This is a genomic window from Shewanella scandinavica, assembly GCF_031932065.1.
GTDB classification, from domain to species: Bacteria; Pseudomonadota; Gammaproteobacteria; order Enterobacterales; family Shewanellaceae; genus Shewanella; species Shewanella baltica.
On the sequence record NZ_JAUOES010000033.1, the window covers coordinates 1 to 50,189 of the forward strand.

Sequence of the window (50,189 nt, forward strand, 5' to 3'; positions counted from 1 at the left end):
TTCGACTCCTATTTATTCGAAAATAAGTAGTAAGTCTTTGTACATATTGCTATGAACACTCATCACTCTCGTGAAAGAATTGGTTGATTTAAATTTTTGACTGCCAACCCGAAGGTTAAGCAGTTTCGATTAACTCAACACCTGTGAGTGTCCACACAGATTTGCTTGATAAATTGTTAAAGAGCGTTGACCACACACTGAGTTTTCAGCGGGTCAGGGCTGCGTATTCTACGCATTCCCGTTAGTGCGTCAAGTAGTTTTTTAAACTTTCTCAACACTCATCGTTTAGCTCGCTAACCGATGAACTGCTTGGCTTTCTTTGCTTAACTTACGTTACGCTGTCTGCCGTGTCAGTGGATGCGCATTATAGGGAGATTGAGAAAGTCCGCAAGGGCTTTTTTGAGAAAAATGGATCTTTTTTTAATACTTTCAGTTAGTCACACAATACCCCCACTTTATCCTCAGACTTATCCACAAAATAGGTTTTAACGGTTAAATTTGCTACAGCGATGGGTTTGCTTTAATGGCTATCGATAAGAGTGAAATGATATTCAATGGGGAATAACGACGATTAGCGATATAAAGAAGAGTAAGAATGTAATCCGGATGACACGAGAGTCGCGCTAGGCTTATAAAAGAGGAAATAAAAAGGCAACTTAGATAAGTTGCCTTTAGTGTGCGTTCTATTCTACTTATTCAGTAGGTCAGCAGATTAACTTAACTTGCCATGACATTGTTTGTACTTGCGACCTGAGCCACAAGGACAAGGATCGTTACGACCCACTTTCTCACCATCACGGATCATCGGCGCTTGCGCAGTGACAGCTTCATGCTCATCACCACCGCCAACAAGCGACTCTGCCGCTGCGTGTTGATAGTCGCGCTGGATCTTGGCATCTTCTTCACGACGACGCGCTTCCATTTCTTCCACATCCGACTGAGCTTGAACTTGTACTTTCGACAGCACACTGATGACGTCGTGTTTCAAGGTATTCAATAGTTGTTGGAATAACTCAAACGACTCACGCTTATATTCTTGCTTTGGATTTTTCTGTGCGTAACCACGTAAGTGGATACCTTGACGCAGATGGTCCATCGCCGCTAAGTGTTCTTTCCACAGACCATCGAGCGTTTGTAGCATAACGGCTTTCTCGAACTGGCGTAGCACTTGCGCGCCAACCATTTCTTCTTTCGCCTTATATGCATCGCCCCAAGCAGTGATAATACGCTCACGTAGACTCTCTTCATGCAGATCGTCTTCTTTATCTAACCATTCCTGGATAGGTAGTTTGAGCATAAACTCTTGGTGTAGACGTTGCTCTAAACCTGGGATATCCCACAGCTCTTCTACTGATTGAGGTGGAATATATTGATCGATTACTGCGCCAATCACATCGTCTTGAATGTTTTGGATAGTATCTTCAATGCTTTCCGCATCCATCAACTCGTTGCGCTGGGCGTAAACCACTTGGCGTTGATCGTTAGCGACGTCATCAAATTCAAGTAATTGCTTACGAATATCGAAGTTACGTGCTTCAACTTTACGTTGAGCGTTTTCGATTGCACGAGACACCCATGGATGCTCGATGGCTTCGCCTTCTTCCATACCCAGCTTTTTCATCATGCCAGAGACACGATCCGAGGCGAAGATGCGCATTAAGCTATCTTCCATCGACAGGTAGAAACGTGATGAACCCGCGTCACCTTGACGACCCGCACGACCACGTAACTGATTGTCGATACGGCGTGATTCGTGACGTTCGGTACCTAGGATGTGCAAACCACCCGCGGCGACGACTTCATCATGACGAATTTGCCAATCGGCTTTGATCTTAGCTTTTTGCTCAGCGGTTGGATTATCGAGTTCATCGATTTCCATGTTCCAGTTGCCGCCAAGCACGATATCGGTACCACGACCTGCCATGTTAGTGGCAATGGTCACTGAACCAGTACGGCCAGCTTGCGCGACGATTTCAGCTTCTCGTTCGTGGAATTTAGCATTTAAGACTTCGTGCGGGATCTTTTCCTGCACCATTAAGCGCGCTAACAGTTCAGACTGTTCGATTGAGACTGTACCCACCAATACTGGCTGACCACGTTCGCGGCAATCTTTAATGTCTTTGATGATAGCTTGATATTTTTCATCGGCGGTCAGGTAAACCAAATCCGCCATATCCTTACGCACCATTGGACGGTTAGTCGGCACAACGACTGTGTCTAATCCATAGATGTGTTGGAATTCGAACGCTTCAGTGTCGGCAGTACCTGTCATACCTGCCAGCTTCTCGTATTGACGGAAGTAGTTCTGGAAAGTGATCGAAGCCAATGTTTGGTTTTCGTTTTGAATGTGCACGCCTTCTTTGGCTTCGACAGCTTGATGTAAGCCTTCTGACCAACGACGACCCGGCATAGTACGACCCGTGTGTTCATCGACTATGATGACTTCGTTGTCTTGTACTATGTAATCCACATCACGCTCAAACAGCGTGTGCGCACGGAGCGCCGCGTTGACGTGGTGTAATAGGGAAATATTTGCAGCAGAATAGAGTGAGTCGCCTTCGGCTAACATGCCGCGCTCGATCAACAGGTTTTCTACTTTTTCTTGACCACGCTCGGTGAAATGCACTTGTTTGGCTTTTTCATCGATGCTGTAGTCACCCTCACCCACATACTCTTCCGTATCTTCTTTATCTTGACGGATAAGATTAGGGATCAAGGTGTTGATCTTGATGTATAGCTCAGAGCTATCTTCAGCGGCGCCAGAGATGATCAGCGGCGTACGCGCTTCGTCGATTAAGATTGAATCCACTTCATCGATTAGGGCGTAGTGCAACGGACGTTGTACTCGTTCTTGCGGTGAAAACGCCATGTTATCGCGCAGATAATCGAAACCAAACTCGTTGTTGGTACCGTAAGTGATATCGGCGTTATAGGCATCTTTCTTTGCCTGCTGACCGAGACCTGCCACGTTGATGCCGACGGTTAAACCAAGGAACTCAAACAGCGGACGGTTATTCTCGGCATCACGACGTGCTAAGTAATCGTTCACGGTAATTACGTGAACGCCTTTGCCCGTCAATGCGTTTAAGTATGCAGGTAAAGTTGCCGTTAAGGTTTTACCTTCACCCGTACGCATCTCAGCAATACGGTTACTGTCGAGTACCATACCACCGAGTAACTGTACGTCGAAGTGGCGCATGTCAAATACGCGCTTAGACGCTTCACGCACTGTCGCAAACGCTTCAGCCATGATGCTATCTAATGAAGCGCCGGCAGCTAAACGCTCACGGAACTCAGCGGTTTTAGCTTTTAATGCTTCATCGGTTAATTTTTCATAATCAGCTTCTAGTGCGTTAATGCTAATAACGATCTTTTGAAGCCCTTTAAGGGTGCGGTCGTTGCGACTACCAAATACTTTTGTCAGTAATTTACCAAACATCTGAATCACTTATTCTCTGTAGGCCAAGTCCATGATGGAAACTAGAAGCCAATGTTTCAATTAACTTGCTTTGCGGTAGACAAACTTTTGTGGATCTATCTGCTGTCCGCCGCGCAACACTTCATAATGCACATGAGCCCCAGTTGAGCGCCCAGTGCTTCCCATACTGGCGATTGCATCGCCTTTTGCGACCACATCACCTACAGTCACTGACAAAGCTTTATTATGGCCATAACGCGTATGTAAACCGTTACCATGGTCTATTTCGACCAACTCGCCATAACCGAACATGTTCCCAGCCCAAGTTACTACGCCTGCAGCAGTCGCAACAACTTTGGCCCCTTCTCGACCGGTAAAATCAATCCCCTTATGCACAGTCCTGCGACCGTTGAAAGGGTCATTACGTAATCCGTAGGGCGACGATAACCAACCTTTATCGAGTGGGATCCCTGATATATAACGTTCATCATCTATATGGTGGTTAGATGACACTGTTTCAAGTAGTGAAAGCTGAACATTATTATTGTCAATTCGTGATGCCAACTTATCCATATCGTCGATAAGCTGTCCGAGCTCGATGTTAGTGCCTAATTCGCTCAAACCACCCACACCAACTTCGGATGAGAAATCGAAATCTTCATCCAATTTGTTCTGCTGGGCGACCTGTTGACCTAAGGCTTCGAGACGGGTGATCTTGGCTTGCATACGTGCAACATGAGTCACTAGCATAGCCAGTTGAGACTCGGTAGCACTTTTTAGCTCTAAGACTTGTTTCTTTTGTTGTTCGCGCACGAGACGATCGTTATCGACACTGGCTTGCTGATCTTGAAATCGAGCTGAGTTGTGTTGATAAATACCGGACCCAGTGGCCAACAATAGTATTGGAAGTAGCAACCAGCGTTTACTGGGCTGCCAGCGTGTGACGCCATTCCGACCTTGAATAAATACTGTTACACTCATAGCCTAATTCAGCCATCTTATTATCATATGAAAAAGCCCCCTCAAGATCTCAGCCAATTACTGCATCAATCGGGCAAATTACCCGACCTTGCTGAGAAAGCGGAACTACTTATGTATCTGAATCATCATGTGAAGCAGATTATCGCAGGTCCTGTTGCGGAGCAGCTAAAAGTCGCTAATTTCCGCCAGGGTGTTCTTGTGGTTGAAACCACTTCGGCGGCCTGGGCTGCACGAATTAATTTCCAAAAGCCAAAGCTACTAGCGCAGCTTCAAGCAGAAACGCTCCCAATCCTTACCGCAATCGAAGTTAAAGTCAACCCGAGATTAGCAATGTATGACGCAAAGCCTAAACAGGGACACAAAGAATTAAGCCCTGCGGCAGCGGAGCATATTGCGGCATTAGCGGAAAATATTGGCGGTTCACTGGGCGAAAAACTAAAACGGCTGGCCTCATTGGCCAGCCGTGATAAATAATCTCACCGCTTTTTAAGCAAATACAGCGCCACCTGGCACGGTAAAGCTGACGGGAACATCGGCTTCTTTTTCAAAGCTAACCAACTCCCACGCATCCTGTTGCGCCAATAAAGCACGCACCAATTGATTGTTCAGCGCATGACCGGTTTTATACGCAGTAAACTCACCTAAAATAGCGTGTCCTGCCACGTATAGATCACCAAACGCATCTAGAATTTTGTGCTTAACAAATTCGTCCTCATAACGCAGGCCGTCGGGATTAAGGACGCGATATTCATCAAGTACAACTGCGTTCTCCATGCTGCCGCCCAACGCTAGGTTGTTGGCTCGCAGATATTCGATATCACGCATAAACCCAAAAGTACGGGCGCGGCTGATATCTTTCACGAAAGCAGACGTTGAAAAGTCCATCACCACATGCTGTTGGCTACGGGCGATCTCTGGGTGCGCGAAGTCAATTTTAAAATTGACTCTAAAACCTTTAAAGGGTTTTAGCTCGGCCCATTTGTCGCCATCTTCAACACGCACAGGGCGCTTAATCTTTAAGTACTTCTTAGGAGCCGCCTGCTCTTTAATACCCGCAGACTGCAATAAGAAGACGAATGGGCTCGCACTGCCATCCATAATAGGAATTTCAGGCGCGTCCACTTCGATTACGGCGTTATCTATGCCTAAACCCGCAAGTGCTGCAAATAAATGCTCAATGGTCGAGATACGAATACCTTCGTCATTGACAAGTGCCGTACACATAGTGGTTTCACGAACTTGCTCCGCCTTCGCTGGAATAGCAACGGCAGGACTCAGATCGGTGCGCACGAGTACGATCCCTGAATTAACGGGCGCGGGCATAATGCTCAAAGTGACCTTGTTGCCAGAATGCAATCCGACACCAGTAGTTTTCACCATTTTCTGAACAGTTCTTTGAAATATCATTCAGTTACCCGTTTATATGCCAATTATAAAGCCTAATATTTGTACACTCAGCGTCGGCAAATTGGCCGCCCTGGTTCAACATAATAACATAACTTTATTATGTCACACAAATGCAGCTATGTTGTGGTATTGCCCAAAACGAACAACACCTCATACATTACGCTGGACTCAAACGCTATCGCTAGTCGGCTTGCTTACGCAAAAATGCTGGAATATCAAGGTAATCCAACTCATGCTTTGTCGATGGTGCAGGTTGTGCAGCTGGCTGCGGTGCCGCTGGCAATACGTTGCCTTTTGGCGCAGCGTAGTTCACATGTACCGCTTCTTCGACATAGGCTTCGACTTTTGGTTCCACAACCACAGGCTCTGGACGAGGCGCTGGTTTAGACACCAATTGGATATCTGGACGCTTTTCAGCACCAATACCCGTAGCAACAACCGTTACACGCAGCTCATCACTCATTTCTGGGTCGATGACAGCACCAACAACCACAGTCGCGTTGTCAGAGGCATAAGCCTTAACGTGATTACCCACGGTTTCGAATTCTTCGATACTCATGTCCATACCCGCAGTGATGTTAACTAACACACCACGCGCACCGGCTAGGTCGATGTCTTCTAATAATGGGCTGGCAACAGCAGCTTCAGCCGCTTCTTCAGCACGGTCTTCACCGCGAGCGACGCCTGTACCCATCATGGCATTACCCATTTCAGACATCACAGTCTTCACGTCGGCGAAGTCGACGTTAATTAGACCTGGACGAGTAATAAGCTCGGCAATACCTTGTACCGCGCCAAGTAACACGTTATTCGCTGCGGCGAACGCATCGAGTAAAGAAGTGCCACGGCCCAATACTTTTAATAATTTTTCATTTGGAATCGTGATTAACGAATCCACGTGCTTAGCCAGCTCAGCAATACCTTGCTCGGCATAAGCCATACGCTTTTTCCCTTCGAATGGGAAAGGCTTAGTCACAACCGCAACGGTCAGAATACCTTCTTCGCGAGCGATTTGAGCGACAACTGGTGCAGCACCAGTACCTGTACCACCGCCCATACCGGCAGCGATAAAGATCATGTCTGAGCCTTTGATTGCCGCGCGAATGTTTTCGCGGTCTTCTTCAGCTGCTGCACGACCCACATCTGGGTTTGCCCCTGCTCCGAGACCTTTAGTGACATCGCGTCCTAATTGAATCGTTGAGCCTGCACCTGATTTTCTCAGGGCCTGAGCGTCTGTATTGGTAACGATAAACTCAACACCTTCAATGTTGTGTTTGACCATATGTTCGACAGCATTACCGCCGCCGCCGCCAACGCCGATGACTTTAATCACCGCGTCGTCTGAGTGAGTATCCATGATCTCAAACATTGTCTGATCTCCGTGTTGCCTGCGTTATGAAAATTAAAATTCGCCCTTAAACCAGCTTTGGACCCGATTCCAAGCGCTAGTTACCCCTTGGCGCTCAGGACGTTCGAACTGACGCTCGATCACCCGTCGTGCACCGTAATGAAGCAGTCCAACTCCAGTGGAGTAAATAGACTGGTCCACGTATTCATATAAACCTTTGATCGGTAGCGGTGATGCTACGCGAACTGGCATGCCGAATGTCGCTTCTGCGATATCGACCACACCTTGAATCGACGCTGTGCCACCAGTGAGCACAATACCTGCGGCGATTTGATCTTCTAAGCCACTGTCTTTCAGCTCTTTGAGCACTAACTCAAACAGCTCTTGGTATCTTGGTTCTACTACTTCGGCGAGCGTGTGACGTGACATGCTCCGCGATGGACGTCCACCTACCGATGGCACTTCGATACTGTCTTCGCGGCTCACCATCGAGCTGCGCGCACAGGCGAATTGCACTTTAATTTGTTCAGCATGTGACGACGGCGTGCGAAAAATCTTCGCAATGTCGTTGGTCACTTGGTTGCCCGCAACTGGCACAACCGCACAATGACGCAAGGCACCGTTGGTATAGACCGCGATATCCGTAGTGCCACCGCCGATATCGACGATACACACACCTAAATCTTTCTCATCGAAGGTCAGCACGGCATCGGCCGAAGCAATCCCAGAGAACACTAAGTCATCGACCTTAAGGCCACAACGCTCAACGCTCTTAGTGATGTTCTTCGCCATATCATTGGCGCAAGTCACTATATGTACCTTGGCTTCCATCCGCATGCCGGACATACCGATAGGGCTGCGGATGCCGTCTTGCACGTCGATCGCATATTCCTGCGGCAGCACATGTAAGATGCGACGTTCGGTCGGGATCTTCACCGAGCGAGCCGTGTGGATCACGTTATCGACGTCTTCCTGTGTCACTTCTTCATCGTTGATCGATACCATGCCGTTTTCGTTTTGGCAGGCGATGTGTTTACCAGAGATGCTCAGGTAAACCGATGACACTTGGCAATCCGCCATTAATTCCGCTTGATCGAGCGCACGTTGCACACTGCGAACTATCGAATCTAAATCATTCACGCCACCTTTATCCATGCCTCTTGAGGGATGGTTGCCAAGGCCGACTATGCTGATTTCGCCATCGGGCAGAACTTCGCCTATGATCACTGCGACCTTAGAGGTTCCTATATCCAATCCGACGATAAGGTTTCTATCTTGGTTTTTGATCATTAATTATCGGCTCTCTTGTTTGTGCATCGCCCCAGCCTACGGCCAACCCTGTGTCGTAGCGCAAATCTACTCTGGCGACGGATTTCTCTTGTTTCGCCAAAACCGGATAAACAGTTATAAATCGCTGTATCCGTGCAATTTTATCTTCGCGACCTAAATCTAAAACGATGCCGTTTCCTAAGGTCGCGTGCCACGCATGTCGTGGCGTCAAATTCAAACTGGCTAAGGTAAAGCCATTAATCTTTAACAGTGAGTTGATCTGTGCATACACAGTCAGCACCTCAAGACCCATATCGTCTGGCCCTGATAACTGCGGTAAATGCTCCAGCTCTGGGTGCGATGGCGCTTCAAACACTTCGCCATGCACGTTCAACCAGGAGTCACCATTCCAATGGGCTGCTGGTTGCTGCTCCTGCAAATATACCCTGAGTTTCGCAGGCCACTCGCGTCTTACCGACGCGCGATACACCCAAGGTAAGTCTTCTAACGCCTGTTGCACTAAGCTGATGTCAGCACTAAAAAAACTCCGCTGCATTAAATCCTGTAGTGCCACTTGTATATCTTTATCTGTGGTGTAAGCCCGCTCACCTTTGATGGCAACGGCCTCAATCGGCAAGGTGCTGGCATCGTTTAAAAATTTATGTAACTGGTATCCACCAAATACAAAACTGGCCACGATGAAGAATAAAAAGCCAGCCCCGCTCCACAGATACCAATTAACCCGTGACATTCTTGCCCGCCAGTGCCGCCTCTTATCACTCCAAGACACGCTTCATTCCACCTTTAACGACACTCATTAAAAACCACAGAAAACCGGCCATTATATAGACCAAAATCCTTTGGTCAAAATTTCCTTTTCCTCGCAGATCAAGCGCTAAAGATCAGCTTGCTTGCGCAGGTAATTCCGCAACGGCAAAGCCCAATTCTGTCGTCGCTAACAATCGCGACAAGGCGCCAATATTACCTGCACCTTGGGTGAGTAATAAATCCCCCTCTTGCAATACATCGGGCAAGACTTCTGCGAGCTGATCAGGACTGGCGATAAAGATCGGATCTAACTGGCCACGCAGGCGAATTGAGCGACATAAGGCTCGGCCATCGGCACCTGTGATCGGCGCTTCACCCGCACTATAAACATCGAGCAACAGTAAACAATCCACTTGGGATAACACTTCCACAAAATCTTCATACAAATCACGGGTACGTGTGTATCTGTGTGGCTGATACGCCATAACCAGACGTTTGTCGGGCCAACCTGCACGGGCTGCTTTAATGGTCGCGGCAACTTCACTGGGGTGATGGCCATAATCATCGACTAACATAACTTCGCCCTTGGGCGTAGCAAACTTGCCCAAATGCTGGAAACGACGACCTATACCTTGGAACTCCACTAACGCCTGAGTAATGGCGCTATCGTCGATTTCATCTTCGGTCGCGACCGCAATCGCAGCTAAGGCATTAAGCACGTTATGTTGACCCGGCAAGTTAAGCACCAGATCGAGATCAGCTTTGCCTTTACGTCTCACCGTGAAACGACACTGATGGCCTTGCTGGCTGAAATTCAGCGCTTGCACGTCCGCATCGTCACTAAAACCATAGGTCACGAGTTGACGACCAATCCGCGGCATGATTTCACGCACTACAGCATCGTCGATACACACAACTGCGACACCGTAGAAGGGCAAGTTATGTAGGAAATCCACGAAGGTCGATTTCAATTTTTCGAAATCACCGCCATAGGTATCCATGTGATCGGCTTCAATGTTAGTTACCACACTGACCATAGGCTGCAAATGCAGGAAGCTCGCATCGCTCTCATCGGCCTCGGCAATCAAGTAACGGCTGGTGCCTAATCTGGCATTAGTACCGGCACTATTGAGCAAGCCACCAATCACGAAGGTAGGATCCCGTCCCGCTTGACCGTACACGCTGGCGATAAGGCTGGTTGTCGTCGTTTTACCATGGGTGCCAGCAATCGCGACACCATGACGGTAACGCATCAACTCGGCTAGCATTTCGGCGCGACGCACGATAGGAATACGTAATTCTTTGGCAGCAAGGATTTCTGGGTTTTCCAGATTAATCGCCGTGGAGACCACGACCACATCCACTTGCTGTACGTTTTCGGCAGCATGACCAATTTGGATCTTGGCACCGAGCAAACACAATCTGTCGGTCACGGCATTTTGCGCGATATCCGAACCACTCACCTGATAGCCTTCGTTCACTAACACTTCGGCGATCCCGCCCATACCCGCGCCGCCAATGCCGACGAAGTGAATACGCTTAATACGGCGCATTTCTGGGATCATGCTTCTCAGTTGTGCATATCTTTCTGTCTTAGTCATGCTTATCCTTTCTCAGCAAGGCTGATGCACACTGCGGCAACTTGTTCAGTCGCATCCAGTACGGCAACGTCTCTCGCTCTTTGGCCCATACGGGCTAATTCTGTTCTGTCATTGGCAAGCAGTTGTAATTTGCCCGCCAGTTTATTCACGTCCAAGATGGCCTGTGGCAATAGGAAAGCTGCGCCAGCCTCAACCAATACTTGGCCGTTACGGGTTTGGTGATCATCCACCGCATGGGGATAAGGCACCAGAATACTCGGTAGCCCCACCGCCGCTAACTCAGACACCGTCAGCGCGCCGGCGCGGCACAATACCACATCAGCCCAGCGATAGGCGGCTTCCATGTCATCGATAAACTCGGCGATATTCACGCCGCCATCTTGCCCATGTTGCTGATAAGCCGCCTTCACGCCCGCAAGATTATCTTTACCCACTTGATGCCAAACCGTAACGGACTGCTGCTGACTCAGAATCGCAACCGCTTCAGGCATCAGATCGTTAAAGACTTTGGCGCCAAGGCTGCCACCGACAACTAATACTTTTAAGGCTTCATCAGCCTCTGGCTTTGGTTCTGCGCCTAAGGCAATCAATTCTTGGCGAATCGGATTACCAACAACCTTGGCCTTCACTGTGGTAAAGGTATTTTTAAAGGCACATAACACTTGCGTCGCAATCCGCGACAACAACTTGTTCGTCATCCCTGGGATGGCATTTTGCTCATGTAGTACCAATGGAATACCGGCTAATCTTGCCGCCACACCACCTGGGCCACTGGCGAATCCGCCCATGCCAAGCACGACATCGGGTTTAAACTCAGCAATCACGGCCTTAGCCTGCAATATTGAGCGCACCACTTTAAAGGGTGCCGCGAGTTTACGTATCAAACCATTGCCGCGCACACCTTTGATATCGATGAAATTAATATCAAATCCATACTGGGGCACTAAACGCGCCTCCATACGATCGGCCGTGCCTAACCAACGCACTTGCCAACCCTGTTGAGCTAGATACTTAGCCACTGCCAGCGCCGGGAACACATGTCCTCCCGTACCACCCGCCATGACTAAAATACGTTTTCCTGCTGGGGTCATCACTTCAATCTCCCTTGCACGGCCTGAACTAATGTCATGCGCCGTTCGTAATCAATGCGTAGCAGCATCATGGCTGCCGCCGTCATGACCCATAAACTACTGCCGCCGTAGCTGATAAAAGGCAATGTCAGTCCTTTGGTCGGTAACATGCCGATACTCGCGCCAACATTAACCACAGTCTGGAAACATACCCAAATACCAATGGCGTAACCTAAATAACCTTCGAAGGGTTTATCCATGGCTAAGCACAAATTGCCCAAACGAATCGATCTCAGCGCCACAAACAGCAGCACGGATAACACGGCAATAATACCGATAAAACCTAATTCTTCCCCGATCACGGCGAAGATAAAGTCAGTGTGCGCTTCGGGCAGATATTCTAATTTTTGAATACTGTTGCCCAGCCCTTGGCCAAACCAATCGCCACGGCCATAGGCCATCAAAGATTGCGTCAACTGGTAACCGCTACCGAAGGGATCTTGCCAAGGATCCATAAACGATGTCACTCGTCGCATACGGTAAGGTTCTAACAACACCAAAGCCACAAACGCCAACACACCGGCAAAAATCAGGGCGAAGAAGTCGAGCAAACGTGCCCCTGCTAAAAACAGCAGCCCAACGGTACCGACGAACAACACCACAACCGTCCCTAAGTCGGGCTGCATCAAAATCAGCACAGCGTAAATGGCAAATACCGCAATCGGTTTATAGAAACCCTTAGCGTTCTCGCGCACTTCCTGATGACGACGCACTAAATAGCCCGCCATGTAGATGGCAAAGGCAAACTTAGCGACTTCCGCCACTTGGATGCGAATTGGGCCGATCGATAACCAACGCGTCGCGCCGTTTACCGTAGTACCGACCACTAAAACCGCCAGTAACATCAAGCCCACAACCAGTAGCAGCATGGGACTCCAGCGCTGCCAAGTTTGCATTTCAACTCTTAATACAAATGCCGCAATGGCTAAGCAACCCACTAAATAACCCACATGGCGAGTCATAAAATAAAACGGATTACCCGTGAGCGTTTGCGCTTCTGGCATTGAGGCCGACATCACCATCACAAAGCCAAAGCCAATCAAAGACAACACAGCCGCGAGCAAAGCACGGTCGTACAATTGCACGCCCGGCACTTCGGTATCACGTTGCCAATTGGGCATTGCTGAACGCAAACGCCCAAATAGGCTGAGTTGTCTTACATCACTCGCCATTGAGTTGCTCCACAAGGTTTCTAAAATCGTCACCTCGAGCCATAAAGTTACTGTACATATCTAAACTGGCACAGGCTGGCGACAATAAAACGATATCGCCAGAGGTCGCCAATTCAGCGGCTTTAGCCACCGCAGCCGCCATAGTCTCGACTCTGACCGCGCCGTCTTTTAAAGCGGCAATCTTTTTGCCATCGCGACCTAAGGTAATGAGGTGTGTTACTTTCGCTAATGCCACGCCTAAAGGTTTAAAATCAGCACCTTTACCGTCACCGCCAGCAATCAAAATAATATCGCCTAAGTGATCACTCAAACCATCGAGCGCGGCAACTGTGGCGCCGACGTTCGTCGCTTTTGAGTCATTGACATAGGTCACGCCATTCTTAATCCCAACCACTTCACAGCGATGGGATAAGCCGGTAAAGCTACGCGCCACTTTAGCCATAACCTGCTTATCAACACCGACAACATCCACAAGCGCCATTGCTGCGAGTAGGTTGGCATGGTTATGACTGCCAATCAGGGAGACTTCTGTGATCGGCATGATTTCACTGCTACCGTGATAAATCTTGCTGTCGCTGATGCCCCATTCGTCCGTTTCTGGCGCAGCTAAACCAAAACTGTTTTGGTTCATTGGCTCTGGCGGTACGGTCAGTTTATCGTCGCGATTAAACAGCACGGCGCGGCTTTGTTTGTATAAACGTAATTTAGCTTCGCGGTAGGCAGCGATATCGCTGTATCTGTCCATGTGGTCTTCGCTGATATTCAAACAGGTCGCCACCACACACTTAAGGCTATGGGTGGTTTCCAGTTGAAAGCTCGACAACTCAAGCACAAATAAGTCAGCATTTTCATGCAGTAAATCCAGCGCAGGCACACCAATATTGCCACCAACGGCAACGGCGATACCCGCTTCCCTTGCCATTTCGCCCACAAGCGTAGTGACAGTTGATTTACCGTTAGAGCCAGTAATACCGATAACGCAAGGTTTACGGTCAGCAATCTCACGGGCAAATAGCTCCACATCGCCAATCACTTCGATGCCCATATCCACAGCGGCACGCACCTCTGGGGTATAAGTGGCAATGCCGGGGCTGATAATGATCTGCGTCGCTTGCACGAGATAACGGCAATCGAATCCGCCAGAAATCAGCTTCACATCAGGAAAAGACGTCGCTAATGTTTCGGCGCCCGGAGGTTGCCGACGACTGTCCATCACCAATGGCGTAATGCCCTTTCCACACAAATAGCGCACCACGGACAAACCCGTTGCCCCTAAACCTAACACTATGTGTGAATACTGATTTTGCATAACCAATTACCTTAACTTCAACGTGGCTAAGCCAAGTAAGACGAGGAATATCGAGATAATCCAAAAACGCACTATCACTCGAGGTTCGGGCCAACCTTTTAACTCATAGTGATGGTGTATCGGCGCCATGCGGAAAATACGCTGGCCGCGTAACTTGTACGAACCCACCTGCAGGATGACTGACAGGGTTTCCATCACGAACACACCGCCCATGATCACTAACAAAATTTCTTGGCGAACGAGCACTGCAATTGTGCCCAGTGCAGCACCTAATGACAGTGAACCCACATCGCCCATGAATACTTGCGCGGGGTAAGTGTTGAACCACAAAAAGCCCAGACCCGCACCGACAATGGCGGTACAGACAATCACAAGCTCACCCGAACCGGGTAAATGCGGAATATGTAAGTAGTTCGCAAACTGCGCGTGACCCGATAAATAAGCAATCAAGGCAAACGCCGCCGCGACCATTACCGTCGGCATAATGGCCAAACCGTCGAGGCCGTCGGTTAAGTTCACCGCATTGCTCGAACCCACAATAGTGAAGTACGCCAATACGATAAATACGGCGCCAAGTTGCGGCATCACGTCTTTAAAGAAAGGCACCACTAACTGAGTTTCACCTGGATTTGCCGCTGTGGCATACAGGAAAAAAGCAATGAGCAGCGCAGCTAAAGATTGCAGAATGTACTTCCAGCGCGCGATCAAACCTTTAGTGTCTTTACGCACCACTTTGCGGTAATCGTCGATAAAGCCGATCAAACCGAAACTGCCGAGCACAAACAACATCACCCACACATAGCGGCTACCGAGATCGCCCCACAGCAATACGCTGATGAAGATAGCAGCCAATATCAGCAAGCCACCCATAGTCGGCGTGCCACGCTTACTAAAATGTGATTCTGGACCATCGTTACGCACGACCTGACCAATTTGCAGTAATTGCAAACGTTCAATCAGTTTAGGGCCAAACCATAAGCTAAAAACCAATGCGGTCAATAAGCCTAAAATGGCTCGAAACGTCACATATGAAAACACGTTAAACCCGGTATGAAAACGGGTTAAATACTCGGCCAGATATACCAGCATTTACACTAACTCCCCACGCCCGAAGGCTACTGTTAGTCCATCCACGACCCGCTCCATGGCGGCGCTACGTGAACCTTTAACGAGAACCGTTACCTGTCCCGGTAACTGGTTAATATGCTTTATGAGTTTTTCTACTAACGTCGCCACACTGTCATAGTGCTCCGCACCGAAAGCTTGGCTCGTATGCTGACTTAACGTTCCGGTGCAAAACAAGGCATCTATCCCCTGTTGCTTGGCCAGTTGCCCTAGTTCAGCGTGTAAAAGGGGCGCATTGTCGCCTAATTCTCCTAAATCTCCCAGTACCAGACAGCGATTTTCAGAAATTTCCTTTAACCAAGCGATTGCCGCCCCAACAGACACCGGATTCGCGTTATAGCTATCGTCGATTAGACGTACGCGTCCCAATTGACTCGGCTGCATACGCCCTTTCACTGGCGTTAATTGGCTTAAGCCTTCGGCGATCTCTGTCAAACTTAATCCCAAAGCAATACAAACACTTGCAGCGGCGAGTGCATTACTCACCTGATGACGGCCCGCCAGTGGCAAGACTACTTGGCAAGATTCACCTAAATAATTGAGCATAAAACGATAGCAGCCATCGGCATTGGCCTTATGACCTGTAGCGATGACATCGATATGACGTTTAGCAGCACCATCTTGCTGGGAGAAACTCAGTTGCTTATAAGGTCTTGCCTTAACGCTCATAAAATCGGCGAAGGCATCATCGGCGTTGATGATGGCGGTGCCATCGGCCTGCAGATGATTAAAAATTTCCGACTTAGCCTGCGCGACCCCCGCTTGCGATCCAAATCCTTCTAAGTGGGCACTGCCGACGTTATTCACCAGCGCCACGTTCGGACGCACGAGTCCCGAGGTGTAATCAATTTCACCTTTATGGTTTGCGCCGAGTTCGAATATCCCAAACTCATCCGCTGGCGTTAAACGCAGCAAGGTAAGCGGCACACCGATTTCATTGTTGAAGTTACCAGCGGTATAGAGGATTTGATGCTTTGCCGACAGAATTGTCGCGATCATTTCCTTCACGCTGGTCTTGCCGTTTGAGCCAGTTAACGCCACGCAAATCGGATTGATTTGGTCACGGACATAAGCCCCAATCGCGCCCATGGCTTTTTGGCAATCGGGCACAATCAGCTGCGGAATATCAAAGGCTAACTCGCGCTCGACCATTAACGCCGCGGCGCCGTTCTCAATAGCGGTTGCAGCAAAATCATGGCCATCAAAACGCTCACCCTTTAAGGCTACAAACAGGGTTGCAGCGCCGATTTTGCGGCTATCACTGCTTAAATCTTCGATGGTGACGTCGTCACCGACTCGAAACGTACCTAAGTGTTGACTTAGGGTCTCGAGAGAAAGAGGGATCATCTTGATTGCTCCGATAACTGGCGTGCCAGGGCGCGTTCATCATAGTCATGACGCACACCTGCCGCCTCTTGGTAAGTTTCGTGGCCTTTGCCCGCAAGCAAGATCACATCGCCAGGTTTCGCAAATGCCACAACCTCTTTAATAGCTGCGATACGGTCAACCTGAGTCAATGCCTGCTGAGGGTTGATTAGCCCTTGGATAATATCGGTAATAATTTGCGCGGGGTCTTCACTACGCGCATTGTCGCTGGTCACCATAATGCGGTCGGCATATTGCTCTGCGGCTTTGCCCATCAAAGGACGCTTGCCCTTATCACGGTCGCCACCACAGCCAAATACGCACCATAAATCACCGGCACAATGGCGACGTAGCGCGTTTAACGCTTGTTCAATCGCATCTGGTGTATGGGCATAATCGACCACTAAGGTAATGTTATTCGCAGTTGTGAAACGCTCCATACGACCTGCGACGGGCGTTAGGTATTGCACTTGCTCGGCTAACGCTTTCATATCAAAACCTTGCAGATACAAGGCTGAGAGCGCCGCGAGTAAATTAGAGAGATTAAAGGCACCAAGAAGTGGTGAGTGGATTTGAGTCTCGCCCTCGGGCCAGACTAAGGTTGCACTGACACCTTGATCGTCAAACTTGGCATTTTTGGTATAAAAAGCCGCGGCTTGATGACCTTCAATACTAAAACCCCACATTTGCGCAGGCACAGATTTAAGTTCAGTCAACCAAGACTCGCTAACTGTGTCGTCGAGATTCAATAAACCGTGACCTAAGGTGCTGAAACGAAATAGGCTTTGCTTAGCGGCGGCATAGCTTTCCATGTCGCCGTGGTAATCGAGGTGATCGCGCGTCAGATTGGTAAACACGGCAACATCGAATGGTACTGCATCGACGCGGCCTTGCACTAAGCCGTGGCTCGACACTTCCATGGCGCAGACACTCGCGCCTTGGGCTTCAAAGTCATGCAACTGGCGCATTAGGGTAATCGCATCGGCTGTGGTATTGCCGCTATCGACAAGCTCGCCCCAGAGACCATTTCCAAGGGTGCCCATCACAGCGGCTTTGCGGCCGAGCGACGTTATCAGCTGGGCAATCAGTTGGCTTGTCGAGGTTTTACCATTGGTGCCAGTAATACCAATCACCCCAAGGGATGTTGTCGCAGACTGATGCGCTAAGGGATAACGCTGGGCGGCGATGGCTGATACTTGGCGACTCAACTGGAAGAAATAAATCTGCACACCGTGCTCAGCATTATCGCTGTGCAACACTTTGCCATGCTGATCAGCATCATCCGTGTGGACTAATACGGCTGCGGCACTTAAATCTAAGGCTTTTTCAATAAACTGTCTGCCATCAACCTTATGTCCTGGCAGCGCCAAAAACACATCGCCGCGACGTATTGCGCGGCTATCTAAGGTTAAATCGTTGAAGGACTGCGCGCCGGCATAATGCAGCCAAGGCGCGAGCAGATCCCGTAATAACATCATTCTGCTCTCCCGGCGGCGATACCCGCCAATTGCACTTGTTCTTTATCGGTAATGGGTTCAACGTTTAACATTTGCAGTGCGCCAGACATGACTTTGGCAAATGCCGGCCCCGCCACTGAACCACCATAATAGAGATCGCCCTTGGGCTCGTTCACCACCACCACTATCGCTAACTTAGGATTATTCGCCGGGGCAACACCTGCAAATAATGCAACATAATCATCACCATAACCGCCAGCAACCGCCTTACGACTTGTGCCTGACTTGCCCGCAACCGGATAACCGTCAATATGCGCCAAGGTGCCGGTGCCGCCTTTTTCTGTCACGCCGACCAGCATTTGCATCACATCGTGGGCCACATCTTCAGAAATAACTCGCTCACCGACGGGGGGCTTTTTCAGTTTCATAATTGAGACGGGGAATAAGGTGCCGCCATTGCCTAAGGTGGCATACATGCGCGCAAGTTGCAGTGTGGTTGCCGTTAAACCGTAACCGAAGGACAAGGTGGCGCGCTCAAAGTCAGACCAACGATGGCGATCTTGAATTACGCCCGCGCTTTCACCCGTAAGGTTGATCCCTGAGAAACTACCGAGTCCCATAGATTGATAGGTGCCGAGTAACTGCTGCACCGGAATAGATAAGGCCAATTTACTGATGCCTACGTTACTGGATTTAGCCAGAATACGCGCCAAACTCATGTCGCCGTAGTTGGCAGGGTCGCGTACTTGGCGGCCGCCTAAACGCATCCAACCCGGTGAAGTGGCAATAATGTCGGTCGATTTAACTGTGCCCGCTTCAAGCGCCGCAGCCACGACAAAGGGCTTAATGGTCGAACCTGGCTCGAAGGTATCTGTCATCGCGCGGTTACGCATTCTGAAGGTTTGCAGATTGTCGCGCGCATTGGGGTTGTACGATGGCGTATTTACCATCGCCAAGACTTCACCGGTGTGAATATCGAGTACGACGATGGAACCTGAAGTTGCTTGGTTCATCTCTGTGGTGCGTTTCAGCTCGCGGTATGCTAACTGCTGAATCCGTTGATCTATGCTGAGCACGAGATCATTCGGGCTTTCGCCTTCTTGGATGATATCGAGGCGCTCAACCACATGACCATCGCGGGATTTACGCACTTTCTGTTTTGAAGGCGTGCCCGTTAGCCAGCTGTTATAAGCATTTTCTACGCCTTCAATCCCAACATCATCAATGTTTGTGATACCGATAAGCTGAGCAGTGATTTCACCACCAGGGTAATAGCGGCGGGATTCAGATTTAAGGAAAACACCGGGTAATTTCAGCTGAGTGATGTAGTCCGCAACCGCAGGGGTAATTTGGCGTTTCAAGTAGGTAAAGCGTTTGGTGGGATTACTGCGCACCCGATCTAATATGTCTTCTACGGGTTCATGCAACACATCAGCTAAAGCTTGCCAGCGGCGCATATCCGCAAAGCCATTGTTATCGTTAACTTGTTTAGGGTCGGCCCAAACGGCACGCACTGGCACACTGACGGCCAACATGTCGCCATTGCGATCAGTGATCAAACCACGCTGCACCTCACGGCTCGTAGTCCGTAAGGTACGCATATCGCTTTCATGGCGTAATTTGTCAGGTTCGATAATTTGAATGTAGGCTGCGCGTCCCACTAGGCTGCAAAATAGCGTACACACAAACCCCACCACTACGTATAAACGCCAATGGATTAGTTGTGGTTTCTGCGGTTTGCTTACCCGTTTGATTTTCGCTTGCCTAGTCATATCTTCCCTATACTCACGGCACCTTTACCACAACTTCTTCGCTGGGTAACGGACGACTCATGTTGAGTTCCTTAGAGGCAATGCGCGTAATACGACTGTGTTCAGTCTGCGATTGCTCTTCTAATAATAAATTGCGCCACTCAATATCTAATCTGTCTCGCTCTTGCAGTAACTGGTCCCACTGGGTCGTTAGTTGGCGGCTAATATGGCTACCATAAACAACCGCGACCGCATTGCAGAGCACGAGCAGAGCTAATAACAAGATCCATTTGTGCAGCCATAAATCGTGTAAGACGATCCGTGGCAGATTGATCGAGGGCTTACTCACAGTGCGCCCCTTAGTAATCTAAACGCTCGGCAATGCGTAACACTGAGCTGCGAGCTCTGGCATTGCGTTCGATTTCTTCGTCGGATGGCATAATCGCCTTGCCCACGGCGCGTAACTTACGCGACTTGTTAATTTGATCTTCAGTGACCGGAAAACCGTGCGGCACACTTTCGCCTTGGCTATGGCGGCGAATAAAGCGCTTCACGATACGATCTTCTAAAGAGTGGAAACTGATGACCGACAAGCGCCCTTGGGGAGCCAGTACATTGACGGCACCTTCAAGCGCTTGATCAATTTGATCTAATTCACTATTGATATAAATCCGGATTGCCTGAAACACTCGAGTTGCAGGGTGCTTATTGCGTTCTTTACTTTTAGTGATACGCGCGATCAAATCGGCTAAATCTTTAGTTCGTAAAAACGGGGTTTTATCACGATCGGCTGCGATACAACGGGCAATATGGCGAGCGTTTTTCTCTTCGCCGTAGGTTTTAAATACCCAAGCCATATCCTCAATTTCTGCGCGAGCTAACCACTGAGCAGCTGTTTGGCCTTGGCTGTTATCCATGCGCATATCGAGCGGGCCATCACGCATAAAACTAAAGCCACGTTCGGCATCGTCGAGCTGAGGTGAAGACACACCTAAATCGAGTAATACGCCATCTATTTTGCCCACAAGCCCAAGCTCTGCAACATAATCGGCTAATTGGCCAAAACCACCATGCACGATTTGAAAGCGTGGATCGTCAGCAAATTGTTTTGCCGCTTCAATCGCTTGAGGGTCACGGTCGATTGCGATCAATCGGCCATTTTCACCGAGTTGCTGCAACACTTGTCTTGAATGACCACCGCGGCCGAACGTGCCATCGATATAGATGCCATCGTCTTTGATGTTTAAACCGCCAACCGTTTCTGCTAGCAGCACGGATAAATGGGCAAATTCCTGACTCATTACTCTCTTCTTATTTAGTTATCGCGACTCGTTAAAGTGAAAAATCCGCGAGGCGCTCGTTACTGGCAAGCTCCTCACTTCGAATCGTTTCCTGACACTCATCGATTTGCTGCAGCCAAGATTGCTCATCCCACAGCTCAAATTTGTTCAATTGCCCCACCAGCATGATGCGCTTATCTAAATTGGCATATTGCCTTAGCGGTGGCGGCAGTAATATGCGCCCATTACCGTCGAGCTCCACTTCGTGGGCGTAACCGAGTAACAGACGTTTTAACGATCTCTGGGTTTTATCGGTATCGGAAAGCTTTAACAACTTAGCTTCGATCAATTCCCATTCATGGATTGGATACAAGAGTAAACAAGCGGATTGGATGTCGACGGTAATCACGATGCGGCCTTGGTGCTCAAGCTGCAAAGGTTCGCGGTATCGCACTGGAATAGCGATCCGTCCCTTTGTATCTAAGTTGATAGCACTGGCTCCACGAAACACGCTAATTCATCCTTTCCTGTGATTTTTGATCCACAAATATCCACTATTTCCCACAACTGCTAAGTTTAGGGACAGTCGACAAGCAATGTCAAGGGATGGGATCCTTTTATAAATCCAGTCGGCAAGCGGGTTAGCAGCATGTTGAGCACTTAACCTAGCGACAAACTTTTGACATGAAAGACCACGAGAGATCGACTAAACAGAAGAAACTACAGGAATAAATTGCGCCGAAATATTCAGCAACCTTTTGCTTTCAGGTGCTTGCGATGAAAAAAATGGGGGATTAATTCTGTATTTGTGGGATTTTACGGGTCGAGGAATAACCTTAAACCCAAAAAAGTAACAAAATAAACTTAAACTCAACCTTATTAGACAGTCAAAAAAGAGTTGGATTTAGCACGAAAATCTAAATAATTATCCGAAATAAAGACGATCATCTTTTTGCAGATGGTTGAATATTAATGTCACGATTGCGAGAAAGCTCAACGTTCCCACTCCAAATCCCGCAAAGCACCACGCGAATCCAACAAACTCACCTCAATTTTGCACTCGCTACTATTGTTCCTTCTCAACCACTGTGGTTCCTTCACAATGAGTGCCGCTTTGGTTAGCATCGATTGCTGGTGCTTAGATCTTAACCCCCCTCATTCGCCTTAACGACTTAAACCGCGTATAGTCTAAATATTGACCGACTCCTGCCGATAACATGTTGAGAGGTGTAATAACAAGGAGGCGTTATGAGTGGATTGGATAGCATTTATGCCATGCTGGCGCAGCCAGTGAAAGCCGTGTTGCACCCTAAACGGGTCGTCGACCAAGTGAGTAGTGCAACCGCAAATGCCCCCGATAGCCATGAAACACCGCAGTCGCAGTTACCCCCAACGTTAGAAGGGCGCGACGCGAAAGTCAGGGAGAGACGCAAAGATGCTGATAACAACAAGAATAAGAAACGCCGTGCATCGGATGAGCCTGAAGAATTAAAAGAAGGTGTCGTGCTTGAAGTGACCGACGATACCGCGGAAATCAAAAAGCCACCGAGCCAACATATTATTGATGTTGAAGTATAAATCCGTACTGATATAAAACGGAAAAGGCGCAATCCTATTGGATTAGCGCCTTTTTATTCACCACAATCGAGTCACATTTCAAACCAACTCAATATCAAATTTAAGCATGTCTCAAGTCCAACGACTTGAGTTGAATAGCTTAAGTCGAATAGCTTAGGCGCGAGTTCTGGCGACGGCATCTTGCCAACCTGCGTATAACCGCACCCGAGTCTCGGCATCAATATTGGGGATAAAATGCTTATCGATACAAGCTTTATGTTCAAGCTCTATGACACTCTCCCAAAAGCCCACAGCCAACCCAGCTAAAAATGCCGCGCCCAAAGCCGTTGTCTCACAAACACTCGGCCTTAGTACTTCGACATCGGTGATATCGGCTTGAAACTGCATCAAAAAATCATTGGCGACCGCGCCGCCATCCACCTTCAAACGCTTAAGGCTAACGCCACTGTCTTTGGTCATGGCATCGAGTAAATCTTTACTCTGATAAGCAATGGATTCTAACGCCGCCCGAATAATATGATTACGGTTGGCGCCACGGGTTAAACCAAAGAGTGCGCCACGGGCATTGGGATCCCAATAGGGCGCCCCGAGTCCAACAAAAGCGGGCACTAAATACACGCCATTGGTATCAGCAACCTTAGAGGCAAAATACTCAGTATCACTGGCGTCACGAATAAGCCCAAGTTCATCGCGCAGCCATTGAATAGTCGCGCCACCCATGAAGACTGAACCTTCGAGGGCATAGTTCACTTCGCCCTTCGGTCCCACGGCAACTGTGGTCAGTAACCCATGGTTAGAGCGCACCGCTTTGGTCCCGGTATTCATCAATAAAAAACAGCCAGTGCCATAGGTATTCTTCGCCATGCCGGGCTCGACACACAGCTGACCAAAAAGCGCCGCTTGTTGGTCACCCGCCATCCCCGCGACTTGAATTTCACTGCCTTCACCAGCAATCCGCGTGGTGCCATACACACTGCAGGAAGGCTTCACTTCGGGCAACAAAGACAAGGGAATGTCTAAAGCTTCAAGTAACTTGTTATCCCAAGTCAGGCTATGGATATTAAACAGCATAGTACGGGCGGCATTGGTGGGATCGGTGACATGCACTTTGCCCTCGGTTAACTTCCACACTAGCCAAGTATCGATAGTGCCGAACAACAACTCACCGCGTTCAGCTTGCGCACGGGCATTGGGCACATTATCCAGAATCCACTTGATCTTAGTGCCTGAAAAATAAGGGTCGAGTAATAGACCTGTGTTTTCACGCACATACTCTTCTAGCCCTTGAGCTTTGAGTTGCTCACAAATTTCAGAGCTGCGACGGCACTGCCACACAATCGCGTTATAGATAGGTTTACCTGTGGCTTTCTCCCAAATGACAGTGGTTTCCCGCTGATTGGTAATGCCAATCGCGGCCACTTCATCGCTGTGGATCCCCGCGCGCGCCAGCACTTCAACTAACACTGAACTTTGGCTTGCCCAGATCTCCATGGGATCATGCTCGACCCAACCCGGATTTGGATACAACTGGGTGAATTCCCGCTGAGACACGCTGACAATGTTTGCATCGTGATCGAACACTATCGCCCTTGAGCTGGTCGTGCCTTGATCTAAGGCAACCACGTATTTTTTCTGCACGCTACTATCCTATCTGAACTCTCCGCCGCCTTTTTATGCCGGTGAGAGTTAACATGATCCACTACTTATGCAATGAATATATTCGTAATTTTCTGCCGTGACCAGCAAGCAAGCCGAAAAACAAGATAACGCCACCATGCTATAGCCATAAAAAAGCCCTGAAGATTCAGGGCTTTTTTAAACTACGCAGAACTTACATCTTATAGCTCATCTGGATACCCGCAAGCCACACATCGCCGCTCGCTTCACCGTTAAAGTTAACGGCCGCTAAGCCCAGTAGGTTTTGCTGTTCGTTGATTGGCGCATCGCCAGTTGCTTTGATATACGTCACAGCGAAATCAACGTTCAGATTCTTAGTCGCCTGATAACCGGCACCGACAGAGAACCACAGACGGTCAGAGTCTGGAATTGTAGTTGTGCGCCACTCGTCATTTGCTGCCGTTTTGTCTAAAGCAACACCGGCACGCACTAACCAGTCATTATTCACTTGGTAAGTGGTTCCCAGCGCGAAACGCCAGTTATCTTCAAAGTGTTCTTCTTTAACTAAATCAGACTCTAAATCGCCCTTAGGTTTAACGTCACCGGGGAAATAAGCCACCAGCTGATCAAATACACTCCAATCGGTCCAGTTCACGCTCGCGTGCATGGCCCAGTTATCGGTCAATTGATGATGGGAAGCTATCTCTGCAAAGGCGGGCAATTCAAGGGGTAAATACCCTTCGATAGACACATCTTGGCCGCCGGTATACAAGACGCCAGAAGCATGACCATCTAAGTCCAATTGCACGCCGCTATGATACGCAAAACCTAAACGGTGAGCCGGATTAATTTGCCAGCTTGCACCTAACTGCCAGCCGTAACCCACATCATCACCCTTCATGCTTTTCAGCTCAGTGCCACCAGGAGGTAACATTGCCTGCACGGGAGCAGGCAGAGCAGGTTTGATACCATCGACCCAACCGGGTAATGACGCACCAATTTCGCCTTCACCATAAACGATACGTACACCAGCACCGACGCTAACAGCATCATTGATGCGATAAGCGATGTTTGGATTAAACTCAACGGTTGTAACCGAAGTCTTGTTACCAAAAATAGCCGCGGCGTGAGTCGCAGGTAATTCAGTGGCTAGACCATAGTTAGAATTTACCGCTAGGCCCCAAGTCCATTGATCATTTAACTGATTTGAGTAATAAAAGTTTGGCACCAGTGCGTCATCGGCCACATCCAGTGCATCGCCACCTTTCATAACAACAGGATCTGGGCCAAGCAACGGCGAGCTAATGCTGACATCGCCAGTCACATCGACGTTTGGCATGACATAAATACCACCCGTTGATAACTGACGACCTTCAAGGTAGGTCAACATGGCTGGATTACGTGCTTGAGCCGAAGCGTTATCCGCCATAGCCGCTTCACCGGCAAAGGCGCGGCCTAAGCCTGTGGCAGAATATTCGGCTAATTGAAAACCAGCGGCATGGAGTTGAGTCGTTGAACTTAACAAGGCTGCAGTGACAGCCAAAGTCAGAAGACGTTTTTGCATCGTTATTCTCTAATAATATTATTGTTATCTGTACTACTTAAATGAGTACTGCGGCGTTCAGGCAAAATAGAGCAAACACTCCAGATTGAATGCGAAGCAGTTTACTTATGCAGAAGATGTTTGCAACCAAAGGAGATAAAACAGACAAAAACTCTAGCTAACGATGACTTTAAAACAGATTTAGTGACCAATATCACCATTTAAACAAAACTCAGCCTATATTCGCCCAGTTACTATTCGCAATGCTGATTAACTCAATATGGTGAAATCAAAAAATAACCATAATAAACAACAAAATAAAATAAAAAATCGCAGAAACACGTGTAAATCATTCAGATGTAACAAATTCAGCATAAATCACTATCGATACAAAAATTCTATGACACACAAACAGCAGTAAAAATTTATCAATTAAAATACAACTAGTTAAACCATGAGTAGATGATGATTTAAAACAAAAGCGCCTAGGTGTTAACCTAGGCGCTTAAATATGGACTCAACACCAGTACAAATGTACGCTGAAAAACTAACGACGCCAGCCTTGGATTTGGGTTTCGTACTGACTGATTTGCGCAGCATGGGACAAGGTCAACCCAATCGCATCTAAACCGTTGAGTAACTTATGTCTCGCCGATTCTGCCAGCGTAAAACTAAACTCGGCGCCCGACGGTGAAATCACTTTGCAGCTTGTGAGATCAACCGTAATTTGTGCGCCTGCTTCTGCCGTCACTTCATCCATTAATTGGCGCACCTGCGCGTGAGTTAACGCCACAGGTAACAGGCCGTTATTGATTGAGTTACCGTAAAAAATATCAGCAAAACTCGGCGCAATAATCGCACGCAGACCAAAGTCTGCAAGCGCCCAAGGCGCATGTTCGCGACTTGAACCACAACCAAAGTTTTCCTGCGCCAAAAGAATCGACGCGCCTTTATAGCGGCTTTGATTCAATGAAAACTCAGGGTTAGGCAGATCGCCCGCATCATCTAAATAACGCCAGTCGTGGAATAAGTGCACGCCAAAACCATCGCGCGTCACCTTAGACAAAAACTGTTTCGGAATGATCTGATCCGTATCGATATTGGTGCTGTCTATCATGACCGCAAGCCCGGTATGGGTCGTAAAAGGTTGCATTAACTTCTCCTCTTGGGTTTACGGTAATTAGTAAGGTTTACGAATATCGACAAAATGCCCCGCCACCGCAGCGGCTGCAGCCATTGCTGGACTCACCAAATGGGTACGACTGCCGCGACCTTGGCGACCTTCGAAGTTACGATTACTGGTCGAGGCGCAGCGATCGCCCGCCTCTAATCTGTCATCGTTCATCGCTAAACACATAGAACAACCCGGTAAACGCCACTCAAATCCCGCTTCGATAAAGATTTTATCTAAGCCTTCGGCTTCAGCTTGTGCTTTCACTTGGCCAGAACCTGGAACGACAATCGCGGTGACGCCACTCGCGACTTTACGGCCTTTGGCATGTACGGCGGCGCTGCGTAAATCTTCAATCCGTGAGTTAGTACAAGAACCGATAAACACCTTGTTGATACTGATGTCTGTCATCGGCGTACCCGCACTCAGGCCAATGTATTCTAAAGCCTTTTCCATACTAGCTCGGGTGCTTGGGTTAGCTTCATTAATGGGATCAGGTACTTTGCCATCGATTGCCACTACTTGGCCTGGGTTAGTACCCCAAGTCAATTGTGGCGCGATATCGGCGGCATCTAACTCAACGACAGCATCAAACACCGCGCCGTCATCGGTTTTAATGGCTTTCCAGTAAGCGACAGCCTCAGTCCAATCTTCGCCCTTTGGCGCAAATTCGCGGCCTGCTAAATAATCAAAAGTGGTTTGATCCGGCGCGACCATGCCCGCCTTCGCGCCCATCTCAATCGCCATGTTACACACTGTCATGCGGCCTTCCATCGACAGGGCTTCGATCGCCTCACCGCAGAACTCCACCACGTAACCCGTGCCACCATCCATGCCGATTTTGCCAATAATAGCGAGGACGATATCTTTGGCGGTCACGCCATCGGTGACATGACCACGCACTTCAATCTTCATGGTTTTAGCTTTTAACTGACGCAGCGTTTGCGTTGCTAACACGTGCTCAACTTCCGAAGTGCCAATCCCAAACGCCAATGCGCCAAAGGCGCCGTGGGTGGCGGTATGGGAATCGCCACACACAATCACAGTGCCGGGTAAGGTAATGCCTAGCTCAGGGCCCATCACATGCACAATCCCTTGATTAGGATGGTGAATATCATATAAGCGCACGCCAAAGTCTTTACAGTTTTGCGCTAGGGTTTCCACCTGAGTGCGCGCCATCGGGCTTAGGGCATCTAAACTGGCGCTGCGAGTAGAAGTATTATGATCCATAGTCGCAAAGGTTTTTTCCGGCGCGCGCAGCTTACGGCCCGCGACCTTCAAACCGCTGAATGCTTGAGGTGACGTCACTTCATGGACTAAATGTCTGTCGACATAAATGACCGGCGCTTCGCCCTCGGGAGAAGCAACGATATGTGCATCCCATACTTTTTGGTACAAGGTCTTTGCGTTTGTCATTACACACCTTCCTTTATAGCATTGGCGATAAAGTCACCCATTTCTGCCGTCGATTTCGCTTCACTACGCTTGTCGCTGCTCAATAACTCACCGGTTAAATAGCCAGAGTTCAAGGCTTTGCTCACGGCGCGCTCAATCGCACTCGCCGCTTCTTCTTGTTTCAAGCTATGACGCAACATTAATGCTGCTGACAGAATTTGCGCGACTGGGTTGGCTATCCCTTTACCTGCGATATCCGGCGCACTGCCACCTGCTGGTTCGAATAAACCAAAACCACTGCTGTTCATGCTCGCCGAGGACAACAAGCCCATAGAGCCCGTTAACATGGCGATTTCGTCGGATAAAATGTCACCGAACAGGTTAGAACATAACATAACATCGAACTCATCGGGGCGACGCAGCAGTTGCATGGTCGCGTTATCGATATAGATATGTTCCAGCTCGACATCGGGAAAATCAACCGCCACTTCTTCAACCACTTGGCGCCACAACACTGAACAAGCCAGTACGTTGGCTTTATCCACTGAGGTGACTTTTTTACGACGACCACGGGCGGCTTCAAAGGCGATGCGGGCGATACGGCTAATTTCGCGGCGGCTATAACGCATAGTATCGAAGGCTTCTTCATTCTCGCCTTCACCTTGGCGGCCCTTTGGCTTACCAAAATAAATGCCACCGGTTAACTCACGCACACATAAAACATCAAAGCCACGGGCAGAGATATCGCTACGCAGCGGTGACATATGCTCTAGGCCATCGTGCAGTTTGGCTGGGCGCAGATTGCAAAACAGTTCGAAGTGACCACGCAGAGGCAATAGCGCGCCGCGCTCAGGTTGTTCATTTGGCGGTAACTTTTCCCACTTAGGGCCGCCGACTGAACCAAATAGAATCGCATCGGCCGCTTCACAACCTTTTAGCGTGGCATCGGGTAGTGGGCAACCGTGGTTATCGATGGCAATACCGCCGACATCGTATTGCGTATATTCGATATTCAAATCGAATCGCGCTTCCACTTCACGTAGCACTTTACGCGCCTCTGCCATCACTTCTGGGCCGATCCCGTCCCCTGCTAATACTGCTACTTGATAACTCATACGCCAGCCAACTCCTTTAAATGTGAATGCTTTATGCTCGACCTTGCTATTCTTTGGAAGCTTTTAGCGACTAGACGCCGCCTAGCTCTCGATTCTTTTGCATGCTTTGTTTGTAATCGGCGACCTTGTCTGCGCGGCACGTTAAGTTCATCACATGCACTAAAGCGCGCGCCGAGGCTTCAACGACATCGGTCGCTAAACCTACACCGTGGAAGTTTTGATCGTGGTAAACGGCGGTAATGTCCACTTGACCTAAGGCATTTTGGCCTACGCCCTTAGCGCCTAACTTGTAGCTGATGATGTCGATACGACGATCAGTAGCACGGGCAATGGCGTTATAGGCGGCATCAACGGGACCATTGCCAGTTGCGGCTTCGGTTTTAATTTCACCGCCCACTTCAATACGAACGGTAGCTGTGGCAACGCCTTCGGTAGAGTCAGACTGCACCACTAATTGCTGCAATTGATAGTGATTGTCTTCTTCAGCCTGTGCTTCCATAAAGGCTAAGGCTTCTAAATCATAATCAAATACTTGTCCCTTTTTATCTGCCAATTTTAGGAACTCTTCGTACAGCGCATCCATATTGTAATCGTGCTCGCTATAACCCATTTCCTCCATGCGATGCTTGATCACATGGCGACCAGAACGCGAGGTCATATTTAAGTTATTGCGATTCAAACCTATGCTTTCTGGCGTCATGATTTCATAGGTATTTTGCGCTTTTAACATGCCATCCTGATGGATACCCGACGAATGGGTAAAGGCATTGGCACCGACAATCGCTTTGTTAGCCTGCACAGGCATGTTGCATAACTGGCTGACTAAATTAGAAGTACGGTGGATTTCCTTGGCGTTAATGCCTGTTTCCAAACCCAGCATGCCCTTACGCGTCGCTAAAATCATAGCGATCTCTTCCAATGAACAGTTACCCGCACGCTCACCTATACCATTGATCGTACATTCGATTTGACGCGCACCGTGTTGCACTGCGGTTATCGAGTTCGCCACTGACAAACCTAAGTCATCGTGGCAATGCACTGAGATCACCGCTTGGTCGATATTCGGCACGCGGTTAAACAGAGTTTGGATAATAGTGCCAAACTCGCTTGGCACTGTGTAACCGACCGTATCGGGAATGTTAATGGTACGCGCGCCAGCAAGAATGGCGGCCTCCACCATGCGACACAGATTGTCGATTGGCGTACGCCCCGCATCCTCACAGGAAAACTCCACATCGTCGGTAAAGCGACGGGCGTATTTCACTGCGCCCACCGCCATTTCTAACACTTGATCAAACGAGCGCTTCAGCTTGCTTTCCACATGAATCGTCGATGTCGAAATAAACGTATGGATACGGAATTGATCAGCAACAGACAAGGCCTGCGCCGCAGCATCTATGTCCTTTTCAAGTGCACGGGATAACGCACAAACGCGGCTATTTTTGATGGTGCGCGCTATGGTTTGCACCGACTCAAAATCACCGGGTGATGAGACAGGAAAACCCACTTCCATCACATCAACACCTAGACGTTCCAGCGCCATGGCGATCTGTAACTTTTCTTTGACCGAAAGGCTTGCGGCTAACGCCTGCTCACCATCACGTAAGGTCGTATCAAATATAATTACTCTGTTAGACATCTCGCTTCTCCATGGAACGTCACCGTTCATTATTTAACTTTTGCCGTATTCAGATACAAAAAACCCCGCAACATTGGTGCGGGGTTTGTGAATGCTTTGCCTATTTATCGAGCGTGCAACACTAAGACCTCCGCGTATAAACCGCGAGGAGAGAGAGGAGGAGGTCGAGTTTGCTGCTAATTCTATTCATTTTATTTAAATATTTATTCTGTTCAAATAATCTAGGACGGTTAATATTTAACTTGCCTAGCCAAGAGTGTCAACCCTAATTTTTTCATGTTCCACTGTTCCGCCCCGTCTTAAGGCCAATAACTGTGAGTTTTATCGCCAAATTAGTGATCGACCCCACAGAATTAACCCGCTGTTTGGATTCAGAAATCACTGGGATGTGTTAACTTATTTCTCTTAGAAAAAAATAGTTTTTTATGCAAAAAATGATTAAGTAAAGTTATAATCCCGCCTTAGTGATTAAGGATATTAGAGCTTACGCATTTTATGGAGCACAAAATGGATTTTCGCGTCTTAGTACTGAGCCTGTTGTTATGGCTGTTCCCGTTTGGGGCCAGTGCTATAGACCAGCTAGATGAGCTCACAGAACTCGTCTACCAATATCCCAGTAAAGCCCTGACTCAAATCACTGCTTTAGAAAAACAATTTACCACCCGCGCCACTTCTGACATTAATCGACTCAGATTGAGCGTGTTGAAATGCCAAAATCTGCTGCAACTGGGTGAGAACGAAGCTGCAATCAACGTGGCACAGTTAGGCGAGGCCAATGCTAAACAGCTTAAGCTCGATCAGGTTCGCCCCTATTTTTTGATTTGCCAAGCCGACGCCAACCTCAACTACAACAATATTCAAAATGCGCTGCTCTTGCTGGATTCCGCTATTACCTTAGCGCGACGTTACCAACAGCCTCAAGCCCTAGTCGATGCCTTACGTTTACGTGGTCAACTAGATACCGACACAGATAACTTCTCCTCTGCCATCGAGGATTTACGTCTGGCCATCGATATTTATCCAGATATTCATACTCAAACCCCAAATTGGGTTTGGCCTCCACAAGCTTATATTTATGCGGCCATGGGCAATTTACTCTACGCAACCCATGATTTCCCCCAGGCCATGTATTACACCAACTTAGGAATACAGAGCCCGGATGCCAAGGGTAAAGTGTTACACATCATTCTACGAAATGCGGCAAGAATAGCGCTCGATAATCAAGAATTCGATTACAGTGACCAACTCGAAAAACAAGCAAAGGCACTACTGCCTGAACTCGGTTCGCCACTAGAGCTTGCCTACAGCTATGCCATTTTGGCATCAATCTCGCTCGATAAAGGCCGAATCGACGCAGCAGAAGAATACCTTTCTATCGCCATCAATACCTTTAAGAAACACAATCAGCAATTGGCGATGATGCGCTCGACCCGCCTACTGGCCCAAATACGCTTTGCCCAACATCAAGACGATGCAGCCTTAACCTTAATGAATCACGCCATTGAGCAAGCTGAAAATCTAAAACAGTACTCTGATCTCAAAGGATTTTACGGGATCATGAGCGATCACTACTTAGAACAAGGGGATTTTAAGCAGGCCTATTCTTTCTTACTCAAACGCTATCGAGCTGCCGAACTCGCCAATCAAGGGATGAACACTGCACGAATATTGCAATTTAAAGCCCGCCTAAATCAGCAAGATCTGCAGCAAGATCAGACTAGTCCTGCGCCAGAAAAGGCATCGATCCTTCAAGAGTTAAATCTTGATTGGGCCTATAGCACTCTGTTCTTAATTGCAATGACGTTACTCGGCGGTGCTATTTGGTATTTGATTGATAAGCAAAATAATCGCGCGCCCCGTATCGAAGGCGAGGAGCCTGCGGAAACGCTGCTCCAACAAGTCACATCAGCCTTAAACAGCGCCAAACAAGGTAATTACCCGCTGTCTTTATTACTTTTTAATGCGAGTCAAATACGGCAAGTTGATTTACCACCTCTGCAGGATGAGCTACAACACAGACTGCGTGAGCAAGATAAGTTAATCCGATATTCGATGGATGAAATTGTGATTATCCTGCCGCATACCTCAGCAGCTGGCGCTAAAAAAGTAGTCAATCAATTGGTGGCCTGTATTCAGCCTTGGCAGGGGTCAAGCAAGGTCAATATTGGTATCGCGGCAATGCAACACTTTGATACGTTAGAGTCTTTAATTAAGCGCGCCAGTATCAATCAATTGGGCAAGGTTAAAATCAGTGAGAATAATCCAAACCATTATTCTCCCGCTAAATAAGCCTCAATTTCATCGAGAAAAGCGTCACCGAAACGACTCAGTTTACGCTCGCCCACTCCGTTAACGGCGAGCATTTCCCCTGCACTGGTCGGCATCATGGCCGCCATTTCCGCCAGCGTCGCATCGTTAAACACTAAATACGGCGGTACATCCTGCTGCTCGGCAATAGTTCTACGCAATAACTTCAACCGTGCGAACAGCTTACGGTCATAGTTCAACGGCACCTTAGACTGACTCGCCTTACGTTTTGTGGTCGTTAACTGAATACGCGGTTCGGCGAGCATTAACGCCACCTCCCCTTTGAGTACAGGTCGTGCCGATGGGTTTAAGGTAATAGATGAACCGCGAGTCACATCTTGACTCGCTAGCCCCAAATGAATCAATTGACGGATCACGCTCAACCAATACTCATGACTCTTATCTTTACCAATTCCCCAAGTCGTGAGTTTGTCATGCCCTCGGTCAACTATCGGGGCGCCTTTCGAGCCGCGCAACACTTCAATTAAGTGATTGATACCAAAACGTTGTCCTAAACGAAAAATACATGACAACACCTTCTGCGCATCTTCGGTGCCGTTATAACGCTTAGGCGGGTCGAGGCAAATATCGCAGTTACCACAGGGCTCTAGTGCGCTCTCATCAAAGTAATGCAGCAACACTTGGCGGCGACAGGTCTGCGCCTCGGCAAAGGCGGCCATAGTATTAAGTTTGTGGAATTCGACCTGTTGCTGCGGCCCTGGCTCGGACTGTTCAATCAAATGTCTGACCCGACCAATATCGGCGGGATCGAACAACATAAAAGCTTCTGCATCGAGCCCATCACGGCCCGCTCGGCCCGTTTCCTGATAATAGGCTTCGATACTTTTCGGGATATCGTAATGCACCACAAAGCGCACATTCGACTTGTTGATCCCCATACCGAAAGCCACAGTGGCGACCACGATATCGATTTGATCCTTAAGGAAACTGTCCTGCACTGCGCCACGATCTTCCTGCGTCATTCCCGCATGATAGGCCTTAGCATTAAAACCTTGCAGACATAAACGATCGGCCACTTCATCGACACGGCGTCGACTGCTACAGTAAATAATCCCGTTAGTGCCATTTTGCTGGGTTAGAAAATGCCGTAACTGATTCGCAGCATTGAGCTTTTCCGCCACTGTGTAGCGAATATTAGGCCTGTCGAAACTAGAGAGTAAACGGAACGGGTCAATCCCAAGTCGCTCGCAAATACTCTGTCGAGTCGCCTGATCCGCCGTTGCTGTCAGCGCCATCATAGGCACATAGGGGAAGAGTTGCTTTAACTGGCCAAGCGCTGCATATTCAGGGCGAAAATCATGACCCCATTGACTGATACAATGCGCCTCATCGATGGCAAACATCGCCAACTGCAACGACTGCATACGCTCAATAAAATCAGCGGTTAATAAGCGCTCAGGTGACACATAAAGTAGTTTTAACTCACCGTGGCGCAGTAGCCTTAACACTTCGGCACTCTGCTCGCGCGGCAAAGAAGAATTGAGATAAGCCGCAGCAACACCGGTTTGCAATAAACTATCGACTTGATCTTTCATCAAAGAAATCAATGGGGAAACGACAATAGTGATGCCATTCATCATCAAAGCGGGCAGCTGATAACACAAACTCTTACCGCCGCCCGTTGGCATGATCACTAAGCAATCTTGCCCGCCGCAAACACGTTCTATCACCTCCCGCTGACCGTCCCTAAAGTCACGGTAACCAAACACCTGTGCTAGGCGTTGCGAGAGCGGATCATCATGCGTGTCGAGTACGAGCTTTTCCATGGATCTTCTATGTCAAAAGTGAGGGGGCCTATTCTAAAGGACTGAACCGCTCCTGTCTTGCGCCATCTTGTCGTAAACCCATTCAGGATTAAATGCCATCGACTAAGATCGCCCTCACTCAACTAACCATAATGCCCATAGCCAATTTATCTTCAATGTGGCTTAAGTTGCATTCTGCGCACGCTTCACTGTAGATTAATTGCTCTAAGCCGCACTTTGTTCATCTCAGTGTTGATAACAAATCCAATTACGCCTAATGCAGTCACTCAGTGGCAAGGACCCAATAATGACCAGCCCAATCCAAGCCGAAGCTTTGAGAAGAGTCGCAGCAGTATTTGATCAACATGTTCCTTTCCATAATCTACTCGGACTCGATATCAAGCGTTATGACATTGATGGCGTCGAAGTCGTGATCAACATGAAACCTGAGCTGATTGGTAATATCCACCAGCAAATCCTCCACGGCGGTGTGACAGCCACGGTACTCGATGTGGTTGGCGGACTCACCGCCTTTGCAGGACTGGTCGCCAGTCGTGATGATTGGACGGTCGAAGAGCTGCAGCAACGCCTGCAAACCCTAGGCACTATCGATATGCGCGTCGATTATCTACGGCCGGGACGCGGCCTCACCTTTACCGGGACGGGCAGCGTGATCCGCGCGGGCAATAGGGTGTCGGTATGCCGCATGGAATTGCATAATGAACAAGGCACACATATCGCTTTTGGGACAGGCACTTATATGGTGGGCTAGCCGTTTCACCGTAGATAACTCATTTACCGCATTAAAGCTCAAAGCCAGTAAACATCTTGATTAGCAAGATGTTTACTGGCGTTGATCGGCTATTTAATTTCTTATCGAGATATTCTGTAACCAAAAGAACGCGGCGATGCCCTTGAGTCAGCGGTCAGACACACCTACAATCGCCGTCTTGTTGTCCTTCGAAGATGTCTCATGCAAGATCTTGAATACCGCAAAGGGATCCTACTCGCCGTCAGTGCTTACTGTATGTGGGGTTTTGCGCCTTTATATTTCAAATTACTCAACCATGTCTCTGCCACCGAAATTTTGCTCCATCGGGTGATTTGGTCATTCGTGTTTATGCTGATCATTATGCAGTTTATCGGCGGGTTCTCACGCTTACGCTTACTGTTTAAACAACCTAAACAGCTGATGGTTCTCACCATTACTTCCATACTGATCGCGGGAAACTGGCTGCTATTTATCTGGGCGGTGAATAACGATCACATGCTCGATGCCAGCCTAGGTTACTTTATTAACCCTCTGCTCAACGTCTTGCTTGGTATGTTATTTCTAGGCGAAAGGTTACGTAAGCTGCAATGGTTTGCGGTCGCACTCGCCAGTGCTGGTGTGTTGATCCAATTAATCTCTTTTGGCTCTATTCCAATTGTCTCACTGGCACTCGCGGGCACCTTTGGTTTCTATGCGCTGCTGCGAAAAAAGGTCAATGTGGATGCTAAGGCCGGTTTATTGGTCGAAACCGCAGTGTTATTACCGGTCGCGCTAATTTACCTCGTCGCGACCTTAGACACAGCAACAGCAAGCATGCTGACAAACGATTGGCAATTGAATCTGATGTTAATGGCAGCGGGAATAGTGACCACGATTCCTTTACTCTGTTTTGCAGGGGCGGCGGTACGGATCCCATTGTCTATGCTTGGATTTTTCCAATATATCGGCCCAAGTATCATGTTCATCCTAGCAGTGAGTCTGTTTAATGAGCCCTTCGATGCAGAAAAAGGCGTGACCTTCGGTTTTATCTGGAGTGCCCTGTTAGTATTTACCTTAGACATGGCCTATAAACGCAAAGCGGCGTGATTATTATCACGCCGATACACAGTTACAGAAGTGATGACTTCTGTAACTGTGCTAAAAATTCACTCCCTTGCGGCACTGTCAGTAATAAACTGTAGCCTTTAGTCGTTGGCACTAACACTAACTGCGATTTATCTGTTATCGCCAGAAATGCTCTACCTTTCCCCTGCAAATTAAACCAGCCTAATTGAAACCCTGGCATGCCTATGCCGTTGGTTTTAAAGCTCGGCGTTAAATCTGCCTCTTGCTGCAAATCGACGATGCGCGCCTCGGCGGGCAATAAATCCGCGCGGGATAACTGCACTTTATAGAAGGGCACATCCACTGTGAGTTCAGCATCGGTTAACACTAACTCGGCACTATTGGATTGATAAAAAACCCATGAAAATCCGCCCATCATCACCAGCAATATGCCTAAACTCGCCGACTTCGCTATCTTAGGCATATTTTTTAGCCATAACATCAGCAAGATACCCGCTAAACCGAGCAATAAGACGATAAAACTGAAGATAGAGGTCTGGGTGAAAGGGGCGAGTTCGAAGTATTGAGGACTCATTGGCAGCATCTCCCGTGCAGTGAAGCCTTAATCTGCCAATAAAGACATATTATGTCAATAGAAATGCCAGCGCTAGGCTGGCATTGATTGGATTGATTTAGAACAGCTTAGAGATCGAGCGCGAGAATTTTTGAACGACGTTGATAATTATACAACTGCTTTTTCTTCTGTGGCAGCGCTTCAACATCTTCAATCACAAAACCATGCTCAAGGAACCAGTGGATACTGCGAGTTGTCAGCGCAAACAAGCGTGAATAGCCGCGGTTTCTGGCCTGATTGATTATGTTCTTCAGCAGCAAGCTGCCTCTGTCGGCATCGCGATAATCGGGATGCACCACCAAACAGGCAAACTCGCCCGCATTGTCCTCTTCAAAAGGATAGAGCGCGGCGCAACCAATCACTAAACCATCGCGTTCAATCAACATGAACTGTTCGATTTCGATCTCGAGCTGCTCACGGCTACGACGCACCAGAATGCCTTGTTCCTCCAATGGACGAATAAGGTTCAGTACACCGCCAATATCAGCGATCGACGCACAGCGTAAACGCTCGGCACTCTCAGTCACGATTTGCGTGCCTATCCCTTCGCGAGAAAACAGTTCCTGCAGCAAAGCGCCATCTTCGAGGTAGCTGACTAAGTGACAACGCGGCACGCCATTACGGCAAGCATCGATACTGGCTTTCAAAAAAGCCATAGTGCCAACGCAGGCAGAACCTTGCTCGGCCAGCTTGCTCATGATGTTTTGCGCATCGTTCGGCATCAACTCTGCAATGACATCGCCATTGCGATCGAGAATACCGTTCTGTGAGCTAAAACCGATCATCTTATCTGCTTTGAGTTTGATCGCCACCTGGGTCGCGATTTCCTCGGCGGTCAGATTAAAACTTTCACCCGTCACAGAAGCCGCAATCGGCCCCATCAACACGATGCAGTGATTATCTAACTGACGTTTTAAGCCTTGCACATCAATACGACGCACTTTGCCACTCAGGCAAAAATCCACACCATTGTCGACACCAAGAGGTTGAGCAATCACAAAGTTGCCGCTCACTAAGTTAATTTGCGCGCCTTGCATCGGCGTATTGCTTAAGCTCATGGATAAACGCGCTGTGATATCAAATTGCAGTGCACCCGCAACTTGCTTGATCACTTTGAGCGAGTCTTCATCCGTGATACGCACACCTTCGTGGTAGGCAGGTTCAATACCGTTGACGGCTAATGCAGCATCAATCTGCGGTCTAGCGCCATACACTAACACCACTTTAATCCCTAAACTGTGCAGCAGGGCAACATCATTTAAGATGGCGCGGAAGTGATTTTGAGCCAAAGCTTCACCACCCAGCATGACCACAAAAGTTTTACCTCTGTGAGCATTAACATAGGGGGCAGAGTGACGAAATCCATCAACCAGTTCAGTGGTACGCACGCGTTATTTACACCTCATTTTTGAGCTGGCAGCGTCACTATGACACGCCAGGAATGAATCGCTAACTTTCGCGTATGGTATTGCATTTTAATTCACATATAAAGAATTTATTCTCACTAAAGTGCAGCTTTAATGATTTAAAGTGCTTAGAACTGCACTATTTTATATTTTCAGCAAGTGTTCACACTTTTTTAACTTCACAGGGGATGATTCAGCGGTTTAAGTTTGCGAGGCAATTATCTCAACTTGATGACTAACTACTAAAAAAAGCGCAAAAAAAAGCCCCTTAAATAAGGGGCTTTTCTCGAAACACTAACCAAGGATTACTTGATTTTTGCTTCTTTGTAGATAACGTGCTGACGAATAACTGGATCAAATTTTTTGATTTCCATTTTTTCAGGCATGTTACGCTTGTTTTTTTCAGTTGTGTAGAAGTGACCAGTTTTAGCTGTAGAAACTAATTTGATCTTCTCACGATTACCTTTAGCTTTAGCCATGATCTATTATACCTTCTCGCCACGAGCACGAAGTTCAGCAACAACAACTTCGATACCTTTTTTGTCGATCAGACGAATACCTTTAGTAGATACACGTAACTGTACGAAACGCTTTTCTTCTTCTAACCAAAAACGGTGGTTTTGTAGGTTAGGTAAAAAACGACGACGGGTCGCGTTTTTTGCGTGCGAACGGTTGTTACCAACCATCGGCTTCTTGCCAGTAACTTGGCATACTCTTGACATGTCAATCTTCTCCAAAAACAATTTTAACGCTCGAGCATTAATGTGCCTCGTATGGCCGTCGCCCGAGGCACAAAGAGGGCGCATTTTATACACGATCACAGAGTGAAGATCAAGTGTTAGATTAATTAATCCAGCCTCGTTCTGCAAAAGAAACTATCTCTCGATCACCTACAACCATATGGTCCAACAAGGATACGTCTATGGTTGCTAACGCATTTTTTAATCGCTCAGTTATTCGTCGGTCAGCCTGACTGGGCTCGGCAATACCAGACGGATGATTATGACAAACTATAACTGCTGCGGCCTTTTTCTCCAGCACTAAGCTCACCACTTCACGTGGGTACACTGAGGCTGAGTCTATTGTGCCGCGGAATAATTCGACAAATTGAATCACTCTATGCTGGCTATCCAGCAGTAAAACTGCGAACACTTCATAGGAGCGATCGGCCAATTGTCGCATTAAATAGTCCCGAGTTAAATCGGGATTTGTCAAAACCTGACCTCTTTGCAGATTTTCCTGCGCTACACGCCGCGCTAATTCGGCCGCAGCTTGAAGCTGGGCGTATTTTACAGGTCCTACGCCCGGAAGTCGACACACCTGATTTCTTGGGGCACAGAGCAGGTTTCTGAGGCCGCCAAACTCGCAAATAAGCGACCTAGCAAGGTCAACCGCGTTTAATCCAGCTAAACCGTTACGCAGCAATACTGCCAGTAATTCAGCATCCGAGAGATGCGCAGCTCCTTTTTGTAACAGTTTATCTCTGGGACCTTCACCCTCAGGCCAATCTTTAATCCCCATGTGACCTCCCTGTCATCTCACATATTTTCACTTTACTGAGTATGGACGAGATTTTTTGAACTGGGATAGTCACTAAAATTCACCACTTTGTGATATTGTTGCCGGCATTATTTCTATATCGGATGATGTCTGTGAGTCTGACAAATAAAAACGTCCTGCTGGGCATTGGCGGCGGTATTGCGGCCTATAAAAGTGCTGATTTAGTACGTCGCTTGAAGGAGCGTGGTTTTGATGTGCGCGTGGTGATGAGCCAAAGTGCGATGGAATTTATCACGCCTCTGACGCTGCAAGCGTTGTCTGGACATCCAGTGGCATCTAGCTTGCTCGACCCCGCAGCAGAAGCAGCCATGGGTCATATAGAACTTGCTCGTTGGGCAGATCTCGTCATCATCGCCCCTGCAACCGCAAACCTATTGGCGCGGATTAATGCAGGCATGGCCGATGAGCTAATCACCACCACATGTCTTGCCACTGAGGCGCCAATTGCCCTGTGTCCAGCAATGAATCAGCAGATGTACCGTAATCTGGCTACACAAGCGAATTTAACTAGCCTCGCATCACGTGGTTTTACCCTTTGGGGCCCCGCCAGTGGCAGTCAGGCCTGTGGTGAAGTCGGCCCTGGTCGTATGTTAGAGCCATTAGACATAGCGGAACTGGCTACACAATTTTTTGCCACGCCTGACGCCGTTGAATTTAAGCCACTCGCAGGCCAGTCGGTGCTGATTACCGCCGGACCAACCCGTGAAGCAATTGATCCCGTCAGATACATTTCAAATCACAGTTCTGGAAAAATGGGCTTTGCACTCGCCAAAGCCGCGGCAGATATGGGTGCAACAGTCACCTTAGTCTCAGGCCCCGTAAATTTAAATACTCCTGAAGGCGTGGTACGCATTGATGTTGAATCGGCGCAAAATATGCTCGATGCTGTTATGGATAACGTTGATAAAAAAGATATTTTTATTGGCTGCGCCGCCGTTGCAGACTACCGCATTAGCGATATTGCTACCTGTAAGATCAAAAAATCGACCGAAGAAATGCAACTTGCGCTGGTGAGGAATCCTGATATCTTAGCCACGGTTGCGAGCTTACCTAACCGTCCTTTTGTGGTGGGATTTGCCGCCGAAACCCATGATGTAGAAGCCTATGCACGCGATAAGCTCAAACGTAAAAACTTGAACATGATCGCCGCAAACGACGTTTCCATTGCTGGCCTAGGCTTTAATGCCGATGCTAATGCCCTGCGTGTTTTCTGGCCGCACGGCAGTCAGGATTTGCCTGCTACTGACAAACTCACGTTGGCACGGCAATTACTTTCGTTGATAGTGAAAGAAAAAACAAATACATGAAAACACCGATTGAATTAAAAATTCTCGACTCCCGTATCGGCTCAGAATTTCCTTTGCCCGCTTACGCCACCGCAGGCAGTGCAGGCATGGATCTTCGCGCCATGATAGACACGGCTTTAACCATAGCACCGGGTGAAACTGTGCTCATTCCCACGGGGATTGCCATTCATGTGGCCGACCCAGGACTTGCAGCGGTGATTTTACCGCGCTCAGGTCTTGGCCATAAACACGGTATCGTACTGGGGAATTTAGTCGGACTCATAGATTCAGATTACCAAGGCCCCTTAATGGTATCTTGTTGGAATCGTGGTGACAGTCCATTCACCTTAGAAATGGGCGATCGTCTCGCGCAACTGGTGTTTGTTCCTGTGGTACAAGCACAATTCAAACTCGTTGATGAGTTCGACAACTCAGACCGTGGTGAAGGCGGATTTGGCCATTCAGGCACTAAATAATCCCCTAAGTAGTAATTGAGCCAAGGATACTGCAATGGCTGTAAGCCCAAAAATTAATCGTCGTGAACACATTCTGCAATGTCTAGCGCAGATGCTAGAAACCAACCCAGGACAAAGGATCACCACAGCGAAACTGGCCTCAGAAGTCGGTGTATCGGAAGCCGCACTGTATCGCCACTTCCCGAGTAAAGCGCGGATGTTCGAAGGCCTAATCGAATTTATCGAAGAGTCGTTATTGTCGCGCATCAATTTAATCATGGATGACGAAAAAGACACCATGAAGCGCTGCCAGTTGGTACTGCAACTGCTGCTGATCTTTGCCGAGCGTAACCCAGGAATTTCCCGCGTTCTCAACGGTGATGCTCTACTCGGTGAAAATGAACGCCTGCGAAGTCGTATTGGTAACTTATTTGCCAAAATTGAAACCCAGTTAAAGCAAATTTTACGGGAAAAAACCCTACGAGAAGGTAAAGGCTTCAACTTAGACGAAGCCATATTAGCCAATTTACTGTTAGCCTTTGCCGAAGGCCGCATCGCCCAATTTGTACGAAGTGAATTCAAACTCAAACCAACCACACACTTCGATGAACAGTGGCGTTTTATCCAACATCAACTGTTGCAAAGCTAATGATTTTTCAACATAAAGGACGGTAACTACCGTCCTTTATGTTGAGTATTTCAGCTATTGCAAGAACACTCAGCTTCCTAAAAACTAATCTAAAACTTTAGGATTGACTCAAACTTGCCGTCACTGCCAGTCTACACTCGATTGGCAGTGGCTGATTTAAAGCCGATATCCGATAAGGACTATCGGCTTTTTCATGGGACCCATGAGCGTTTTTCGGTATGAATTGTCTGCAATTCGCGCTATCCTCCTCCCCCTATTCTTGCCTCAGCGAGAATAACAATAATTTGTATCTGATGCTGAACAGCCAAATACCACGCGATGCTCAGCATAGGTTTTCTGTTATAGCCGCTACGACGTAGTGGAGGATAAGATGGCATTAAGTGAAGCAGCAGTAAAAGTACAAGCCGCGTTATCAGAACGTGGACTTGAAACCCCAATGCTCCCAAGCGTTTACAGCAGTGAAGAACGTAAAGACAAGATTGAACATCATATGAAAGAAATCCTGACACTAATGTCATTGGATCTTTCAGACGATAGCCTTGCCGATACGCCGCGCCGCATTGCTAAAATGTACGTCGATGAAATCTTCTCCGGCTTAGATTATGCGAACTTCCCTAAGATCACGGTTATCGACAATAAGATGGGCTTCGATGAAATGGTGCGAGTGCAAGACATTAGCCTCACCAGCACCTGCGAACACCATTTAGTGACGATCGATGGTACTGCGACCATAGCTTATCTACCACGCAAAAAAATCATTGGTTTATCAAAGATTAATCGCATCGTGCGTTTCTTTGCCCAACGTCCACAAGTGCAAGAGCGTTTGACTCAGCAAGTGTTAGTCGCGCTGCAGACCTTGCTCGAAACCAAAGACGTTGCGGTTAAAATGGATGCTGTGCATTACTGCGTGAAATCCCGTGGCGTGATGGACTCAACCAGTTCGACCACTACCACAGCGCTGGGCGGTATTTTCAAATCTAACCCTGCGACCCGCGCCGAGTTTTTGCACCAGTCTAAATAAATGTATTGAAACTTAACGCTATTTAAAACGTGCCTAAATCAATAGCAATCAATACAGCTCAATAAAAAACGCTGCGATTCCTTCTATAGAATCGCAGCGTTTTTTGTTTTCATACCCACTCAATCAAACCTTTCTCAACCTAGCTAAGATCAATGCTGGCTGATTAACTGATTTCACTTAAATACCGTATTGCTCGCGGTACTGGCTCACGGCGGCAAGTTGTACTTCCATTCCAGGCTTTTCAGACAGATAGCTAATGAGGTCGGCAAGTTTAATGATCGCCACTATGCCGCAGCCAAAATCACGCTCAACCTCTTGAATGGCCGATAACTCGCCCTTGCCTTTCTCTTGTCTGTCTAAAGCAATCAACACACCGGCTAATTGTGCTTTATGGGCTTCGATGATTTCCATCGACTCACGAATCGCCGTACCTGCGGTGATCACATCATCCACCAACATAACGCGGCCTTTCAGCTCGCTACCGACTAAGCTGCCACCTTCGCCGTGATCTTTTTTCTCTTTGCGGTTAAAGCAGTAAGGGATATCGATATCGTGGTGTTCACACAGGGCAACCGCCGTAGTGGTCGCAATCGGAATACCTTTGTAAGCTGGGCCAAACAGCAAATCGTAATCAATGCCAGAATCCACCAACGCAGCGGCATAGAAACGGCCTAAACGCGCTAGATCGCGGCCAGTATTGAACAAACCCGCATTGAAGAAATAAGGACTGATACGACCCGATTTAAGGGTAAATTCGCCAAATCGCAACACCTGACGTTCTAAGGCAAATTCAATAAACTCACGTTGATAGGCTTTCACAATATCTCCTTACGGCTTTGTCTTTTATTGGTTTTTATTAGGTAATGTCTTATTAGGCAACATTTAATTCGGTACAGGGCTTGTCTAACACTAGCATCTTGCTGCAGATAAAAAGTTGCAGCTAATAAAAAGCCCCGCACTCTGTAACATGACGGGGCTTGTTCATCACCACACTATTAGTTCAGTGCGGCTTTCTGAACATCGACGATTTCACGAATACTGTTCTTCGCCAATGCCAACAGTTCGAGTAATTCTTCGTGGCTGAATGGCTCGCCTTCGGCGGTGCCTTGAATTTCAATGATCTTGCCCGTTTCTGTCATCACCACGTTCATGTCAGTTTCAGCGGCGCTGTCTTCGATATATTCTAGATCGCTTATCGCTTCACCCTTGTAGATACCTACACTGACAGCCGCAATCAAGAACTTAAGCGGGTTAGATTTAATGATGCCTTTACCGCGTGCCCAGTTCAGCGCATCCACTAAGGCCACACAAGCGCCAGTGATAGAGGCAGTGCGCGTGCCACCGTCTGCTTGGATCACATCACAATCGATCACGATAGTGTTTTCGCCTAGGGCTTTCATATCTACACAAGCGCGCAGAGCACGGCCGATAAGACGTTGAATTTCTTGCGTACGGCCAGATTGCTTACCGCGAGCGGCTTCACGATCCATACGGCTATGGGTCGAACGTGGCAACATGCCGTATTCCGCCGTCACCCAGCCTTGACCCTGACCTTTAAGGAAACGTGGCACACCTTCAGTAAAACTGGCGGTACAAAGCACTTTCGTTTCGCCAAATTCTACTAACACAGAACCTTCGGCATGGGCCGTAAACTGGCGAGTGATAGTGATGGGACGAGTTTGTGCTGGCGTTCTGTTACTTGGACGCATGCGAGATTCCTGTATTCTGAGTCATTGACCGATTTTGGCTGCATATTATAAGGGCTTGAGCCTTAGGATGCCATGCTTAGGGTGATTCTCTGGCAAACTCATCACACTCAAACGCCAAATCCGTGTCCTTATACCCAAACAACCTGAAGATGCTGAATTCAGCGGGAGTTTAACGCACTTTAGGCAAGGCCATTTATTGCTCCTGCATAAATGGCATTCACGCCATCCATGGCGATTGCGGTTATTTGCGGACCTAGTGGACTAAGTTAAAAATAACCAACGCAGCATAAAGTGCGTTACCCCGTGGTTAACATCAGCCGCCGGGACGGAGCGCCTAGGGCACTTCACTTCCGTGTTGCATCAATTCAAGAGGTAGCCGACATTCTGTCATTGCTGCGCCTTGAATTGAAGCACACTAGGCGCTCTGAAACTCGTATCTTCAGGCAGCTTGGGTATATTTGCTGTATGCCTTTAATCCTAAAGCCATTGACTCTATAATCGCCTCTCATTATGACGATTAAACCATTAGGACAACCCATGATCCAAAGCATGACAGCCTACGCTCGTATCGAGCACAAAGCACAATGGGGCACTGCCTCTTGGGAAATTCGCTCAGTCAATCAACGTTATCTCGAAACTTACCTACGTTTACCCGAGCAATTCCGCAGTTTCGAACCCGTACTGCGCGACCGCCTACGTAAACGCTTAAGCCGTGGCAAAGTTGAAGTCAATCTGCGCTACGAACTTGCAGACAACAGCAACAACGAGCTGCAATTGAATCAAGCGCTGGCCAAACAGCTATTGGGCGCCGCCACTTGGCTTAAGCAAGAAGCGGGACAAGGCGATGTCAATCTGACCGACATACTCCGCTGGCCAGGCGTGCTAGCGAGCGGTGAACAAGATATGGATGCAATCGGAGCCGATCTGATGACAGCCTTCGACTCAGCCATAGATCAATTTATCGAAGCCCGCGGCCGCGAAGGCGAAGCCATCAAAGACATGCTGTTAAGCCGCTTAGATGGAGTCAGCGAGCAAATCGCCGTCGTACGCGAGCACATGCCTACTGTGATGCAATATCAACGCGAAAAGCTCACCAACCGCCTTGCAGAAATCAAAGGGGAACTCGACCCAGCCCGCATAGAGCAAGAAATGGTGCTTCTGGCTCAGAAACAAGATGTCGCCGAAGAAATGGACAGACTCGAAGCCCATGTAGCCGAAGCTCGCCGTATCCTCAAAAAAGGCGGCAGCGAAGGTCGCCGCTTAGATTTTATGATGCAGGAATTTAACCGCGAATCGAACACCCTCGCCTCTAAATCCATCAGCACTGAAATCACTTCAGCCGCCGTTGAGCTTAAAGTGCTAATCGAGCAAATGCGCGAGCAGATCCAGAACGTTGAATGATGTTTTCAGGAGTTTAATACTGTTTAAAAAACACTTTAAAACCATGCGCTTGCATGGTTTTATATTTTTACATGTTCGCCATTGTTTGCTATTGTTTATGAAAAAGTGGGACTAAAGTGGTGACTAAAACCACTTAGTCCCACCTAAAATCGGCAAAAATTCAGTTTAGTCACCAATTTGGACTTAACCGCATGAATGACAAGCAAATTAAGGCTTTTTTAAAAAGCAAGGAACTAGGACGCAAAGCAATAGGTGATGGACTGTATCTCCGCGTGCAAACTGAGGGCGTAGCATACTGGGAAGTTAGATACAGCGTTAACGGTAAACGCCGCTCAATGATGCTTGATGGTGGGATATATCCAGCAATGCCTTTAGTAGAGGCTAAAGCAGAAGCTGCAAAGATCAAACTATTAGCAAAACAAGGAATAGACCCTCTTGCGGAACGAGAACGGCAACAAGAAGAAACAATCAAAACTGTCAATGACCTTTTCGACGATTGGTACCAATGCACATCCTCTCGCTTGAAACATCCTGAAATTCCTATGCGAATGTATAAAAAAGAGATCAAGCCCACGATTGGTCAATTAAAAATTGTAGATGTTAACGCCAGAGACATAAGAGCCATTATTCACAAAGTAGCAAAGAGTAATCGCCCCACCGTTGCGAATAAAACACTGCTACTTTGCAAACAACTCTTTAATCATGCTTGTAAGTTAGATCTCGTGTCAGGAAATCCCGCTACCGCATTTAAGCCAGTTGATGCCGGAGGCGTCGAGAAGAGCAGAGATCGAGCGCTAAAGATTTCTGAATTAGTTAAACTCTTTGAGGTATTAAGAAATAACAGTACGGTTTTCACACGAGATAATTATTTAGCCCTTGCTTTACTACTGACATTGGGAGTTCGCAAAGGAGAGCTGATTTCCGCTAGATGGAGTGACTTTGATTTTGAACGCCTCGAGTGGCGCTTGCCCAAAGGCAATACTAAAACTCAAGTACCTATCACTATCCCTCTGCCGCCTCAAACAATTACTTGGTTTGAAGAACTTCATTCACGAGCAGGAGGTTCTAAATACGTGTTCCCAAATCGTCGAGCCAGTAAACGTAGGGGCTATATATCTAGTGACACTTTAAACCATGCTCTATCAAAAATGTTCGGCCAAAAAGTTGATAGTAATAAACAACCCTTAGATAACCTTTTAGGTCAAGTTGGCATTGAACACTTTACTATCCATGATCTACGCAGAACCTGCCGCAGCTTGTTAGCCGAACTAAAGGTACTCCCACACATCGCTGAACGCTGTCTAAACCACAAACTGAAAGGAATTGAGGCTGTGTATAACAAGCACGATTACTTAGAAGAGCGTAGAGAGGCTTTATCCCTTTTAGCAGGGTTATTAAGCCCAATTATTGATGACACCAGTAACAATATAACTCCCTTTAGTCGACGGGCTTAAGTTCATATATTAGCAATGACAAAAAACATCCCATGAGCTGTTCTAAAGTCTAATGCACTTTAGCCATTCCATTCCGGTGCTATCCTGGGAATGGCTATGCTTTTCCCAGAATTATCAATAATTGCCAAGTTAAGATAGCTGGCCCTTTCTTTGTACTGTGTGGCCACAAGATTCAATTTTGTACACACTTGGTCAACAAACCAAGTAGCACATTCGTGTGAGCTACATAAATAATTCGTCAAAACGACTCTTGGTATTTTGATAACTTAATTGAGTAACATCCCCCACTTTAGTCACTAGTAATGTCTCAATTTTAAGTGATAACCCTCTAACATAATTAGATTTTATGGCCTACAGCAGCAAACCTTGATATCTTCAGCATATGAATGGCAAAAGCAAGTTTTAGAAGGCACTATTGATGGGAAGCAATATTAGTAACTTCGATTTCCTTAAGCATCACGATGAACTGTTATTGCGTCTTGCACAAACAGCTGAATGGTGTTTTATACCGGACCCTAACACCACGCTTTTAAAGATGCGCCAATTGGGTGAGGAGCTAGCAAAAAACATTGCAGCTCGCGTTGGTGTTGCTTGTGGTCAGGGAATAAACCAAGTCGATTTACTTCGTAGCCTTGATTACTCTCTTAAGCTCGAACAGCGTATCAAAGATGCCTTTCATACGATACGAAAACTCGGCAATGCCGCTAATCACGATATCACCTCAAATAGTCACCGTGATGCTTTACAGTCGTTGCAAATAGGTCACGCTTTAAGCATTTGGTATCACCAGCTTTATGCTGGCGATGCGGCGAAAGGCTTTAAGCCTACCCCATTTGTAAAACCTAAAGACCCTTCAGATGACGTTCGGATTCTCGAAGAAAAAATGCTCGAGCTTGAACGCCAGCAGCAACGCACTTCCGAACGTCTTGCTGTTGCAGAATCGCTCAAGCGACTTGAACAAGAAAAGATGCAAGCCGAGCTTAAACGTGCAGAGCAAATGCAAGCCGAAAGTAAAATCTGGGAGCAAATTGCCACGGAGCAAGAAGCGAAACTCAATGAATACAAAGCCCAGATGGCTGCCACCAATCTTGAGCTGTATACCGCCTTCCAAGCTAAAGATCACCAGGCACAACAACAAGAAATTAAGCGTGTCGAAAAACTACCTTTTTATTTAGATGAAGCCGAAACCCGCATCATTATAGATAAACAGTTAAATGAAGCTGGTTGGAAAGCTGACACCACAAACTTAAAGTTCTCTAAAGGTGCACGGCCTGTCTGTAGTGGTC

42 protein-coding genes and 1 pseudogene are annotated in these 50,189 nt (G+C 47.9%); 12 read left to right on the top strand and 31 right to left on the bottom strand.

From position 1 onward, the window contains the following. Positions 1-712: 712 nt before the first annotated feature. Complete coding sequence (secA, locus tag Q4Q50_RS20065) at positions 713-3,439, bottom strand: preprotein translocase subunit SecA (protein WP_226059445.1); 2,727 nt, start codon at positions 3,437-3,439, stop codon at positions 713-715. Positions 3,440-3,499: 60 nt separating this feature from the next. Next, positions 3,500-4,399 (bottom strand): M23 family metallopeptidase, encoded by a 900-nt coding sequence (locus Q4Q50_RS20070; protein WP_006079901.1) that lies wholly within the window; start codon positions 4,397-4,399, stop codon positions 3,500-3,502. A gap of 27 nt (positions 4,400-4,426) precedes the next feature. Here Q4Q50_RS20070 and Q4Q50_RS20075 point away from each other — a divergent pair, with 27 nt between their 5' ends. Beyond that, positions 4,427-4,873 (top strand): DUF721 domain-containing protein, encoded by a 447-nt coding sequence (locus Q4Q50_RS20075; protein ID WP_006079900.1) that lies wholly within the window; start codon positions 4,427-4,429, stop codon positions 4,871-4,873. A gap of 12 nt (positions 4,874-4,885) precedes the next feature. On the opposite strand, the gene lpxC is transcribed toward Q4Q50_RS20075, so the two are convergent. The 15 genes from lpxC to mraZ all read right to left on the bottom strand — a co-directional run bounded on the left by lpxC (position 4,886) and on the right by mraZ (position 21,892). Beyond that, on the bottom strand, positions 4,886-5,806 hold the full coding sequence (gene lpxC, locus Q4Q50_RS20080) for a UDP-3-O-acyl-N-acetylglucosamine deacetylase (RefSeq protein WP_011845621.1): 921 nt from the start codon (positions 5,804-5,806) through the stop codon (positions 4,886-4,888). A gap of 181 nt (positions 5,807-5,987) precedes the next feature. Further along, the gene (ftsZ, locus tag Q4Q50_RS20085) at positions 5,988-7,175 is read right to left on the bottom strand and encodes a cell division protein FtsZ (RefSeq protein ID WP_259521576.1); all 1,188 of its coding nucleotides are present in this window, start codon (positions 7,173-7,175) and stop codon (positions 5,988-5,990) included. Positions 7,176-7,208: 33 nt separating this feature from the next. Continuing rightward, positions 7,209-8,444 (bottom strand): cell division protein FtsA, encoded by a 1,236-nt coding sequence (ftsA, locus tag Q4Q50_RS20090; protein ID WP_006079897.1) that lies wholly within the window; start codon positions 8,442-8,444, stop codon positions 7,209-7,211. Beyond that, positions 8,425-9,174: a cell division protein FtsQ/DivIB gene (locus tag Q4Q50_RS20095; RefSeq protein WP_311900834.1), complete on the bottom strand. Its 750-nt coding sequence runs from the start codon at positions 9,172-9,174 to the stop codon at positions 8,425-8,427. Before Q4Q50_RS20095 ends, ftsA begins: the two co-directional genes overlap by 20 nt. 151 nt (positions 9,175-9,325) lie before the next feature. After that, the gene (gene murC, locus Q4Q50_RS20100; RefSeq protein ID WP_006079895.1) at positions 9,326-10,792 is read right to left on the bottom strand and encodes a UDP-N-acetylmuramate--L-alanine ligase; all 1,467 of its coding nucleotides are present in this window, start codon (positions 10,790-10,792) and stop codon (positions 9,326-9,328) included. Between the two features lie 2 nt (positions 10,793-10,794). Next, complete coding sequence (gene murG / locus Q4Q50_RS20105; RefSeq protein ID WP_311900836.1) at positions 10,795-11,883, bottom strand: undecaprenyldiphospho-muramoylpentapeptide beta-N-acetylglucosaminyltransferase; 1,089 nt, start codon at positions 11,881-11,883, stop codon at positions 10,795-10,797. Beyond that, entirely contained in the window at positions 11,883-13,094 is a 1,212-nt protein-coding gene (gene ftsW / locus Q4Q50_RS20110) for a cell division protein FtsW (protein WP_006086699.1), read from the bottom strand. Before ftsW ends, murG begins: the two co-directional genes overlap by 1 nt. After that, entirely contained in the window at positions 13,084-14,403 is a 1,320-nt protein-coding gene (gene murD, locus Q4Q50_RS20115) for a UDP-N-acetylmuramoyl-L-alanine--D-glutamate ligase (RefSeq protein ID WP_107403419.1), read from the bottom strand. Before murD ends, ftsW begins: the two co-directional genes overlap by 11 nt. 6 nt (positions 14,404-14,409) lie before the next feature. Then, positions 14,410-15,492 (bottom strand): phospho-N-acetylmuramoyl-pentapeptide-transferase, encoded by a 1,083-nt coding sequence (mraY, locus tag Q4Q50_RS20120; protein ID WP_006079891.1) that lies wholly within the window; start codon positions 15,490-15,492, stop codon positions 14,410-14,412. Continuing rightward, positions 15,493-16,875, bottom strand: coding sequence for a UDP-N-acetylmuramoyl-tripeptide--D-alanyl-D-alanine ligase (locus Q4Q50_RS20125; protein ID WP_011982225.1), 1,383 nt, complete (start codon positions 16,873-16,875; stop codon positions 15,493-15,495). Then, positions 16,872-18,371, bottom strand: coding sequence for a UDP-N-acetylmuramoyl-L-alanyl-D-glutamate--2,6-diaminopimelate ligase (gene murE, locus Q4Q50_RS20130; RefSeq protein WP_311900838.1), 1,500 nt, complete (start codon positions 18,369-18,371; stop codon positions 16,872-16,874). Before murE ends, Q4Q50_RS20125 begins: the two co-directional genes overlap by 4 nt. After that, positions 18,368-20,122: a peptidoglycan glycosyltransferase FtsI gene (locus Q4Q50_RS20135; RefSeq protein ID WP_006079888.1), complete on the bottom strand. Its 1,755-nt coding sequence runs from the start codon at positions 20,120-20,122 to the stop codon at positions 18,368-18,370. Before Q4Q50_RS20135 ends, murE begins: the two co-directional genes overlap by 4 nt. Before the next feature lie 13 nt (positions 20,123-20,135). Then, the gene (gene ftsL / locus Q4Q50_RS20140) at positions 20,136-20,450 is read right to left on the bottom strand and encodes a cell division protein FtsL (RefSeq protein WP_006079887.1); all 315 of its coding nucleotides are present in this window, start codon (positions 20,448-20,450) and stop codon (positions 20,136-20,138) included. Between the two features lie 10 nt (positions 20,451-20,460). Then, positions 20,461-21,402 carry a 16S rRNA (cytosine(1402)-N(4))-methyltransferase RsmH gene (gene rsmH / locus Q4Q50_RS20145; RefSeq protein ID WP_259511927.1) on the bottom strand — a complete coding sequence of 314 codons (942 nt, stop codon included), beginning with the start codon at positions 21,400-21,402 and terminating at the stop codon, positions 20,461-20,463. 31 nt (positions 21,403-21,433) lie between these two features. Beyond that, positions 21,434-21,892, bottom strand: a complete 459-nt coding sequence (mraZ, locus tag Q4Q50_RS20150; protein ID WP_011982222.1) for a division/cell wall cluster transcriptional repressor MraZ — start codon at positions 21,890-21,892, stop codon at positions 21,434-21,436. Positions 21,893-22,629: 737 nt separating this feature from the next. Here mraZ and Q4Q50_RS20155 point away from each other — a divergent pair. Beyond that, positions 22,630-22,959, top strand: a complete 330-nt coding sequence (locus Q4Q50_RS20155) for a hypothetical protein (RefSeq protein WP_006079884.1) — start codon at positions 22,630-22,632, stop codon at positions 22,957-22,959. A gap of 153 nt (positions 22,960-23,112) precedes the next feature. On the opposite strand, the gene glpK is transcribed toward Q4Q50_RS20155, so the two are convergent. The 6 genes from glpK to leuA form a co-directional block, all read right to left on the bottom strand. Beyond that, positions 23,113-24,597, bottom strand: coding sequence for a glycerol kinase GlpK (glpK, locus tag Q4Q50_RS20160; protein ID WP_011982221.1), 1,485 nt, complete (start codon positions 24,595-24,597; stop codon positions 23,113-23,115). A 193-nt stretch (positions 24,598-24,790) separates the two neighbouring features. Next, positions 24,791-26,140 (bottom strand): outer membrane protein transport protein, encoded by a 1,350-nt coding sequence (locus Q4Q50_RS20165; RefSeq protein ID WP_006079882.1) that lies wholly within the window; start codon positions 26,138-26,140, stop codon positions 24,791-24,793. Between the two features lie 526 nt (positions 26,141-26,666). After that, positions 26,667-27,272 carry a 3-isopropylmalate dehydratase small subunit gene (gene leuD / locus Q4Q50_RS20170; RefSeq protein ID WP_311900841.1) on the bottom strand — a complete coding sequence of 202 codons (606 nt, stop codon included), beginning with the start codon at positions 27,270-27,272 and terminating at the stop codon, positions 26,667-26,669. 27 nt (positions 27,273-27,299) lie between these two features. Continuing rightward, positions 27,300-28,706, bottom strand: coding sequence for a 3-isopropylmalate dehydratase large subunit (gene leuC / locus Q4Q50_RS20175; RefSeq protein ID WP_259583004.1), 1,407 nt, complete (start codon positions 28,704-28,706; stop codon positions 27,300-27,302). Further along, positions 28,706-29,800 carry a 3-isopropylmalate dehydrogenase gene (gene leuB / locus Q4Q50_RS20180; RefSeq protein WP_006079879.1) on the bottom strand — a complete coding sequence of 365 codons (1,095 nt, stop codon included), beginning with the start codon at positions 29,798-29,800 and terminating at the stop codon, positions 28,706-28,708. Before leuB ends, leuC begins: the two co-directional genes overlap by 1 nt. A 70-nt stretch (positions 29,801-29,870) precedes the next feature. Then, positions 29,871-31,439, bottom strand: a complete 1,569-nt coding sequence (gene leuA / locus Q4Q50_RS20185) for a 2-isopropylmalate synthase (protein ID WP_259508110.1) — start codon at positions 31,437-31,439, stop codon at positions 29,871-29,873. Between the two features lie 507 nt (positions 31,440-31,946). Between leuA and Q4Q50_RS20190 the strand changes: the two genes are divergently transcribed. After that, positions 31,947-33,728, top strand: a complete 1,782-nt coding sequence (locus tag Q4Q50_RS20190; RefSeq protein WP_311900843.1) for a diguanylate cyclase domain-containing protein — start codon at positions 31,947-31,949, stop codon at positions 33,726-33,728. On the opposite strand, the gene recQ is transcribed toward Q4Q50_RS20190, so the two are convergent. Continuing rightward, positions 33,710-35,533 (bottom strand): DNA helicase RecQ, encoded by a 1,824-nt coding sequence (recQ, locus tag Q4Q50_RS20195; RefSeq protein ID WP_311900845.1) that lies wholly within the window; start codon positions 35,531-35,533, stop codon positions 33,710-33,712. The two genes, Q4Q50_RS20190 and recQ, sit on opposite strands and share 19 nt — an antisense overlap. 286 nt (positions 35,534-35,819) lie before the next feature. Between recQ and Q4Q50_RS20200 the strand changes: the two genes are divergently transcribed. After that, positions 35,820-36,284: a thioesterase family protein gene (locus Q4Q50_RS20200; protein ID WP_006079875.1), complete on the top strand. Its 465-nt coding sequence runs from the start codon at positions 35,820-35,822 to the stop codon at positions 36,282-36,284. A gap of 201 nt (positions 36,285-36,485) precedes the next feature. Beyond that, the gene (rarD, locus tag Q4Q50_RS20205; protein WP_006079874.1) at positions 36,486-37,370 is read left to right on the top strand and encodes an EamA family transporter RarD; all 885 of its coding nucleotides are present in this window, start codon (positions 36,486-36,488) and stop codon (positions 37,368-37,370) included. Between the two features lie 22 nt (positions 37,371-37,392). Here rarD and Q4Q50_RS20210 read toward each other — a convergent pair whose 3' ends face one another. The 5 genes from Q4Q50_RS20210 to radC form a co-directional block, all read right to left on the bottom strand. After that, positions 37,393-37,923 (bottom strand): PH domain-containing protein, encoded by a 531-nt coding sequence (locus Q4Q50_RS20210; RefSeq protein ID WP_311900846.1) that lies wholly within the window; start codon positions 37,921-37,923, stop codon positions 37,393-37,395. 107 nt (positions 37,924-38,030) lie between these two features. Continuing rightward, the gene (gene argA, locus Q4Q50_RS20215) at positions 38,031-39,350 is read right to left on the bottom strand and encodes an amino-acid N-acetyltransferase (protein WP_311900847.1); all 1,320 of its coding nucleotides are present in this window, start codon (positions 39,348-39,350) and stop codon (positions 38,031-38,033) included. Positions 39,351-39,673: 323 nt separating this feature from the next. Beyond that, positions 39,674-39,847, bottom strand: coding sequence for a 50S ribosomal protein L33 (rpmG, locus tag Q4Q50_RS20220; protein WP_006079871.1), 174 nt, complete (start codon positions 39,845-39,847; stop codon positions 39,674-39,676). Positions 39,848-39,853: 6 nt separating this feature from the next. Then, the gene (rpmB, locus tag Q4Q50_RS20225) at positions 39,854-40,090 is read right to left on the bottom strand and encodes a 50S ribosomal protein L28 (RefSeq protein WP_006079870.1); all 237 of its coding nucleotides are present in this window, start codon (positions 40,088-40,090) and stop codon (positions 39,854-39,856) included. A gap of 121 nt (positions 40,091-40,211) precedes the next feature. Then, positions 40,212-40,889, bottom strand: coding sequence for a RadC family protein (radC, locus tag Q4Q50_RS20230; protein WP_113941095.1), 678 nt, complete (start codon positions 40,887-40,889; stop codon positions 40,212-40,214). Positions 40,890-41,011: 122 nt separating this feature from the next. Here radC and coaBC point away from each other — a divergent pair, with 122 nt between their 5' ends. From coaBC to folE, 4 genes are all read left to right on the top strand, one after another. Further along, a complete protein-coding gene (gene coaBC / locus Q4Q50_RS20235) occupies positions 41,012-42,235 on the top strand; it encodes a bifunctional phosphopantothenoylcysteine decarboxylase/phosphopantothenate--cysteine ligase CoaBC (RefSeq protein ID WP_311900853.1) in 1,224 nt (407 codons plus the stop codon). Further along, a complete protein-coding gene (gene dut, locus Q4Q50_RS20240) occupies positions 42,232-42,690 on the top strand; it encodes a dUTP diphosphatase (protein WP_311900848.1) in 459 nt (152 codons plus the stop codon). The genes coaBC and dut overlap by 4 nt, the downstream gene beginning before the upstream one ends. Positions 42,691-42,724: 34 nt before the next feature. After that, positions 42,725-43,318: a nucleoid occlusion factor SlmA gene (slmA, locus tag Q4Q50_RS20245; protein ID WP_113941097.1), complete on the top strand. Its 594-nt coding sequence runs from the start codon at positions 42,725-42,727 to the stop codon at positions 43,316-43,318. Between the two features lie 370 nt (positions 43,319-43,688). Beyond that, a complete protein-coding gene (folE, locus tag Q4Q50_RS20250) occupies positions 43,689-44,339 on the top strand; it encodes a GTP cyclohydrolase I FolE (RefSeq protein WP_106648340.1) in 651 nt (216 codons plus the stop codon). Between the two features lie 177 nt (positions 44,340-44,516). Here folE and pyrE read toward each other — a convergent pair whose 3' ends face one another. Together pyrE and rph are read right to left on the bottom strand one after the other, a co-directional pair. Further along, positions 44,517-45,158, bottom strand: a complete 642-nt coding sequence (gene pyrE, locus Q4Q50_RS20255) for an orotate phosphoribosyltransferase (RefSeq protein WP_006079863.1) — start codon at positions 45,156-45,158, stop codon at positions 44,517-44,519. Positions 45,159-45,334: 176 nt separating this feature from the next. Further along, the gene (rph, locus tag Q4Q50_RS20260; RefSeq protein WP_006079862.1) at positions 45,335-46,048 is read right to left on the bottom strand and encodes a ribonuclease PH; all 714 of its coding nucleotides are present in this window, start codon (positions 46,046-46,048) and stop codon (positions 45,335-45,337) included. A 537-nt stretch (positions 46,049-46,585) separates the two neighbouring features. Between rph and Q4Q50_RS20265 the strand changes: the two genes are divergently transcribed. The 3 genes and pseudogenes from Q4Q50_RS20265 to Q4Q50_RS20275 form a co-directional block, all read left to right on the top strand. Further along, a complete protein-coding gene (locus Q4Q50_RS20265) occupies positions 46,586-47,449 on the top strand; it encodes a YicC/YloC family endoribonuclease (protein WP_106648342.1) in 864 nt (287 codons plus the stop codon). A 191-nt stretch (positions 47,450-47,640) separates the two neighbouring features. Further along, complete coding sequence (locus tag Q4Q50_RS20270) at positions 47,641-48,903, top strand: tyrosine-type recombinase/integrase (protein ID WP_144376259.1); 1,263 nt, start codon at positions 47,641-47,643, stop codon at positions 48,901-48,903. Positions 48,904-49,321: 418 nt separating this feature from the next. Beyond that, positions 49,322-50,189 (top strand): annotated as a pseudogene (locus Q4Q50_RS20275) (DUF4145 domain-containing protein); the annotation flags it as partial.

Excerpts from the sequence above, each read along its gene's own strand:
- secA (WP_226059445.1), bottom strand. The coding sequence starts at position 3,439 with ATGTTTGGTAAATTACTGACAAAAGTATTTGGTAGTCGCAACGACCGC.
- Q4Q50_RS20070 (WP_006079901.1), bottom strand. The coding sequence starts at position 4,399 with ATGAGTGTAACAGTATTTATTCAAGGTCGGAATGGCGTCACACGCTGG.
- Q4Q50_RS20075 (WP_006079900.1), top strand. The coding sequence starts at position 4,427 with ATGAAAAAGCCCCCTCAAGATCTCAGCCAATTACTGCATCAATCGGGC.
- lpxC (WP_011845621.1), bottom strand. The coding sequence starts at position 5,806 with ATGATATTTCAAAGAACTGTTCAGAAAATGGTGAAAACTACTGGTGTC.
- ftsZ (WP_259521576.1), bottom strand. The coding sequence starts at position 7,175 with ATGTTTGAGATCATGGATACTCACTCAGACGACGCGGTGATTAAAGTC.
- ftsA (WP_006079897.1), bottom strand. The coding sequence starts at position 8,444 with ATGATCAAAAACCAAGATAGAAACCTTATCGTCGGATTGGATATAGGA.
- Q4Q50_RS20095 (WP_311900834.1), bottom strand. The coding sequence starts at position 9,174 with ATGTCACGGGTTAATTGGTATCTGTGGAGCGGGGCTGGCTTTTTATTC.
- murC (WP_006079895.1), bottom strand. The coding sequence starts at position 10,792 with ATGACTAAGACAGAAAGATATGCACAACTGAGAAGCATGATCCCAGAA.
- murG (WP_311900836.1), bottom strand. The coding sequence starts at position 11,883 with ATGACCCCAGCAGGAAAACGTATTTTAGTCATGGCGGGTGGTACGGGA.
- ftsW (WP_006086699.1), bottom strand. The coding sequence starts at position 13,094 with ATGGCGAGTGATGTAAGACAACTCAGCCTATTTGGGCGTTTGCGTTCA.
- murD (WP_107403419.1), bottom strand. The coding sequence starts at position 14,403 with ATGCAAAATCAGTATTCACACATAGTGTTAGGTTTAGGGGCAACGGGT.
- mraY (WP_006079891.1), bottom strand. The coding sequence starts at position 15,492 with ATGCTGGTATATCTGGCCGAGTATTTAACCCGTTTTCATACCGGGTTT.
- Q4Q50_RS20125 (WP_011982225.1), bottom strand. The coding sequence starts at position 16,875 with ATGATCCCTCTTTCTCTCGAGACCCTAAGTCAACACTTAGGTACGTTT.
- murE (WP_311900838.1), bottom strand. The coding sequence starts at position 18,371 with ATGATGTTATTACGGGATCTGCTCGCGCCTTGGCTGCATTATGCCGGC.
- Q4Q50_RS20135 (WP_006079888.1), bottom strand. The coding sequence starts at position 20,122 with ATGACTAGGCAAGCGAAAATCAAACGGGTAAGCAAACCGCAGAAACCA.
- rsmH (WP_259511927.1), bottom strand. The coding sequence starts at position 21,402 with ATGAGTCAGGAATTTGCCCATTTATCCGTGCTGCTAGCAGAAACGGTT.
- Q4Q50_RS20155 (WP_006079884.1), top strand. The coding sequence starts at position 22,630 with ATGAGTGGATTGGATAGCATTTATGCCATGCTGGCGCAGCCAGTGAAA.
- Q4Q50_RS20165 (WP_006079882.1), bottom strand. The coding sequence starts at position 26,140 with ATGCAAAAACGTCTTCTGACTTTGGCTGTCACTGCAGCCTTGTTAAGT.
- leuD (WP_311900841.1), bottom strand. The coding sequence starts at position 27,272 with ATGCAACCTTTTACGACCCATACCGGGCTTGCGGTCATGATAGACAGC.
- leuC (WP_259583004.1), bottom strand. The coding sequence starts at position 28,706 with ATGACAAACGCAAAGACCTTGTACCAAAAAGTATGGGATGCACATATC.
- leuB (WP_006079879.1), bottom strand. The coding sequence starts at position 29,800 with ATGAGTTATCAAGTAGCAGTATTAGCAGGGGACGGGATCGGCCCAGAA.
- leuA (WP_259508110.1), bottom strand. The coding sequence starts at position 31,439 with ATGTCTAACAGAGTAATTATATTTGATACGACCTTACGTGATGGTGAG.
- Q4Q50_RS20190 (WP_311900843.1), top strand. The coding sequence starts at position 31,947 with ATGGATTTTCGCGTCTTAGTACTGAGCCTGTTGTTATGGCTGTTCCCG.
- recQ (WP_311900845.1), bottom strand. The coding sequence starts at position 35,533 with ATGGAAAAGCTCGTACTCGACACGCATGATGATCCGCTCTCGCAACGC.
- Q4Q50_RS20200 (WP_006079875.1), top strand. The coding sequence starts at position 35,820 with ATGACCAGCCCAATCCAAGCCGAAGCTTTGAGAAGAGTCGCAGCAGTA.
- rarD (WP_006079874.1), top strand. The coding sequence starts at position 36,486 with ATGCAAGATCTTGAATACCGCAAAGGGATCCTACTCGCCGTCAGTGCT.
- Q4Q50_RS20210 (WP_311900846.1), bottom strand. The coding sequence starts at position 37,923 with ATGAGTCCTCAATACTTCGAACTCGCCCCTTTCACCCAGACCTCTATC.
- rpmG (WP_006079871.1), bottom strand. The coding sequence starts at position 39,847 with ATGGCTAAAGCTAAAGGTAATCGTGAGAAGATCAAATTAGTTTCTACA.
- rpmB (WP_006079870.1), bottom strand. The coding sequence starts at position 40,090 with ATGTCAAGAGTATGCCAAGTTACTGGCAAGAAGCCGATGGTTGGTAAC.
- radC (WP_113941095.1), bottom strand. The coding sequence starts at position 40,889 with ATGGGGATTAAAGATTGGCCTGAGGGTGAAGGTCCCAGAGATAAACTG.
- coaBC (WP_311900853.1), top strand. The coding sequence starts at position 41,012 with ATGATGTCTGTGAGTCTGACAAATAAAAACGTCCTGCTGGGCATTGGC.
- dut (WP_311900848.1), top strand. The coding sequence starts at position 42,232 with ATGAAAACACCGATTGAATTAAAAATTCTCGACTCCCGTATCGGCTCA.
- slmA (WP_113941097.1), top strand. The coding sequence starts at position 42,725 with ATGGCTGTAAGCCCAAAAATTAATCGTCGTGAACACATTCTGCAATGT.
- folE (WP_106648340.1), top strand. The coding sequence starts at position 43,689 with ATGGCATTAAGTGAAGCAGCAGTAAAAGTACAAGCCGCGTTATCAGAA.
- rph (WP_006079862.1), bottom strand. The coding sequence starts at position 46,048 with ATGCGTCCAAGTAACAGAACGCCAGCACAAACTCGTCCCATCACTATC.
- Q4Q50_RS20265 (WP_106648342.1), top strand. The coding sequence starts at position 46,586 with ATGATCCAAAGCATGACAGCCTACGCTCGTATCGAGCACAAAGCACAA.
- Q4Q50_RS20270 (WP_144376259.1), top strand. The coding sequence starts at position 47,641 with ATGAATGACAAGCAAATTAAGGCTTTTTTAAAAAGCAAGGAACTAGGA.